62 protein-coding genes (2 of these 62 only partly in view) are annotated in these 54,618 nt (G+C 64.1%); 28 read left to right on the forward strand and 34 right to left on the reverse strand.

The annotated features are described in order from the left end of the window. Together GJR96_RS01430 and lonB are read right to left on the reverse strand one after the other, a co-directional pair. Nucleotides 1-59: the 5' end (the start) of a CPBP family intramembrane glutamic endopeptidase gene (locus tag GJR96_RS01430; protein WP_151161304.1), read on the reverse strand. Its footprint begins 790 nt before the window's first position; 59 of the gene's 849 nt are visible here — the first part of the coding sequence; the start codon lies at nucleotides 57-59; its stop codon lies beyond the left edge, outside the window. Between the two features lie 6 nt (nucleotides 60-65). Continuing rightward, nucleotides 66-2,147, reverse strand: a complete 2,082-nt coding sequence (gene lonB, locus GJR96_RS01435) for an ATP-dependent protease LonB (RefSeq protein ID WP_151161305.1) — start codon at nucleotides 2,145-2,147, stop codon at nucleotides 66-68. Between the two features lie 169 nt (nucleotides 2,148-2,316). Between lonB and GJR96_RS01440 the strand changes: the two genes are divergently transcribed. Genes GJR96_RS01440 through GJR96_RS01450 form a run of 3 tightly spaced genes read left to right on the forward strand, consistent with a single transcriptional unit; the run spans nucleotide 2,317 to nucleotide 4,272 of the window. Next, nucleotides 2,317-2,868: a nicotinamide-nucleotide adenylyltransferase gene (locus tag GJR96_RS01440; protein WP_151161306.1), complete on the forward strand. Its 552-nt coding sequence runs from the start codon at nucleotides 2,317-2,319 to the stop codon at nucleotides 2,866-2,868. A 1-nt stretch (nucleotide 2,869) separates the two neighbouring features. Then, nucleotides 2,870-3,652 (forward strand): SAM hydrolase/SAM-dependent halogenase family protein, encoded by a 783-nt coding sequence (locus GJR96_RS01445; RefSeq protein ID WP_151161307.1) that lies wholly within the window; start codon nucleotides 2,870-2,872, stop codon nucleotides 3,650-3,652. Further along, entirely contained in the window at nucleotides 3,652-4,272 is a 621-nt protein-coding gene (locus GJR96_RS01450) for a trimeric intracellular cation channel family protein (RefSeq protein WP_151161308.1), read from the forward strand. Before GJR96_RS01445 ends, GJR96_RS01450 begins: the two co-directional genes overlap by 1 nt. Nucleotides 4,273-4,287: 15 nt before the next feature. Here GJR96_RS01450 and GJR96_RS01455 read toward each other — a convergent pair whose 3' ends face one another. From GJR96_RS01455 to GJR96_RS01470, 4 genes are all read right to left on the reverse strand, one after another. After that, on the reverse strand, nucleotides 4,288-4,431 hold the full coding sequence (locus tag GJR96_RS01455; protein WP_154326157.1) for a hypothetical protein: 144 nt from the start codon (nucleotides 4,429-4,431) through the stop codon (nucleotides 4,288-4,290). Between the two features lie 171 nt (nucleotides 4,432-4,602). Continuing rightward, nucleotides 4,603-6,165 (reverse strand): thermosome subunit alpha, encoded by a 1,563-nt coding sequence (gene thsA, locus GJR96_RS01460; protein ID WP_151161309.1) that lies wholly within the window; start codon nucleotides 6,163-6,165, stop codon nucleotides 4,603-4,605. A 138-nt stretch (nucleotides 6,166-6,303) separates the two neighbouring features. Then, a complete protein-coding gene (locus GJR96_RS01465; protein ID WP_151161310.1) occupies nucleotides 6,304-6,585 on the reverse strand; it encodes a HalOD1 output domain-containing protein in 282 nt (93 codons plus the stop codon). Between the two features lie 60 nt (nucleotides 6,586-6,645). Then, nucleotides 6,646-7,287, reverse strand: coding sequence for a helix-turn-helix domain-containing protein (locus GJR96_RS01470; RefSeq protein ID WP_151161311.1), 642 nt, complete (start codon nucleotides 7,285-7,287; stop codon nucleotides 6,646-6,648). 141 nt (nucleotides 7,288-7,428) lie between these two features. On the opposite strand from GJR96_RS01470, the gene GJR96_RS01475 reads away from it, so the two are divergent. Then, nucleotides 7,429-8,253 carry an amidohydrolase family protein gene (locus GJR96_RS01475; protein WP_151161312.1) on the forward strand — a complete coding sequence of 275 codons (825 nt, stop codon included), beginning with the start codon at nucleotides 7,429-7,431 and terminating at the stop codon, nucleotides 8,251-8,253. 35 nt (nucleotides 8,254-8,288) lie between these two features. Here the strand turns inward: GJR96_RS01475 and GJR96_RS01480 are convergent, their stop codons facing one another. Next, complete coding sequence (locus GJR96_RS01480; protein WP_151161313.1) at nucleotides 8,289-9,191, reverse strand: glycosyltransferase family 2 protein; 903 nt, start codon at nucleotides 9,189-9,191, stop codon at nucleotides 8,289-8,291. A gap of 80 nt (nucleotides 9,192-9,271) precedes the next feature. Next, nucleotides 9,272-10,030 carry a class I SAM-dependent methyltransferase gene (locus GJR96_RS01485; RefSeq protein WP_191965790.1) on the reverse strand — a complete coding sequence of 253 codons (759 nt, stop codon included), beginning with the start codon at nucleotides 10,028-10,030 and terminating at the stop codon, nucleotides 9,272-9,274. A 257-nt stretch (nucleotides 10,031-10,287) separates the two neighbouring features. On the opposite strand from GJR96_RS01485, the gene GJR96_RS01490 reads away from it, so the two are divergent. From GJR96_RS01490 to GJR96_RS01510, 5 genes are all read left to right on the forward strand, one after another. Then, the gene (locus GJR96_RS01490; protein WP_058572677.1) at nucleotides 10,288-10,560 is read left to right on the forward strand and encodes a winged helix-turn-helix domain-containing protein; all 273 of its coding nucleotides are present in this window, start codon (nucleotides 10,288-10,290) and stop codon (nucleotides 10,558-10,560) included. A 109-nt stretch (nucleotides 10,561-10,669) separates the two neighbouring features. Further along, on the forward strand, nucleotides 10,670-11,452 hold the full coding sequence (locus GJR96_RS01495) for an MBL fold metallo-hydrolase (protein WP_151161315.1): 783 nt from the start codon (nucleotides 10,670-10,672) through the stop codon (nucleotides 11,450-11,452). Between the two features lie 79 nt (nucleotides 11,453-11,531). Next, entirely contained in the window at nucleotides 11,532-12,197 is a 666-nt protein-coding gene (locus GJR96_RS01500; protein WP_151161316.1) for a YkgJ family cysteine cluster protein, read from the forward strand. A gap of 65 nt (nucleotides 12,198-12,262) precedes the next feature. Further along, complete coding sequence (locus GJR96_RS01505; protein WP_058572674.1) at nucleotides 12,263-12,667, forward strand: TRAM domain-containing protein; 405 nt, start codon at nucleotides 12,263-12,265, stop codon at nucleotides 12,665-12,667. Nucleotides 12,668-12,811: 144 nt separating this feature from the next. Beyond that, nucleotides 12,812-14,026 (forward strand): MFS transporter, encoded by a 1,215-nt coding sequence (locus tag GJR96_RS01510; RefSeq protein WP_151161317.1) that lies wholly within the window; start codon nucleotides 12,812-12,814, stop codon nucleotides 14,024-14,026. Nucleotides 14,027-14,140: 114 nt separating this feature from the next. Here GJR96_RS01510 and GJR96_RS01515 read toward each other — a convergent pair whose 3' ends face one another. Then, nucleotides 14,141-15,838, reverse strand: coding sequence for a radical SAM protein (locus tag GJR96_RS01515; RefSeq protein WP_151161318.1), 1,698 nt, complete (start codon nucleotides 15,836-15,838; stop codon nucleotides 14,141-14,143). 149 nt (nucleotides 15,839-15,987) lie between these two features. Between GJR96_RS01515 and GJR96_RS17985 the strand changes: the two genes are divergently transcribed. Beyond that, nucleotides 15,988-16,146, forward strand: a complete 159-nt coding sequence (locus GJR96_RS17985) for a DUF7559 family protein (protein WP_191965791.1) — start codon at nucleotides 15,988-15,990, stop codon at nucleotides 16,144-16,146. After that, nucleotides 16,143-16,628, forward strand: a complete 486-nt coding sequence (locus GJR96_RS01520; protein WP_151161319.1) for an Hsp20/alpha crystallin family protein — start codon at nucleotides 16,143-16,145, stop codon at nucleotides 16,626-16,628. The genes GJR96_RS17985 and GJR96_RS01520 overlap by 4 nt, the downstream gene beginning before the upstream one ends. 24 nt (nucleotides 16,629-16,652) lie before the next feature. On the opposite strand, the gene GJR96_RS01525 is transcribed toward GJR96_RS01520, so the two are convergent. Both GJR96_RS01525 and GJR96_RS01530 read right to left on the reverse strand, forming a co-directional pair. Continuing rightward, on the reverse strand, nucleotides 16,653-17,801 hold the full coding sequence (locus GJR96_RS01525; protein WP_151161320.1) for an NAD(P)/FAD-dependent oxidoreductase: 1,149 nt from the start codon (nucleotides 17,799-17,801) through the stop codon (nucleotides 16,653-16,655). 65 nt (nucleotides 17,802-17,866) lie between these two features. After that, entirely contained in the window at nucleotides 17,867-18,649 is a 783-nt protein-coding gene (locus GJR96_RS01530) for a DUF7388 family protein (protein WP_151161321.1), read from the reverse strand. Between the two features lie 392 nt (nucleotides 18,650-19,041). Here GJR96_RS01530 and GJR96_RS01535 point away from each other — a divergent pair, with 392 nt between their 5' ends. Further along, nucleotides 19,042-19,572, forward strand: a complete 531-nt coding sequence (locus GJR96_RS01535; protein WP_151161322.1) for a DoxX family protein — start codon at nucleotides 19,042-19,044, stop codon at nucleotides 19,570-19,572. Between the two features lie 115 nt (nucleotides 19,573-19,687). Here the strand turns inward: GJR96_RS01535 and GJR96_RS01540 are convergent, their stop codons facing one another. From GJR96_RS01540 to GJR96_RS01555, 4 genes are all read right to left on the reverse strand, one after another. Continuing rightward, complete coding sequence (locus tag GJR96_RS01540; protein ID WP_151163855.1) at nucleotides 19,688-20,284, reverse strand: NUDIX hydrolase; 597 nt, start codon at nucleotides 20,282-20,284, stop codon at nucleotides 19,688-19,690. A gap of 29 nt (nucleotides 20,285-20,313) precedes the next feature. Next, nucleotides 20,314-20,802 carry a DUF7109 family protein gene (locus tag GJR96_RS01545; protein ID WP_151161323.1) on the reverse strand — a complete coding sequence of 163 codons (489 nt, stop codon included), beginning with the start codon at nucleotides 20,800-20,802 and terminating at the stop codon, nucleotides 20,314-20,316. Continuing rightward, entirely contained in the window at nucleotides 20,799-21,905 is a 1,107-nt protein-coding gene (locus GJR96_RS01550; RefSeq protein WP_151161324.1) for a glycosyl transferase family 2, read from the reverse strand. The genes GJR96_RS01545 and GJR96_RS01550 overlap by 4 nt, the downstream gene beginning before the upstream one ends. A gap of 64 nt (nucleotides 21,906-21,969) precedes the next feature. Beyond that, the gene (locus GJR96_RS01555; protein ID WP_151163857.1) at nucleotides 21,970-23,130 is read right to left on the reverse strand and encodes an MFS transporter; all 1,161 of its coding nucleotides are present in this window, start codon (nucleotides 23,128-23,130) and stop codon (nucleotides 21,970-21,972) included. 135 nt (nucleotides 23,131-23,265) lie between these two features. On the opposite strand from GJR96_RS01555, the gene GJR96_RS17990 reads away from it, so the two are divergent. After that, a complete protein-coding gene (locus GJR96_RS17990; RefSeq protein ID WP_191965792.1) occupies nucleotides 23,266-23,436 on the forward strand; it encodes an HVO_0758 family zinc finger protein in 171 nt (56 codons plus the stop codon). Nucleotides 23,437-23,520: 84 nt separating this feature from the next. Here the strand turns inward: GJR96_RS17990 and GJR96_RS01560 are convergent, their stop codons facing one another. The 12 genes from GJR96_RS01560 to GJR96_RS01615 form a co-directional block, all read right to left on the reverse strand. Further along, nucleotides 23,521-24,612, reverse strand: coding sequence for an aldo/keto reductase (locus GJR96_RS01560; RefSeq protein ID WP_151161325.1), 1,092 nt, complete (start codon nucleotides 24,610-24,612; stop codon nucleotides 23,521-23,523). A gap of 75 nt (nucleotides 24,613-24,687) precedes the next feature. After that, nucleotides 24,688-25,872, reverse strand: coding sequence for a DHH family phosphoesterase (locus tag GJR96_RS01565; RefSeq protein ID WP_151161326.1), 1,185 nt, complete (start codon nucleotides 25,870-25,872; stop codon nucleotides 24,688-24,690). A gap of 101 nt (nucleotides 25,873-25,973) precedes the next feature. Continuing rightward, nucleotides 25,974-26,870 (reverse strand): SDR family oxidoreductase, encoded by an 897-nt coding sequence (locus tag GJR96_RS01570; RefSeq protein ID WP_151161327.1) that lies wholly within the window; start codon nucleotides 26,868-26,870, stop codon nucleotides 25,974-25,976. Next, nucleotides 26,867-27,286, reverse strand: coding sequence for a DUF5791 family protein (locus tag GJR96_RS01575; protein WP_151161328.1), 420 nt, complete (start codon nucleotides 27,284-27,286; stop codon nucleotides 26,867-26,869). The genes GJR96_RS01570 and GJR96_RS01575 overlap by 4 nt, the downstream gene beginning before the upstream one ends. A 105-nt stretch (nucleotides 27,287-27,391) precedes the next feature. Further along, on the reverse strand, nucleotides 27,392-30,448 hold the full coding sequence (locus tag GJR96_RS01580) for a DUF7286 family protein (RefSeq protein ID WP_151161329.1): 3,057 nt from the start codon (nucleotides 30,446-30,448) through the stop codon (nucleotides 27,392-27,394). Beyond that, a complete protein-coding gene (locus tag GJR96_RS01585; RefSeq protein ID WP_151161330.1) occupies nucleotides 30,436-31,329 on the reverse strand; it encodes a DUF7284 family protein in 894 nt (297 codons plus the stop codon). The genes GJR96_RS01580 and GJR96_RS01585 overlap by 13 nt, the downstream gene beginning before the upstream one ends. After that, on the reverse strand, nucleotides 31,326-31,718 hold the full coding sequence (locus tag GJR96_RS01590; RefSeq protein ID WP_151161331.1) for a DUF7285 family protein: 393 nt from the start codon (nucleotides 31,716-31,718) through the stop codon (nucleotides 31,326-31,328). Before GJR96_RS01590 ends, GJR96_RS01585 begins: the two co-directional genes overlap by 4 nt. Further along, a complete protein-coding gene (locus tag GJR96_RS01595; RefSeq protein WP_151161332.1) occupies nucleotides 31,696-32,166 on the reverse strand; it encodes a DUF7283 family protein in 471 nt (156 codons plus the stop codon). The genes GJR96_RS01590 and GJR96_RS01595 overlap by 23 nt, the downstream gene beginning before the upstream one ends. A gap of 42 nt (nucleotides 32,167-32,208) precedes the next feature. After that, nucleotides 32,209-33,930, reverse strand: a complete 1,722-nt coding sequence (locus tag GJR96_RS01600; protein WP_151161333.1) for a pilus assembly protein — start codon at nucleotides 33,928-33,930, stop codon at nucleotides 32,209-32,211. Beyond that, complete coding sequence (locus GJR96_RS01605) at nucleotides 33,924-35,903, reverse strand: type II/IV secretion system ATPase subunit (RefSeq protein ID WP_151161334.1); 1,980 nt, start codon at nucleotides 35,901-35,903, stop codon at nucleotides 33,924-33,926. Before GJR96_RS01605 ends, GJR96_RS01600 begins: the two co-directional genes overlap by 7 nt. A 74-nt stretch (nucleotides 35,904-35,977) precedes the next feature. Next, entirely contained in the window at nucleotides 35,978-36,418 is a 441-nt protein-coding gene (locus GJR96_RS01610) for a DUF7311 family protein (RefSeq protein WP_151161335.1), read from the reverse strand. Then, a complete protein-coding gene (locus tag GJR96_RS01615) occupies nucleotides 36,415-36,903 on the reverse strand; it encodes a DUF7310 family coiled-coil domain-containing protein (RefSeq protein WP_151161336.1) in 489 nt (162 codons plus the stop codon). The genes GJR96_RS01610 and GJR96_RS01615 overlap by 4 nt, the downstream gene beginning before the upstream one ends. 117 nt (nucleotides 36,904-37,020) lie before the next feature. Between GJR96_RS01615 and GJR96_RS01620 the strand changes: the two genes are divergently transcribed. Next, nucleotides 37,021-38,103, forward strand: a complete 1,083-nt coding sequence (locus tag GJR96_RS01620; protein WP_151161337.1) for a tubulin/FtsZ family protein — start codon at nucleotides 37,021-37,023, stop codon at nucleotides 38,101-38,103. Between the two features lie 140 nt (nucleotides 38,104-38,243). Here GJR96_RS01620 and GJR96_RS01625 read toward each other — a convergent pair whose 3' ends face one another. Together GJR96_RS01625 and GJR96_RS01630 are read right to left on the reverse strand one after the other, a co-directional pair. Beyond that, nucleotides 38,244-39,593 (reverse strand): alkaline phosphatase family protein, encoded by a 1,350-nt coding sequence (locus tag GJR96_RS01625; RefSeq protein WP_151161338.1) that lies wholly within the window; start codon nucleotides 39,591-39,593, stop codon nucleotides 38,244-38,246. A 146-nt stretch (nucleotides 39,594-39,739) separates the two neighbouring features. After that, nucleotides 39,740-40,579: a hypothetical protein gene (locus GJR96_RS01630; protein WP_151161339.1), complete on the reverse strand. Its 840-nt coding sequence runs from the start codon at nucleotides 40,577-40,579 to the stop codon at nucleotides 39,740-39,742. A gap of 153 nt (nucleotides 40,580-40,732) precedes the next feature. On the opposite strand from GJR96_RS01630, the gene GJR96_RS01635 reads away from it, so the two are divergent. Genes GJR96_RS01635 through GJR96_RS01645 form a run of 3 tightly spaced genes read left to right on the forward strand, consistent with a single transcriptional unit; the run spans nucleotide 40,733 to nucleotide 43,454 of the window. After that, a complete protein-coding gene (locus GJR96_RS01635; protein WP_151161340.1) occupies nucleotides 40,733-41,173 on the forward strand; it encodes a DUF5788 family protein in 441 nt (146 codons plus the stop codon). Then, nucleotides 41,170-42,918, forward strand: a complete 1,749-nt coding sequence (polX, locus tag GJR96_RS01640; protein WP_151161341.1) for a DNA polymerase/3'-5' exonuclease PolX — start codon at nucleotides 41,170-41,172, stop codon at nucleotides 42,916-42,918. The genes GJR96_RS01635 and polX overlap by 4 nt, the downstream gene beginning before the upstream one ends. Then, a complete protein-coding gene (locus tag GJR96_RS01645) occupies nucleotides 42,915-43,454 on the forward strand; it encodes a Mut7-C RNAse domain-containing protein (protein WP_225317692.1) in 540 nt (179 codons plus the stop codon). Before polX ends, GJR96_RS01645 begins: the two co-directional genes overlap by 4 nt. 30 nt (nucleotides 43,455-43,484) lie before the next feature. On the opposite strand, the gene GJR96_RS01650 is transcribed toward GJR96_RS01645, so the two are convergent. After that, complete coding sequence (locus GJR96_RS01650) at nucleotides 43,485-44,483, reverse strand: DUF7139 domain-containing protein (protein WP_151161342.1); 999 nt, start codon at nucleotides 44,481-44,483, stop codon at nucleotides 43,485-43,487. A 146-nt stretch (nucleotides 44,484-44,629) separates the two neighbouring features. Between GJR96_RS01650 and GJR96_RS01655 the strand changes: the two genes are divergently transcribed. The 4 genes from GJR96_RS01655 (at nucleotide 44,630) to GJR96_RS01670 (ending at nucleotide 46,693) form a co-directional block, all read left to right on the forward strand. Further along, nucleotides 44,630-44,911, forward strand: coding sequence for a DUF5789 family protein (locus tag GJR96_RS01655; protein WP_151161343.1), 282 nt, complete (start codon nucleotides 44,630-44,632; stop codon nucleotides 44,909-44,911). Nucleotides 44,912-44,913: 2 nt separating this feature from the next. Beyond that, nucleotides 44,914-45,585: a CPBP family glutamic-type intramembrane protease gene (locus GJR96_RS01660; RefSeq protein WP_151161344.1), complete on the forward strand. Its 672-nt coding sequence runs from the start codon at nucleotides 44,914-44,916 to the stop codon at nucleotides 45,583-45,585. After that, a complete protein-coding gene (locus tag GJR96_RS01665; protein ID WP_151161345.1) occupies nucleotides 45,582-46,151 on the forward strand; it encodes a GrpB family protein in 570 nt (189 codons plus the stop codon). The genes GJR96_RS01660 and GJR96_RS01665 overlap by 4 nt, the downstream gene beginning before the upstream one ends. Nucleotides 46,152-46,237: 86 nt before the next feature. Next, nucleotides 46,238-46,693: a DUF302 domain-containing protein gene (locus GJR96_RS01670; RefSeq protein ID WP_151161346.1), complete on the forward strand. Its 456-nt coding sequence runs from the start codon at nucleotides 46,238-46,240 to the stop codon at nucleotides 46,691-46,693. 24 nt (nucleotides 46,694-46,717) lie between these two features. Here GJR96_RS01670 and GJR96_RS17995 read toward each other — a convergent pair whose 3' ends face one another. From GJR96_RS17995 to GJR96_RS01680, 3 genes are all read right to left on the reverse strand, one after another. Beyond that, nucleotides 46,718-46,891, reverse strand: a complete 174-nt coding sequence (locus GJR96_RS17995; RefSeq protein ID WP_191965793.1) for a hypothetical protein — start codon at nucleotides 46,889-46,891, stop codon at nucleotides 46,718-46,720. A gap of 36 nt (nucleotides 46,892-46,927) precedes the next feature. Then, a complete protein-coding gene (gene nreA, locus GJR96_RS01675) occupies nucleotides 46,928-48,190 on the reverse strand; it encodes a DNA repair protein NreA (RefSeq protein WP_151161347.1) in 1,263 nt (420 codons plus the stop codon). 143 nt (nucleotides 48,191-48,333) lie between these two features. Then, nucleotides 48,334-49,317 carry a transcription initiation factor IIB gene (locus GJR96_RS01680; RefSeq protein WP_151161348.1) on the reverse strand — a complete coding sequence of 328 codons (984 nt, stop codon included), beginning with the start codon at nucleotides 49,315-49,317 and terminating at the stop codon, nucleotides 48,334-48,336. A 119-nt stretch (nucleotides 49,318-49,436) separates the two neighbouring features. Here GJR96_RS01680 and rnhA point away from each other — a divergent pair, with 119 nt between their 5' ends. After that, the gene (gene rnhA / locus GJR96_RS01685; protein WP_151161349.1) at nucleotides 49,437-50,030 is read left to right on the forward strand and encodes a ribonuclease HI; all 594 of its coding nucleotides are present in this window, start codon (nucleotides 49,437-49,439) and stop codon (nucleotides 50,028-50,030) included. Next, complete coding sequence (locus GJR96_RS01690) at nucleotides 50,023-50,583, forward strand: DUF7108 family protein (RefSeq protein WP_151161350.1); 561 nt, start codon at nucleotides 50,023-50,025, stop codon at nucleotides 50,581-50,583. Before rnhA ends, GJR96_RS01690 begins: the two co-directional genes overlap by 8 nt. Nucleotides 50,584-50,605: 22 nt before the next feature. Here the strand turns inward: GJR96_RS01690 and GJR96_RS01695 are convergent, their stop codons facing one another. Further along, on the reverse strand, nucleotides 50,606-50,965 hold the full coding sequence (locus GJR96_RS01695) for a PadR family transcriptional regulator (RefSeq protein WP_058572636.1): 360 nt from the start codon (nucleotides 50,963-50,965) through the stop codon (nucleotides 50,606-50,608). A 339-nt stretch (nucleotides 50,966-51,304) separates the two neighbouring features. Between GJR96_RS01695 and GJR96_RS01700 the strand changes: the two genes are divergently transcribed. The 5 genes from GJR96_RS01700 to GJR96_RS01715 all read left to right on the forward strand — a co-directional run. Continuing rightward, complete coding sequence (locus GJR96_RS01700) at nucleotides 51,305-51,838, forward strand: inorganic diphosphatase (protein WP_151161351.1); 534 nt, start codon at nucleotides 51,305-51,307, stop codon at nucleotides 51,836-51,838. A gap of 204 nt (nucleotides 51,839-52,042) precedes the next feature. Continuing rightward, a complete protein-coding gene (locus tag GJR96_RS18375) occupies nucleotides 52,043-52,165 on the forward strand; it encodes a hypothetical protein (protein ID WP_255471327.1) in 123 nt (40 codons plus the stop codon). Nucleotides 52,166-52,329: 164 nt separating this feature from the next. Next, nucleotides 52,330-53,238, forward strand: a complete 909-nt coding sequence (locus tag GJR96_RS01705; protein WP_151161352.1) for a rhomboid family intramembrane serine protease — start codon at nucleotides 52,330-52,332, stop codon at nucleotides 53,236-53,238. 1 nt (nucleotide 53,239) lies between these two features. Beyond that, the gene (locus tag GJR96_RS01710; RefSeq protein WP_151161353.1) at nucleotides 53,240-54,034 is read left to right on the forward strand and encodes an endonuclease V; all 795 of its coding nucleotides are present in this window, start codon (nucleotides 53,240-53,242) and stop codon (nucleotides 54,032-54,034) included. A gap of 84 nt (nucleotides 54,035-54,118) precedes the next feature. Beyond that, nucleotides 54,119-54,618, forward strand: the 5' portion of a protein-coding gene (locus GJR96_RS01715) for an SDR family oxidoreductase (RefSeq protein WP_151161354.1). It continues 343 nt past the right edge of the window; only the first 500 of its 843 coding nucleotides appear in the window; it begins with the start codon at nucleotides 54,119-54,121; its stop codon lies off the right edge, out of view.

The raw sequence follows: 54,618 nt of genomic DNA on the forward strand, positions 1-54,618 counted from the left end.
GAGAGGAGGACGACGAGAACGAGGCCAGCGAAGCCCGTAAACGCCGCCCAGTCGGTCATCCCGCGTTACTGCGGGCTGGGGCTCGAGGGGCCGACACCCTTGCCCTTGTTGAGGGCCGAGCCAGTGATGCTCTTGAGACGGTCGACGAGCGAATCCTTCTCGGGTTCGCCTTCGAGGGCGACTTCGAGAACCTCGCTGATGTGCGAGACGGGGATGATTTCGATCATCTCCTTGTACTCGTCTTCGATCATCACGTCCTGCTCGTTGGCGGCAGGGATGATGACCGTGTCACAGCCAGCCTTCGCGGCGGCTTCGATTTTGTGGGTGACACCGCCGACGGGAAGCACGTCACCGCGCACCGACAGCGAACCGGTCATGGCGACCGACTGGTCGATGGGGATGTCTTCCAGCGCGGAGATGACGGCGGTCGCGACCGTAATGGACGCAGAGTCACCGTCGACACCTTGCTGGCCGGTCTGGACGAACTGCACGTGCACGTCCATCTCGGAGAGGTCCTGGTTAGAGAACTTCTTGATGATGGCCGAGACGTTCTGGACGGACTCTTCGGCCATCTCCTTGAGTTGGCCCGTCGCGATGACGCGACCCGGACCCTGCGACGGCGTGACTTCTGCCATCACGGGGAGCATGATACCGGAGTCCTCGCCCATGACGGCGAGACCGTTGACGCGGCCGGTGACGAACCCGTCGTTGACCGAGAGTTCGTAGTCCTTGCGGCGCTGGATGTACTGGTCGGCAATCTGCTGCTCGATGGAGCGCGCACGGCGCTTGGCCTGCAGCACGTGGTCACGGGTGGTGAACTCCGCGTTCTCGCCGCGGGCGATGTCGCCTGCGACGCGGACCAGTCCACCGAGGTTACGGAATTCGAGGGTCAGGTGACCCTTGCGTCCGGCACGCCGACGAGCTTCGAGGATGACCTCCTCGATTGCCTCTTCGGTGAAGTGCGGGAGACGACCGTCGTTCGAGACTTCCTGCGCCACGAAGCGTGCGTACTTGCGGCGCATCTCGGGGGAGTCCTCGATGGTGTCGTCCATGTACACCTCGTACCCGTACCCTTTGATACGGGAACGGAGTGCAGGGTGCATGTTCTCCATCGCGTCGAGGTTACCCGCCGCAATCATGATGAAGTCGGTCGGGACGGGTTCGGTCTGGACCATCGCACCCGAGGAACGCTCGGACTGGCCGGTGATGCCGAACTCGCCTTCCTGAATCGCCGTCATCAGGTGCTGCTGACTGCGCACGTCGAGGGTGTTTATCTCGTCGATGAACAGGACACCCTTGTTGGCCTTGTGGATGGCACCGGGTTCCACACGGTCGTGGCTCGGCGTCTCCATCCCACCGGACTGGAAGGGGTCGTGACGCACGTCACCGAGCAGAGCACCCGCGTGGGCACCGGTCGCGTCCTGGAACGGCGCGGCCTTCTGGTCGGCGTTGTTCACGATGAGGTTCGGAACCATCGCGTCGCTGCCGCGGGAACCATAGCGGAATGCAAGATAGATGATACCCGCAGCGAGGATACCCAGGAGGACCTGCTGAGCGATGATGAGGGAGTAGCCCAGCACGACTGCGATGATGATCCACATGAGGAACGAGCGCATCTGGTTGCGCTTGCGTGCCTCTTCTTTGTGGGCCTCGACAATCTGGTCACCCTTGCCCGCGGGGACAGTGCGGACCTTCGGGGCGTTGCCGTCGTCGGGGTTGTGGTAGACGAGAACGTCCTGTAACTCTTCACGGGGAAGGAGTTCAGACATCGCCTTCGCGAGCATGGACTTCCCCGTCCCCGGGGAGCCAATCATCATGACGTGGCGGCGCTGTTTGGCCGCCTTCATGATGACGTCGCGGGCGTGTTCCTGTCCGATGACCTGGTCAACGAGGCGGTCTGGGACAGAAATCTCTTCGGAGGTATCTATCTGGAGTCCCCCGAGCAGGTCGTCTTCGTCCACGTCGTCGGCCACGTCGGCCTCGATCTCGACGTCACTCCCGAGGTCGTCGATAGTCTTCTTATCGACCTCTTCGGCCTCCTCGCGCTGGAGACCCGACCCGTCGTCGATATCCCCGTCAAACGGGGTCTCGGCGGGCGAGTCCTCCTGCTCCGGGAGGCTGTCGTCGGTATTCGTATCGTTACTCATAGAACTGTCGTCGCTACTTCTAATGTAGGCCCTGCGCCTGATATACTTTCTCCCCGGTTGCATCGTGTGCACCTTGCCGTATCGTCGGGTTTCGACGCCCCTACCACCAGAATACCGGATTCACGTCGACTCGGCGTATTTATAAGTAATCCGACCCAACGCCCGACCGATGCGGGGGTTCTACATCGGCCGTTTCCAACCGTACCACAACGGCCACCACAGAATGGTCGAAGAGATTGCCTCCGAGGTCGACGAACTCGTCCTCGGTATCGGGTCCGCCGGCGACTCGCACTCGCCGCGGAACCCGTTCACGGCAGGCGAGCGAATCATGATGGTCAACAAGGCCGTCTCGGATTTCGACATCACGACGTACGCGGTTCCCATCGAGGACCTCGACCGGAACTCTGTCTGGGTCAGCCACGTCCAATCGATGTCGCCGGCGTTCGAAGTCGCCTACTCGAACAACCCACTCGTCATCCAACTGTTCAAAGAGGCGGGCGTCGAAGTTCGACAGTCGCCCATGTTCAACCGCGACGTGTTGGAGGGAACCGAAGTCCGCCAGCGGATGATAGAAGACCGCGATTGGGAGTCGCTCGTTCCCGACGAAGTCGCCGACGTTGTCCACGAAATCGGTGGTATCGAACGCATCCAGCACATCACCGACACCGACCGCTCCGAACGTCCGCGAACCGGCGGCCAAGACGACCCGAATCCCTGTTGAGATGATTACCCTCGCGTCTGACTTCGGGTCGGCGTACCCCGCCGCGATGAAGGGCGTCATCCTCTCACGGAGCGACGCTCGACTCGTCGACGTCGCACACGACCTGCCGCGACAGGACGTTCGTGCGGCGGCATTCTGGCTTCGCGAGACGCTTCCGTACTTCCCCCCTGCGGTTCACCTCGTTGTCGTCGACCCCGGTGTCGGAACCGACCGCCGAGCAGTCGTCGTCCGCGTCGGCGACCACGTCCTCGTCGGCCCCGACAACGGCGTGCTCCGGCCCCCAGCACGACGCATCGCCGACGAATTCGGTGGAGACCCCCCGATGGATGCCTACGAAATTCGCGTCTCCGACCCCGCGTCCACGACGTTCCACGGCCGCGACGTGTTCGCCCCCGCCGCAGCAGACGCACACGAGGTCGGTCCCGATTCGCTCGATACCATCGACCGATTCGAGGCAATCCCGACCGGGTCACTCACCGACCTCCAGTTCCCGGTCCCCGATATCGCCGATGACGGTACGGTGGCAACCGGCGAAGTCCTCGTCGTCGACGACTTCGGCAACTGTATCACAAACCTTCCGGGAACCTTCGTCCGCGACCACGACGCCGTCGAAGTGAACGGCGAGACCACACCCGTCGGCCACACGTTCGAGGCAGTCGCGCGCGGTGAGCGACTCGTCACGGTTGGGAGTCACGGGAACATCGAGTGTGACGTGAACCACGGCCGCGGGGACGAGGCGTTCGGCCTCGAACCGGGCGACACAGTACGGATTCGGGTCGCGTGATGGTCGTCGCCGACGTCGATCCCTTCGCGGTGATGAACGTCGTGGGATTGCTGGCGTTCGCCATCGCGGGCGCACTCAAAGCCGCAGACGCAGGTCTCGACATCTTCGGCGTCGCGGTCCTCGGCGTGGTCACTGCCCTCGGCGGCGGGACGACCCGAGACGTACTCGTCGACCGATTGCCGGCGTCGTTGGCCGTGGTCGGAGAGATGAGCGTCGCACTCGTCGGTGTTGGTCTCGCACTCGTCCTCATCCACTCGCTTCACGGGCAAGTCCGCGACCACCCGGCGTTCTTGACGTCGGACGCCATCGGCCTCTCGGCGTTCGCCGCGACAGGTGCACTCGTTGGTGTCCAAGCGGGTGTCTCACCGTTCGGCATCGTCATCCTCGCCACAATCACGGCCGTCGGTGGCGGGTCTATCGCTGACATCCTCATCGGGCGGGTTCCGGTCGTCCTCCGCGACGACTTCTACGCGACGCCGGCAGTCCTCGGTGGAATCGCGTTCCTCGGTGCACGCGCCGTCGGCGCACCGGCAGGGATTCCGTCAGGGTTGTGCGCCGCACTCGTGTTCACGGTGCGGATGCTCGCACTCAGATACGAGTGGCGATTACCACAGGTGTGAATTGGCTGTCGAGAGTCACACGTTCTCTTCGACGCGTCGTTCGACGGCCTTCACTTCGCTCGCAATCGGTTCGCGTTCGAAGTAGAGGAGTTCCACCCCGACGACCACGACGGCGAGTGCCATCGAGACGGCTTCTGGGAGTCCGACCTTGTCGGACATGGTGCGTCCTGTTCGACGCTCCTGCCAGTTGAATATATTGTTCAGATGTCATATTGTCCGCTGCAAGACACAGTCGGATGTGCGTGAATAGAACGCCGAAAAGCGACACGAAGTGGCCCGACAGCGTGGGATGCTGTCGGTTCGCTGTACTGGGCAGTCGTGTGGGACGACTTACTTGGCAGCGATGACGTCGTCGATGCGGACGATCATCGTCGCGGCTTCCGTCGCGGACTCGATGGCTTCGCGCTTGACGGCCACAGGGTCGATGACACCGTGTTCGACGGGGTCACCGATTTCGCCCGCACGGCCGGTCGAGATGATGCCGGCGATGCCTTCCTTCTCGTAGCGGGCGCGCAGGTCGACGAGTGCGTCGATTGGGTCCATGCCCGTGTTCTCTGCGAGCGTGCGCGGGAGGGCCTCGACGGCGTCGGCGTACGCCTCGACGGCGAGTTGCTTGCGGCCCTCGATGCCGGCGGCTTCAGACCGGATACGGTCTGCGATTGCGATTTCTGTCGCACCCGCCCCGGGGACGACACCACCCATGTCGATGGCGGCGACGACCACGTCGATAGAGTCGTTGATGGCGCGTTCGAGTTCGTCGACGACGTGCTCGGTGCCGCCGCGGAGGAACAGCGTCACGGCCTTGGCCGCGGCACCGCCCTCGACGAAGGTGAGTTCGTCGTCGCCGAACTTGCGGATGCTGACAGAGTCGACGTGCCCGAGGTCGGACTCCTCGATGTCGGTGAGCGACCCGAGACGCTTCGCGCCAGTCGCACGGGCGAGGGCACGAGCGTCGGACTTCTTCACGCTCTTGAACGCGAGGATGCCGGCGTCGGCGAGGAAGCCAGCGACACGGTCGTCGATGGACTTTGTGCAGAACACGACGTCGACACCGGCGTCCTTCAGGGCCTTCGAGTAGCCGCGGAGTTCGCGGTCTTCGGCGTCGATGGCGGCGGTGAGTTGGTCGACAGAGGTGATGTTGTACTCGGTGTCGACCTCGCTCTTGCGAACGTCGAGTTTCATATCGAGGACGGCGACAGTCGCGTCTTCGACGGCGCGGGGCATGTTCTCGTTGACGGGTTCTTTGTCGAGGACGACGCCTTCGACGAGTTCGGTTGCCGAGGAGGACGCACCCGTGCGAGTCATGACGCGCACGTCTTCGCGGTGGAACTTCTCGTCAGCGTCTTCGTGGACCATCCGGACGCCCTTGACGACGTGCTTCGCGAGGACATCGGCAGTGATGTCGCCGGTTCCCTTGCCCGTCATCGAAGACTCGGCGACTTTCTGGAGCAGGTCGTCGTCGAGGTCAACGTCGAGGAGCATGTCGTCGACCGCTTCCTGTGCGATGCGAGCGGCCTCGGTGTATCCTTCGACGATGACCGTCGGGTGGAGGTCGGAGTCGAGGAGGTCCTCGGCGTGGGCGAGCAGTTCGCCCGTGAGGACGGCGGCGGTGGTCGTTCCGTCACCGACTTCTTCTTCTTGCGTCTGGGACACTTCGACAATCATCTGGGCGGCGGGGTGCTCGATGTCCATCTTCTCGAGGATGGTCGCCCCGTCGTTCGTGATGACGACGTCGCCCGACGAGTCGACGAGCATCTTGTCCATCCCGCGCGGGCCGAGCGTGGTGCGTACAGCCTCGGCGACGGCCTTCCCGGCGCGGATGTTCGAGTCCTGTGCGGAACGGCCGCGTGTTCGGCTCGTCCCCTCTGCGAGAATGTATAGTGGTTGCTGCATTCGTGAAGCCATGTTGAAACCTCAAGCGCTATCAACGATTGCAGTTCTATAAATATCTTTCGTCGGGAGGTGCGCTAGGAAATCGCACGACAGGGCGGCGTTCGGCGGGGAGGTTATCGGGTGTCGAATCCGGGGGAGTCACTCCTCTGTTGGACTCACCGTAATCGTCCCGTCGCCGAACAACGAGACGAGGAGGCCGGCATAGGTAAATGTGAGACGTCGAGAGGGGTCGTGGGAGGACTCAAATAATGCGTCGAGGGCCTCAGGGTCCACGCCGATATCTCCAAGCGGAGGGAGTTCGAGTGGGCTGAGTTCTGATGCCGTCGCGACTGCGGAGGTAATTGCAACGGCTACCTCTTCGTATCGGTCGGCGGAGATGGTTACCACGGACCCAGCATCCTGATTGCGCTGGTCGTCCATACTCCCCCGAACGGCAGTCTGGTACGTATGAGTGTGGGTTGATTATGTAACCCGTCGTATTCAGGGCGACTCGTCTCGAATTCGCTCTGCGAGCGTCCGATACGCCCGACGGAGACGTGCCGCGACTGCCTGCCGTGAGATGTCGAGTTCCTCACCGAGTTCGTCGAGCGACGTTCGCCGATGGTCGTCGAAGTACCCCAGTTCGAGTGCGAGGAGAAGCGCCTCACGCTGACTGTCGGTCAACCCCTCACCTAATGGTGCCTCGTCGGCAGCGAGCGGTGTAATCTGGTCGAACTCTGCTTCGATACCGTTGTTCGCCCAGTGAATTCGGAGGTCGCTGAGGACGCTGTGAGAGGGGACCCGGAGGCGAAGTCGCCAGTACTCCTCTGTGCTCGTACATTCGAGGAGGACCGTCTCGTGGTCGGGCAGTCCCGCGAACAGTCTGCTCGTGCCCGGGTCCCAGTCAGACCCGTAGAGTGCACCGTTCGGAACCGTCGCGACGAGTGTGACATCGTGTGTCTCCGATGCTTCGACGACGGGACGAAAGTTCGACGCGTCGGGGCCACGTGCCCAGACGAACGATGTCACGCTATCCGTGAGTGGAATGGTCTGTTCCAGTTCGAGTTCGATATCGTATTCTTCGACCGACCGACCGAACGGAAGGGCAGAGAGAGGAACGAGAACCTCTGCAATCAGACACACACCGAATGATGGAATGAGAAGGTGAAAAAGTTGCGTCGTTAGGTTCTCTCTCGACAGTATAGAAGAAATGAACGTCACGTTTCACTGTGACTCGCACGCGATTCTACAACCTATTTGACGGGCACGTGTGACACCTCGACAATGCTGGAGTTGGAACACGGGTTCAGGGTGGTCGACGTGAACGCGCGACTCGACCCGGACAAGCAGTCGATTGCGACGCGCGGGCGTGAGATTAGCCCCGAGCGATTAGAGCGCGAACTGCATCAGGCGGGCGTCGTCCGAGCAATCGTCTCTCCGGGGGCACAACCGGGCGACCAGAGTTATCTACGACCGAACAACGCCGTGGCACGGATGAGCGTCGACAGGCCGTTCCTCGCGTTCGCCCGCGTCAACGGTCCGCGCGACTCGAGTGGGCGAACGTCGGCGCGCCTCCGAAACCTCACGTCGTCGCGGAAGGACTTCCACACCGACCCGGACGACGTGGAGCAGTACGCCTACGACGACCGATTCCACGGATTCTGTCTCGCCCCGGCGGTCGATGGTCTGCCCGACGAAGCGACGCTCTCCATGCTGGAAGACGTCGGTCTCCCGGTGTTCGTCACTGGTGGCCAGTCGTTCGAACCGACGGCCGTCGCGGAGTCGCTCTTGGGGAGGTTCCCCGTGATTCTCTCGAGTTTCGGCGGGTATCCACTCGACCAAGACCTGATGCACCAGTCTATCGACTTGCTCGACGACCACGACGACCTGTACCTCGACACGAGTTTCGTCCGCTACCGGAGCGTCCTCGAACGGGCACTCCTCGAACATCCAGACCGCGTCCTCTTCGGGAGCGGTGCGCCCGAGACGCACCCGAACGTCGGCGTCATGGAGATTCTGACACTCGACGTGTCGGAAGACGCACTGGCGCGCGCGTTCTCGAAGAATGCGGCCCGCGTAATCGCAGCGCTCGCCCCGGGAGAGACGTAACCGACGAGTCGCTGTCGGGACTCAGGACAGACAGGTCACCGCCAGTCGTATCGGGCGACTGCGCGGTCTGCGCGGGTAGAACATCCGTGCGGATTCCGGGAGCGAGAGCGGTCACGTGCACGGGCGACCATCCCGTCGGACGTACCCGTCGCGATGCCGGTGATGACGTCACGTCCGGTTCCGACCCACCCAGATGGCGTCACGTCGCCTTTGAGGACGCCGAACGCTGCTTCGACGCCGTCTGAGATGGCGTGCTTCGCGGTCCGTTCGATTGCGGCGGGTCGAAGTCCGTAGTTCTTCACGAGACGATAGGTCAAAGCCCGATATTTCCACCCCCAATCGCGCTCCGAGATACCGCCATCGGCCTCGAATTCACGGCGGACACACATCTCCGGTGCCCACGCGACAGTTCGGTCGAGGCTGGCGATTCGATGGGCCGCGTCTCGGGCCCCACCCGTCTGGAGGTACTCGTCGAACCCGTCCAGTGCATCGATGATGGTGCGGCGGAACGCGACGTTGCCACCGTTGAAGTAGGTTACCTCGCGTCCAGCAATCGTATTTTCTTCGAGAGATTCGGTCGTCATCCCGTTTCGGAGCGTCTGGTGCAACGGCCCGGTGACGACGTCCGCGTCGTCGATAGCGTCTTCGAGCGCCGCGAGCCACGACGGTTCGACAGAGAGGTCGTATCTGAGGAGGGCGACAACGTCGCCGCTCGCGACTTCGATACCTGCGTTGCGTGCGACGTTGAGGTTCCGGTCAGAAATCTCGACCAGAACGTCGACGTCGTCGCGCTCTCTCACCATCCCGGTCGTTCCGTCGGCCGACGGGCCGTTGACGACGATAACCTCGGCGTCGGGGGCGTACTCGGCCAGCGCGTCGAGGCTGGTGACGAGACGGTCCCGACCGTTGAGGGTCGGGAGCACAACCGAGAGGTCCATACCGAACACTTGCGGTGGACGTACTTAAATGTGAATCGAGAACCGTGGGAAAGTGTATCGTGAGACAGCGACGCGTGGTCTCACTCGGCGTCGCTCGCACGCGTCGTCGCACGGGACTCTGCATCGACAGCGCCGGGGACGTGCGCGTTCCAGTACGAGACAGACGCGATGTCGTCGCCGACCGGTGAGTTACCCACCGTGAGGTCGAGCGACCGGAACGGTCGTGCGATGCCGTTCGGCACCTTCCGGTAGAACCCGAACGGGACGACGAAGTCGTGTTTCGCATCCGTGAGTTCGAGTCCCGCGTCGTTGAGCAGTCTGGTGACCTCCGATTCGGAGTAGAGTCGAGACCCCATGGGGAGCAACCAGTTGTACGCGACGCGAAGACTCTGGTCGTTGAACGTGTCGAAGAACACCTGTCCCTTCGAGACACGCGCCATCTCTGCGAGGAACTTCGCCGGTGTATCCGCGAGGTGGAAAAAGCGCATCGCGAACACTGCGTCGAAGTGGTCGTCTGGGAATGGAAGCCGTGCAGCGTCGCCGCGGAGGAACTCGATTCGGTCTGCGACGCCCGCGCTTCGGGCTTTTTCCCGCCCCTGTACCATCATCGCCCGTGAGATGTCCAGTCCGACGACGTTCGCTCCCTCTCGAGCGAGCATCACGGTGAACCGACCGGTCCCACAAGCGATTTCGAGGATATTCTTGTCCTCGACAGGGCCGAGTGCCGCGAGGACTGCCTCTTTTTCACGCCGGTCGATGAGCCGACCACCCTTGGAGAACCGCTTCGAGTCGTACTCCTGGGCGACCTCGTCGGCCTGGTACCACTCCTTTCCTTTCACGCTACGCATACTCGCGGGGGCGATGGTAAAACGGTACTGGATATGCGTCGGGTATCGGGTGCGGTACAGGGATATACGTCGGTCTATAGAGCCTGTGTCGTGGTATGTGCCAACATACCGGGGTGTGGGGCGACATCTGATGCCGAGAAACTGACGTTTTACACAGACGAAGAGAGATAATATGTGTATAAGGTGTCTGCATTGTTTTGTCACACTTGAAGCTAACTCTTAACACAGAGGAACCTGCTGTCACAGGTATGAGCACCACTACTGCAGAGCCTGATACTGACGACTTACTCTCGGAGGCCGAGTTCCGAGAGAGACTCCGCGAACTGCCACCGAGCGCGAAGCTCGTCGCCAAAGTTCTCGAGAGCGATGCACCGCTCTCGCAGGGCCAACTCGCGGAGGAGTCGCTGCTTCCCGACCGGACTGTCCGCTACGCACTCAACCGTCTCGAAGAGTCGGACCTCGTCGGTTCGCGCTACTCCTTCAAGGACGCGCGCAAACAGGTCTACTTCCTCAACACGTAGACGCGCCGACCACGTACCGTAGACGACTACCGCCCGCGGGGGCACACCCCGCAGACCAAGCCACCACTTCTGCCGAACCGCTAAATCACCCGCGAGCCTAGCCGCCTCCATGCACGTCACGCGCGTCTCGGTTCCCGTCTCGACTCGCGCTCCGAGCGGTGCGACGAACGCGTACCTCGTCGCAGACGAATCGGAATGTCTCCTCGTAGACCCCGCGGCCCAGACCGCCGAACTCGACTCACTGGTCGAACAACACGACGTTACCCACGTCGCCGTCACCCACACCCATCCCGACCACGTCGGTGCTGTCGCCGCGTACGCCCGCGAAACCGGGGCAACAGTCTGGTGTCGTCGCGGCCGTGAGGTGGACTTTTCGAACGCCACAGGCATCGAACCGGACCGGACGTTCACCGAAGGAGCGACAATCCCCGTCGGAACTGGTGTCCGGGTTCTCGACACACCGGGGCACGCCCGCGACCACGTGACGTTCGTCGCCGGCGACGACTACCTGTCCGGTGACCTCGCAGTCGCCGAGGGGAGTGTCGTCGTCGGGGCGCCCGAAGGCGACCTGCGCGCGTACCTCGTCGCGCTCAGACGACTCCACGCGCACGACCCTGCGCGACTCCTCCCCGGACACGGACCCGAAATCGACGACGCGCGGGCGACGCTCGAACGCCTCGTGGCCCACCGCAACGCCCGCGAAGAGAAGGTGCTCGACGCCATCCGCGCCGGGAACACGACGCCCGACAGCGTGACCGACGCCGCGTACGACAAGGACATCTCTGCCGTCCGTGACCTCGCTCGGGCGACAGTCGTCGCCCACATCGAGAAACTCGCCGCCGGTGGCCGCGTCCGCTGGGACCCAGTTTCCCAGCGGGTCGAACCGGTCTGAGTGCCTTCTGTGGGGTCGGGCAGGTGCGCCACACAGACCGAACCGCGTGCCTCTTGACGCTCGCGCCCGCACACCGAGTATGGACCTCGAAGCCGAACTCGCACAGGCCCGCGACCTCGACGTGTCGGAACTGGCCGACGCCATCGAGTCGATTGGCTTCGAGTGCACACGCTGTGGCGCGTGCTGCAAGGGGTACGACACCGACGATGGCCGAGAACCGCACACGGCGACTTTCTTCCCGGACGAAGTGCGCACGGTTCAGGAGACAACAGGCTACGACTGGAGAGACGTCGCCAGACCGATGCCCTACGGACTCACCGAAGGCGACGACGGTCCCGAAGGAGAGACGTTCGAGTGGGCACTCCAGACGGCTGCCTGCGGCGATTGTCGATTCTACGAAGAAGACGAGACGGGACTGGGTGCCTGTCAGGTCCACGACGACCGACCACTCATCTGTGAGACGTACCCCTTCAGCGTCGCCGTCGCGGGCACGAGTCAGCCGATGGGCGACGCCGTCGACGAAGAAGGCGTCGTCCGCGCACACGAGTGTGAAGGCCTCGGCAGGGACATCTCACGAGCGGATGCAGAGGAATTAGCGCGGGCACTCAAGGAACGTGCCGTCCGCGAGATACACGAGGCAATCGCCGTCTCCGACGTCTACGAACCGGTCGAAACCGGGCCGGGTGAAGTCGTCGTCCACGACTCCGAGGGCGCGAAACGACCAGACGGGACAGAGGCTCCATAGCTGAATCTCAGGGACGGCGGTACATCTTTAACAGTTCGGACTGACCACATAGTGGAGGTCTAACGGTGGAAATCTCAGATAAACTCCTGTGTCTGTTCAATGCTGACGTTCGCACCGAGGACGACCGATATATCGTCGAAATTCCTCGCCGCGAAGTCGAGACCGGGGCCATCGACCCCGGCGAGACGTATCGCGTCGCTCTCATCTCTCGCGAGGCACACGAAGCCGTCGAAACCGAACCGAGCGGCGGTCCCGCCCCGTCCGCCGAACCACAACCCCCGGTCGAGACCGGTGAACTTCGCTACGTGGAAATCGAAGACATCGGCAAGCAAGGTGACGGTATCGCTCGCGTCGAACGCGGGTACGTCATCATCGTTCCCGGAACTGACGTCGGTGAGCGCGTGAAGGTCGAAATCACCGAGGTCAAGTCCAACTTCGCAGTCGGCGAAGTCGTCGAAGACGACTTCTAACGCGGCACGATTTTTTCTGACCGACGCCGCTCTCTCGTCTCCAAATCACGACGCTCTCTCGCGGTTTAGTCGGATATTGGTTGCTTATTTTACAAAAGAAGATTACTGGGAATAGTCATTTCACCCCCAGACGAAGATGTTACTATGAGGCGTTCACGGTCTCTCATTTGGCGGTACTACGCCTACCGCATCACTGGTGCGACAGGGTTCTATCTCCCCGTGAGTATCGTCTACCTCCAGCATCAGGGGTTCGACCTGGCGTTCATCGGCGTCACACAGGCCGCGTTCCTCTTCGGGATGGTCGTCGCGGAGATTCCGTCTGGGTATCTCGGGGACAGAATCGGCCGGCGTGCGAGCCTCGCGGTCGGAAACACGCTCCGTGCCTCCGCGATGGTCGGTCTCGTCGTCGCGTCCTCACCCATCGCCTACCTCGTGGTGAAAGTCGTCTGGGCGTTCGGGTGGGCCTTCCGCTCTGGGACACAGAACGCGTGGCTCTACGAACTCCTCAAACGGCACTTCGACGAGTCCGAATACGCTCGCATCGAGGGTCGTGGCAGCACGGGTCTCCTCGTCACCTCGGCAGTGACGGCCATCGCCGGTGGCGTCCTCTACGGTGTCGACCCGTCACTTCCGTTCGTCGTCAACGCTGGCCTCGCCGCGGCCGGCATTCCGATACTCTACACACTTCCGGCAGTCGGTGGAGACGCCGAGGAGTCGGTGTTCACGGTCCGGGAAGCGATACGGATGCTCCGCGTGCAGGCGAAGCGTCCGGCAGTTCGATGGATGGTCGCGTACGCCGCACTGTTCAACGGTCTCTTCGGGATGACGCGGACGTTCGAGCAACCGGCGCTCGATACGCTCGGCGTCTCAGTCGCCGGCTTAGGGGTGCTGTACGCCGGGTTCAAAATCGTCTCCGCGGGTGCCGCATCGACGGTCGGAGTGCTCGAAGAACGACTCGGCGTTCGCGGGACGTTCGCGCTCCTCGTTCCCGTCTTCGCTGTCGCGTACGCGAGCGTCGCGCTCACCCCACTATTTCTGGTGCCGATGCTCTTTCTCTACCGGAGCACCCGCGTCGTCATCGCGCCACTTCGCAACCAGTACCTCAACGACCGACTCGGCGACGTCGGGCGAGCAACCGCCCTCTCGGGCGCGTCGATGGTCCTCTCCACGTCGAGTGGTCTCGCCAACGTCGTCGGCGGGGAGGTTGCGAACGTCCGTGGCCCCATTCAGTTTCTCCCGTGGGCAGGGCTCTCCGTCGCCGGCGTCGCTGGACTCCTCTGGCTTGCAACGTCACCGGTTCGACCGATAGGGGAGTCGACGGCCCAGGGCACGCACAGTGGTGCGTCTAACTCGGACTAAGGGGACAGTCCGAGTGTGACAGACCACGATTGCAAGTGAACGACCCACCACGGTTTCGAGTGAATGAGAGAGCACGCTTGCACGTGAACACTGCACGAAAAACGCCCGAGGCGGCTACTGGACGTACTTCAACAGATTCGCGTCGATACCGACGCTGCCCGGGTCGTCGTACGGGCGATTCACCACGATATCGCCAGCAGTCGACTTTCCGATTCCCGGAATCGCTGTCAGTTCGTCCATCGACGCCTCGTTGATGTCGAGCGGGTACGGGACACCGGTGACAGAGCGATAGCCGTGGTCGGTGACGACGATGTCCGTGGTCTGGCCCAGTTCACGTTCGCCCGGAATTCCGACGAGGAGCGGGTAGGTTCCGAGTTGTCGGCCGAAGGTGCGGCCATCCTGGTGGTACTCCAAGTGGACGTCGGGCAGGACCGTTCCCGGCGGGGCGACGCGACGGAGCATCGGGCGGTCGATCTCCTCGCGAACCTCCTGTTTGTACTTCTTGAACAACTGCTTGTGGTTCTGTGCGATGGACGCGCCGGTGTCCGACATGTCGGTGCCGTCGAAGGCCATCACCTGTCGGATGTTGATACGGCGGACCATCAGGCCCTCGTCGTAGACACGCTGGAGGAAGCGCTTGTTGTGTTCGAACGTCTCCTTGGATTCCCCTTTCAGGCCGTGGAGGAGGTTGATTCCGGGGAGCAGTTTCGGGAGGCGGTTCGACGCCTCGGGGCCGTGAGTGGGCGCGTCCGCCGGGTCGTCACCGGGACGCCACCCGGCAACCTCGTTGACGATTTTGACCGCCTCGAAACACTCGTCGGCCGAGACGTTGAGGTTGTTCTCTTCTTGGACTACTGGGTCCGCCGATTCGAGGCCGAACGCCGCGGTGTCGCCCGCCGTGTTGTGCTCCGCGATGATGCGGAGTGCTTCGCGGGACTTCTCGGGCCACTCGACGATGGTGATGGGATTGACGTTGTCGAGGTGGAGTGTTCCGAGGTCCGGCGCAACCTCGCGGATGCCACCGTAGAGGCGACGGAGTGCGTCCGGGTTCGGCGCTTCGCCGTCGCCACCGAACGCGAGAATGTCGGCCTGCCGACCGAGACGGAAGTGTCGCGCACCACGTTCGTACAGGTTCCCGACTTCCTTCACGACGGAGTCGGCGGTGCGGAACGACGGGTTACCGTATAGCGGTTCGGTACAGAACGAACACCGATACGCGCACCCGCGAGAGGTCTCCATCTCGCAGATGAGGTGGTCCGGATGGTTCGGGTGCTGTTCGACGACGAACGCGCCCTTCGCGGCCCAGCGGTCGAGTTCCTCGTTGTCGCGCATCCGGTTGCCGAACCCTTCGAGTGCGCTGTCGACGAGGTCGTAGGCGGCCGCCTCGATGTCGCCTTTGGCGACGAAGTCGTAGTCGAGGTCCTTGCGCTGCATGTCCTGTCCGCCGGCGTTCTCGTCGCCGACGCCGAAGCGGATGGGGCCGCCCATGAGCGTCGTCCCTTCGGCGACCCACGCGAGTTCGCGGACTTCGTCGGGTTCGGCGGGCGTCCCGCCCACGTACTTTCCGGGGACGGTCATGCCGCCGATGTAAATCATCAGGTCCGCGTCGGCGACGTCGCGCCACTTCTGTCGGTCGTCGCGGAGTTCGTCGATGGTGTGGTAGACGACGTTGGACTCGGGGACGCCCGCGTCGACCAGCGCACCTGCGGTGAATCGCGGATACGTCGAGATGTACGGCGGCACGCCGAAGTGCGCCGGTTCGTCGACGTATCCGTCGACGATAGTCACGGTGAGGTCGGCGGGGTCGGTCATCGGTCGCGGTTCGCGTTCGACGCTGAAAACGCAACCGGTCGAGACGCGCCGTCGTGGGGGCGTGTGCGTCGCGGGGCGAGCAGGGTGACTCGGCGAACGCGGGTTCCGCCTCCCGCGCGTTTATGACCGTGGGAGCGCAAGAAATGGGTATGCCCGCGACCCTCGAAATCAAGTGCACCAACGAGGACTGCGAACTCGACATGTTCGAGTTGCACTACACCTACGACATGCCCGACGACGTGACGGTTGCGGACTTCGACTGTCCGTACTGTGGTGAGGGACAATTCTTACAGGAGATTCAGCTATGAGCGACCTTCGAAAGTTCGGCGAGTCCGCCGCCAACGCGGTTCTCGAACGGGTCGGACGCGGCGTCAGCCAGATGCAAGAGCGCAAACCACTCGCACACGACCTGCTCGAGTCCGACGACGCCTACCTCGTCGTCTTCGACGCGCCTGGTGCCCGTGCCGAAGACGTGCAGGTCCGGTTCCTCGAAGGGGAAGTCGAGATACGCATCGACCGTTTCCGTGAGTTCCACGAAGGCTACGAGATGCGCTTCCCGGGCCGTGGACTCACCCTCTCCAGTACCGCGACGCTTCCCTCGGACGCCGCCGTCGAAGCGGCCGAAGGGACGGCGACGGTCAAGAAGAACGGGACGATTCAGATTCAGATTCCCAAAGACGACCGCGGCAGCGACATCGAAGTCACCGAAGAAAACGGCGAGGAAGGCGCTGACGAACACGGCGGCGTGTCGTCCGACACCGGCGCACCAGACGACGAGGGCGACGACTGAGACGCCCGACCCAGAGTTCAGACGCTACTTCTCTCTCGATTCTCCGTCACCGTCGAGTGTCATCCCGTCGACCACCGCGAACGACTCGTCCCCGTCGAATCGGCGGGGGTCGAACTGCTGTGGGAGCGGTTCGTCTGCTGTCCCGAGAACCGCGTCTCCGAGGAGTTCGCCAATCGCCGGTGCCCACATGAAGCCGTGGCCGTGCCATCCCGCGGCGACGTAGAGGCCATCGGCGACTGCACCGACGAGAGGATTTCGGTCAGGCGTGGCCCCGCAAAGGCCGGCCCACGCGCGTTCGACCGTCGGTTCCGTCTTCGTCCGGTGTGAAGTCGCCGTGAGCGACTCGCGGACGAACCAGTCGTCGGCAGTCGCATCCCAGTCCATCGGGTCTGCTTCGACGGGTTCGACACCATCGCCTGCGAGGACACCCGCCGGGTGGGGACGGAGGTACGATTCGTTTGTCGCGTCGTAGACGGTTGGGCCGTCGTACTCGCACTCGCCGACGAGCGCCTGCACGCGGTACGGTTTGAGCGCGATTGGATAGCCGGCGTCGGCGAGGAGACGGCGCGAGTGAACGCCTGCGGCGACGACGACGGCGTCGAAGCGCGCAGTTACCACGTCGTCGATGGCGACGCCCGGCGGGTCGGCACGAACCGACACCGCGTCGCCGAGGCGGAACTCTACGCCGGCGTCTTCGCACCTCTCGACGAACAGGTCGACGTACGCCCCGGGGTCGGCCCACCCAGCGTTCTCGGCGACGCCCGCGAGGGTGACGTCGTCGGTCTGGATGGGAAATCGCTCCCCGAGTTCGTCGGCAGTGACCGTCGAAACGTCGCGGCCGTGGACCTGCATGCGTTCGACTGCCTCCCGGAGTGCGGACGCCGACGCGTCGTCTCCGGTCCGAGCGAGGAAGACGTAGGGAGTCTCGTGGAAGACGAACGCTCGGTCTCCCGACAGTGAGCGAAACCGGGCCATCGCGCGGTCGGCGACAGACACGTCGATGTCTTCGGCGTAGGCGTCGTAACAGATGCCCGCCGCACGACCCGTCATCCCCGCCCCGGGCGTGTCTCGTTCGAAGAGGGTGACCCGCGCGCCGTTCGCTGCGAGGTCGGCGGCAACGGTCAGACCGACCGCACCCGCGCCGACGACGGCGACTCGTTCGGGAGACTGCATACCCCGCGCTGGGTCGTGATACTACTTGAAAGAACGGGAAAAACCGAATCGAGGAGGCGTCTCGCTTACTCCGCGAACTCGTCGACGCCGCGTGCGGGATAGCCGACGACGAGGTCGACACCGACGTCACGGAGGTCGTCGATACGGTGGCGAACGTCCGTCACCGACCCGATGAGTGCGTAGTCACGGGCGGCTTTGAGGAGGACCTCTCGCGCGCGACCCTTGGCGGACGAGTCTGTGGGTGCGTCGTCCGGGAGTGCCCGCGCGACGGGACGTCGCCGGGAGATGTAGGCCCCGACGGCGTCGAGAATCTCGTCGTCGTCGTCAGTCAGTGCGGTCGGCGCGTAGAGTGCGACTTCTCCGTCGAATCCGGCAGCGCGAAGGGCGCGAACGTCTCGCCGTGTCGACCGAGAGAGCAGTTCGTACTGCGTGCCGCCCGCCGCGAGAGCGATGCGCTCGATTCCTTCGGTGCCGACCCACGCGTCCGGTGTCCGCTCTCTGGCCGCTTTGAGTCGGGGAGCGACCGGCCGTCTCTTCTCTTCGTCGGTCAGGTAGGCGGGGTGGCCCGCGACGAGTACCTGCCAAATGCCGTCGGGAAGCCACTCGTACAGTGAGTCGTCGCCGAGCGGGTCGAACCCATCGGCCCGAACCGGCGTCGTCAGTCTGACTTCCTTCTCGCCCGCGAGTGTTTCGAGAACCTCGCGTTCGGGCATCCGGTGGCGACCCTCGTAGTCGATGGCGACGATATCCAGTGGGATATCGACCGCTCGACGCACGTCACACTCGGCGGGTTTGAGTGCGACAGCGTCCAATCCGGCTTTCGAGACCGCACGTCCGGCGGTCAGCATGCTATCACCACAAAAATTTCAGTACCGTCGCGGAACGCGATCCATCGTCTGTGCGACCATGTGAGAGCGGATAGCGCGGATGAGGCCAAAACCCTGTCGGTGACGGCGACGTTGACCACGCCAGACGGGCGTTATATACGCTCGTCGTGGCGACCCCGCCGAGTGACCCTACTATCACGATTATAGCAGACAGTGCCGCCAGTCGGTGGTTCGCGTCTCTAACCCACAGGATTGTGTATTTCACACACTTGTTTAACCGAGTGAAATCCCAGATTCTGGGGCGAACAGGGTCTGAGAACCGGTTTCGGTGATTCCCAGTTCCATGGATTCGAAAACGACTCTCCCTTTATATGTCACGTCGCTCCGACGGTTTAGATGTAAGGTGAACTAAGATGGCCGAAACCGGACAAATTCAGATGCTGGGGAACCGCATGGACTTCGACTACTCGCAAGGCGTCACGGGCTACGTGCTCGTCCTCGTCCGTGTCCTGACGGGGTACTGGTTCCTCCACGCAGGCTGGGGGAAGTTGATGGCTGCCGAACCCTTCAACGCGGCGGGCTGGATGGCGAACGCCACCGCGGGTTCGCCCGTCCACGGCTTCCTCGTGTGGGCGGCCAACACCCCGTGGATGCTGGAGTTCACGAACCTCATGATTCCGGCCGGTGAGTTCCTCATCGGTCTCGGCATCCTCGTGGGTGCCCTCACCCGCCTCGCCGCCTTCTTCGGCGGCTTCCTGATGGTGTTCTTCTACCTCGGGAACGCGGACTGGGGCCACGGCTACGTCAACGGCGACCTGTTCGGCCTCCTGATGTTCGTCATCGTCGGCACCCTCGCCGCAGGACGCATCTACGGCCTCGACGCCATCATCGAGAAGATGGAGTTCGTCCAGCAACGCCCCGTCCTCAAGTACCTCCTCGGCTGAACGGCCGAAGGCGGACGTGGGGGGGTCGTGGCGGACTCATTTTTCGACGTGCTACAGACCGAGAGCGACAGTGTCGTCGTGGCCCGGTCGGGGGCTAGAGTAGGTACGCGACCGGTCAGACAGGATAGTCGGCGTCGGGGTCGACCACACGGTCGACTTCTGGCGGGACGTTCCACTCGGTCGTGAGTTCGAGCAGTTGGACGAGCATTCGACCGGTCGCACCCCAGACGGTGTAGCCGTCGACGTGGAAGAAATGCAGTCGTATCTCACCGTACTTCGGGTGGTCGCGGAGTTCCGACTCGTAGTTCGACCGGTCGGTCAAGTCGTCGACTGCCAGCGCCGCAATCTCGGCGACTTCCCGGTGGTCGGGGTCGTACTCCCGGTCCGGGATTGTCGCGACGAACGGCGTGACACTGTAGTCCGTTATGGTGAGAATGTCGTCGAGTTGGCCGTGGAACGTGACTTCCTCGGAGCGAAGGCCAATCTCTTCGTTCGACTCGCGGAGCGCAGTCGCTCGGAGGTCCGCGTCGGCGGGTTCGCGCCCGCCGCCGGGGAAACTCATCTGACCGGGATGTTCGCCGAGGTGGTCCGCGCGCTTCGTGAACAGCACGTGCGGTCGCTCGTCGCGGAACAACACGGGGGCGATGACCGCCGCCCGCCGTCCCGCCTCGACTGTCACCGGTTCGTGTCGGGTGACGCCCGCGAGGTCCATCGTCACGATTCGTAAAGTGATGACACGACTTAGGCCTGCCCCTCTTCGGCCAATGCTGCGTCCAGTCTGTCCCTGATGTCGGTCACGTCGGCGTCTGCCCACGCTTCGAGGTCGTACGTCACGTCGAGGAGATGAGCAATCTCGTCGCTGTCGCCCGATTCGACCGCCTCGGCCGCCGCCGTCCGGAGGCGCGATTCGACCTGTTCGACGAGGTCGTTCCGCGGCACGTCGCGGACGGAAACGTCGAGAATGTGCGGCAAGTCCTCCGCCCGCGGTGGGAGTGTGGGAAACGCCATCGGGCCGACAGTGAGGAGTTCGTCTGCTTCGTCGGGGGTCTCGTAGGCGACGAGATAGTACGCGTCGAGAGCGTCCGAGACGACGTCCGCGAGTGCGTCGGCGTCTGTCTCGTGGCCCTGTTTGAACGCGAGTTCGTCGAGCGCGTGTTCGAGTTCGTCGCGAGTGAGTGCGCCGAAGAGGTCGACGATGCCGGCAAGGTCGTCGTAGGTGGACTCGCTCATCGGCCCACCTCTCCACGAACCGCGTCGATATCGGCCCGCGCCGCGGCCAGCACGTCCGCGGGCGATAGTGGTGCATCGTTCCACGCCGGAAGTCGCGTGTCGTCTCCCGGTTCGACCACGGCCTGCGCGTACGTCTCGACCTGTTCACGCTCGCCGGCCCGGTCGTAGTCGAAGTCGTTGAACGCCGCGTCGGCGGCGTACTGTTCGACGAACTGGAAGCCGGTCTCGCGGTAGCGCTCGGCGAGTGTCTCGAAGTCGGGTGTGCCGCCGTGTTCGACGACAGTTTGGAGGAGCGTTCGGCCGACAGACTCACTCATGTCCGAGAGTCCCGTTGGGCCACTGACCGCCCGGTGGTCGTGTTCGTACGCACCGAGGTCCACCTGTGCGCTGCGCTCGAATCCAGCGTGTGCAAAGGCATCGCCGAGCGTTCCGACCTCCAGTCCCCAGTCCCGAGGGGAACGCATCTGCAACGCGAGGTCACCGGTCATGGCGAACTCGCCGGCGAGCGCGTATCGGAACGATTCGAGGTAGTGGACGATTGGCGCATCCGTCTCGTCGGCGAGGGTGCGGACGAGTGGCGCGTAGAAGAGCCTGAAGAGTCGGCCGTACAGATTCCCGTCTTCGACGCGGGCGTAGTACCCCTTCGAGAAGTCGTGGCCGTGGGCGAGCGGAAACAGGAGTCGCGAGACGTACCGCTCGTCGTAGGTCTTGGTGTCCGCGTCGTGGACGACGACGTAGTCTTCGTCGGCGGCGACCCCGAGTGCAAGCCACACGTCGCGGCCCTTGCCTCGCACGCCGTCGATGCCACTCTCTTCGAGTAAGTCCGCGACGCGCGGCCCGTCGCACCACAACACGTCGAGTGGGAGGTCGAAGTCGGCTAACCAATCGACGAAGGGCACGACACGGTCGGCGGGGGCGCGAAGCGGAACGACGACACGGGCGGGCGAGAGTGACTCCAGCGTCGAGAGGACGCGCTCTGCCGCGAGGCCGGCGTACTCTCGTTCGGTCATGGGGACGACCACGGCCGCACGGTCCGTGGGGGCGTCGGGGACCGTCCCCGAGAGGTCGTGGAGCGTCGTGACCCGCTCTTGTACGTACTCCATCAGTACGGTGGTTGGACTGGGTGAGCAAAAGTGCGGCGAGAGGCGGGGTGGTCTCCCGCTCGCCTCAGTTCGGCAAGCGGCCCGCACGCTGGAAGACGACGAGTCCGGTGACGACGGCGCTCAGACCGAGGGCGAACCCGACGAACACTTGGTCGAACGTGTAACCCACGTCGGTCAAGTATCCGACTGTCCCCGACCCACTGGCCTGGAAAATCATCATCCCGAAGGAGTACACCGAGTACGCGCTGCCGCGACTCTCGTCGGGGAGCGTATCGAGCAGGTAGGCGTCGAGCGCCGGAAACAGACTGTGGATGACGTAGCCCACGATAGCCGTGACGACGAGCAACGCGAAGAGGCCAGTCGTCTGCGTGAGGACGAACACCGAGAGAACGAAGGCGACGAGGACGCCGAGGATGTAGGGGACGCGCGGCAGTCTGTCGGCGAGGCGGCCAGAGAAGAAGAACGCCGGCACGCCCGCGCCGAAGACGACGGTGAGCATGTTTCGCGCCGTCGCCGCCGGGAGGCCTTTGGTCACCATGTAGAGTTCGTAGAAGTTGAACAGGCCCTGCCAGACGAATCCGGTGAACCCGAGAATGACGACGCCGGTGAGGATGATGCGCCACTCCTTACGGACGGCGCCGATGAGGTCACGGTCCGCCGCGCCCGCGTCGGGGAGTTCGGTAGACCGCGAGGTGAAGAAGAGTGCGAGCGTGACTACGGCGGCGGCGATACCGATGCAGACGAAGACGAGTTGCCACGACGCGGAGACGAACCCGAGTTGGGCCGTCACGGAGGGGCCGACGGCGAGGACGAGGGTGACGAACGGGGCGACGCCGACGGCCGCAAGTTGGCTCGCAGTGCCGTGGATACCCATCGCGCGGCCGACGCGTTCGGGGTAGAGTTCGCTCACCAGTGGGTTGGCGGCGACGAAGTACGCACCCGAGGCGAGGCCCATCGAGGCGGCACCGACCATCAGCATCTCGATGGACTCTGCGCTCGCTGTCAGTATCGAGGCGGCGACGAGGATGACGCCGGTTCCGAGGACGACGTGGTGGCGAGGAACCCGCGTGAGAAGCCATCCCGTGGGAACGCGGAGACTGGCACTGCCAAGCCACACGAGCGTCGCGACGAATCCGACCGTCGCGCGGTTGACGTCGAAGAAGGTGATAAACTCGCCGAGGAGGGGGGCAAAGACGACACGAGCGAGATTGACGAGCAGCACCATCCCGCAGAGGGTTCCAAAGAGGCGGCCACGTGACACGCTCGAAAGCGCGCACCCCGTAGTGACAACACTTTCGAACCGAGAGACGGTTGCCGGGTCGCCGGCGGGTTTTTATGTTCGTTACACAAACGACCGTTTATGAAGACAACGCGGAAGGGCCTTCGAGACGGCGAATTGGAGAAAGATACGTACGGCCGACTGACGTGTGCGGTGTGCGGCGAGTCACTCAAGAAGAAGAACGACCCCGACGAAGTGTTCGCGCTTCGAATCTGCCCGGACTGCGGAACCGAGTGGAAAGAACTCAGATAACCCTGTAGGCCGCTCCCGCGAACGACCCGATTCGACGACAGATTGGTACCTGTCGACGAAAGCCCTCCCGGTCGGCGACCGACCTCACTCGAAGACGGAATCGAACGCCCGCGCTCCGAGTGGGTCGAACGTGCCGGCAGCGACGTTCTCTGCGACGTGTTCTGACGACGACGCACCGACTAACGCGGCAGTGACACCCGGTGCACTCCGCGAGAAGTTGAGCGCGCGCTGGGCGAACGTATCTCCCGAGAGGACGTCGTCTATCGACGACGGAATCTGCGCGGCGAGGTCACCCTGTGCGATGCTCGCGCTGGTGAAGACGTGCAAGTCGTGTTCGTGAGCGTACCACAGCGCACTCGTCGCCTCGCCGTCGTCCGTCTCGTGGGCGTCGACGGAGAACGCGTCGGCCATCACGACGTTGAACGGCAGTTGAATCGCGTCGAGTGCCGACTCCTCGTTTCCGACCGTCTCGGCCGCGCGTTCGGCCCGGCGGACGACTTCCGGGAGCGAGAGGTACGCCTCGTGGTCGGGCGCGACGCGGAACGCTTCCCACGTCGCGACGCCGTAGCGGCCGATATCGTCCGCGGCGACTCGCCGTTCGAGCACTTCGAAGGCCGCTTCGATGCGGTCGTAGACGGTCTCACGGTCGGCGATAGCCAACTGCGTCTCGGGGTTGTGGAGGTAGTAGAGGTCGATGTGGTCGAGGCCAGTCAGGTCGAGCGAGCGGTCGACCATCTCGTCGACGAACGTCGGCGCGATGGTGTGACTGCCGTGGGCGAGTTCGTCCGCCTCCGCGAGTTCCGCATCGAGAACCGTCTCGCGGATGTACTGTCCGGGATTCTCGGGGCGTGAGCGGTCGAAGGGGACGAACCCGGCTTTCGAGGCGACGACGACTGCCTCCCGGTCGATGTCCGCCTCGCGGAGTGCGTCGCCGACGACGCGTTCCGACCGACCGTGGCGGTAGTTCGATGCCGTGTCGACGAGGTTGATACCGCTCTCCAGTGCGAGGACGAGCGACTCGCGGTATCTGTCGTCTACCTCGTCGGTCGGGTCACCGAGATACGTCCCGATACCGATGCTCGAAACGACGCCGGGTCCGAATCGGCGGAAGAAGGTCCGACCGAAACTGTCGCCGAAGCGGTCACGGTAAGCCCATGTGCCCGGTCCAGTAGCCATGTCCGGGGCTAAGACACCCGGCGATTAAGGGCCACCGGTCGCGCGACGCGGAACGCGGGTCCAGAAGAGAACTGCTCAGATGTCGCCTTGAAGCGCCTCGAAGACGCGTTCGACGAGTTCGTCGCGGACGATGCCACCGCCGTTCCCGCCGTCGGTGACGGTTTCGGGGCGGAGAATCTGCCCGCCGCCCATACGAGCGTGTCCGCCCGCACTCGACCCACGGTAGTCCGTCAGTGCCGCTTCGAGGGTGCGGCCCATGTGGACTCTGTCGTCGCGAGAGCGACCCGAGAGGTAGACGTTGCCGTCGCGTTCGCCACAGACGACGGCGGCGGTGACACCTTCGAGTTGGATGAGTTCGTCCGCCGCTTGCGGAATCGCATCGACGTTCGAGAGCGTCCCGATGTCGGCGACGGCGAACGGGCCGCGCACGTCGCGTCCGGCGATTGCGCGGGCCTTCGCTTCGAGCACCTCGCGGGAGACTTCGGGGTTCGCGATGCGGTCGAGGTGGTCTTCGTTCACACCGGGGAAGAGATACCCTGCGGCGTCGAAGTCTGCCGACGAACACCCGGCGGTCAGGTGCTTGGTGTCGGTGAGGATGCCGTAGACGAGACCCGTCGCGACCTGTGAGGGGACGGTGTACGTCGAGTTCACCTCGCTCGCGTGCATGTCCGGCGGCACGGGGTTCGCCCCGAGGTCACGGAAGTACTCCGCGATGATGCTCGAACAGGCACCGTAGTCGGTTCGCACGTCCGTGAACGCCTCGCCCGTGCCGTCACCCGGATGGTGGTCGACGACTGCGTACGGGAGGACGCCCTCTGCCCCCGCAAAGCCACGTGGGGTGTTGTGGTCCACGAGGATGACCGCCTCGGCGGCGAGGTCACTCACGTGGTCGATAGCGTCTAAATCGAGGTCGAGAACGGTTCGAAACGCGCGGTTTTCCTGATGTCGAATCTGGCCGGCGAACTGAATCGTCGGTTTCGTGCCGACCTGTTCGGCGAGACACGCGACCCCGATTGCGGCGGCCATCGCGTCGGGGTCCGGGTTCGGGTGCATGAGGATAGCGACTTCGTCGACGTCTTCGAGCGCCTCGGCGAAGCGAGCGCCCATCGGGCGCTTGAACCGAATCGCCGCGTAGAGTGCGAGCGCCACGGTTCCGATGCCGACGACGATAGCCGCCGCTAATTCCGGGTGTGTGCTGACGAACGACCCCACCGACTCGAACACCTCTCCCGAGTCGAACTGTCCCACCGAACCGACCATACACAAGACGTCCAAGGGGAATGGTATGAATATTCCCCCTAATCGGTCGTTCTCAATTGACAGAACATCCGACCCCTCAATCTGTCTGGTCGAGGGAACGCTCACGAACGGTTCGCTCGAAAGGCATCGATTGCCGCCCGATAGCCCGACTGATACGTCGGGTGAATGAACTCATAGCCGAGTTCGTGAAGGTAGTCGTTCGAACACCGCTTGCTCGTGAGGATACGACGTCGGGCCGCCTCCGAGAGGTCACCCGCGTCGAGTCGTTCCTGTTTCGTTCGTTTTTCGGGACGCGGGACGCCGCACTCGTCGGCCAACCAATCGGCGAACTCGTGTTTCGAGACGGGTTCGTCGTCGACGACGAGGACCGTGTCGTCGCGTGCACGGTCGGTTTCGAGGAGGTACGCGACGGTACCAGCGGCGTCGTCGCGGTGGACCATGTTGAGATACCCCTCCGTGACTGGACCGTCGAGATATCGTTCGAGGCGGTAGCGGTCAGGTCCGTAGAGACCCGCGAACCGCGCGACTGTGCCGTCGAGCCCCCGTTCGGCGGCGTACTCGCGGGCGACACGTTCCGCTTCGGCCAAGACGCGCGTCTTGTCCGTGGTCGGGTCAAGCGGCGTCGACTCGTCGACGAAGGCTCCGTCGTGGTCGCCATAGACGCCCGTACTCGACGTGTAGACGAGACGCTCCGGCGGGTCGTCGCGAGCGGTGAAGTGGTCGATAGCAGTCCGCAGACCGTCGACGAAGATGGTGCGCGCGGCGTCGGCCCCCCGACCACCGGAACTCGCCGCGAAGACGACGTGGTCGACGTCAGGAATCGCCGCGAGACTCGCTTCGTCGGTCACGTCGGCACGCACCGCTTCAGCACCCGTGTCGGCGACGGCGTCGAGGCCCGCTTCAGAGCGTCGAACGCCCCACACGTCGTGCCCGTCGACGACAAGTTGCCGTGCGAGTTGGAGGCCGACGTATCCGCACCCGAGGATGGCGACCCTCATCGCTCGTTTCGGACGGCGATGGCGTGGTGGATGGCGGCGAGTTCGGAGAGCGTCGCCGCAGTTCGGCCCTCGATGGCCTGTTGAATCTCTTGGCCCGAGAGGTCGAGGTCGACTTCGGCGGCGAGTGTGTCCACGTCGAGGATACCGGTGGTCATGCCCATGAGGAGGTGGTCGCGGAACTCCCACGCGATGGCGTCGGCGTCCGGGTTGCCGTCGGTGAGTGCGAGAATCGAGGCGGCCTGTTCGAGCGTCAACTCCAACACGCCGTTCGAGAGGATATCTTCGGAGACGTCGGCAACGTCCGCGGCGGCGTCTACGCCAGCGGCATCGACTGCGGCACGGACTTCGTCCTCGTAGGCGGCCCGAAGTTCGTCGGGCGACACGGTGCCGGGTCGCGCTACGGCGTCGTACAACATATACCGAGGATTGGGTAGTCGGGCGGCAAAACGGTTGTCACTCGGCACGAGTTCGCCGGTAACGGCGGTGGTGTGCCGTCATCGGCTACGGCAGTCGTCGCGTCCTCACGACGCCCGACAGTCGGCAGCGACGGTGCATCCCGGTCCGCCGTCCCACCCCGCAGAGCGTTCGTCAGCGTCACCGTCTACGTCGCCCACGCCGATTCCCGACGGTGGGACAGCGACGACGATAGCCGTCTCCACGTCGAAGGCGACACGTTCGCCGCGACCGACTGTCTCCCGCGCCCCGTCTTCGTCCCAATCGAGTGCGACGACGGACCCATCGCGGGCGTAGGTCAGCGACTCGGTTTCGCCGCCGCGGGCGTGGACGCGGAACTGTGCGAACTCGCCAGCGACTGCGACGTCCCACACGTTGACCGTCGCGTACCAGTATCCGGGGACGGGAGCGACTGGCATCCCGGCCGGGACGCGGCGGAACGACCGGTCGAATCGCGCATCCAGCGTGTCGTCGAGACGCTTCTCGACGGCGTCTTCAGTCTCGTTCCTCACCACGTCAGTCGCCGCGGAGGCGATGGCGTCCTGTCGGACGGTCCGCGTCGATTCGACGGTTCGGTTCGTGAGTCGTTGTGGAACTGTCGTCGACCGACTCCGGCGGACAGACCGGAAGGCGTCGTCGAGACGGAGTTCGAGGAGGTCCGCTTCGACAGTTCCCGGTGCAGTTGCCGACACGGCGATAGCACGTGCGGCGGACCCGTTCGTAACCGCTAGCGCTCTGTGTTCCGGGTCGTCCCATCGGCCGAGCGTCGATTCCAGTACCCGCTGTCGTTCGGTGACGCCGAGGTCGGTGTGCTGGGTGAGCGTGTCGCGGGCCGCTTCTTCGGCCGGAACCGTCGCCCGGACGACGGCGAGTTCGAGTGTATCGCGGCGTTCACGGAGGGTCTCGTCCGTTCCGTTCGACACCGCCAACGTATCGTCAGCAGCGAGAAGTGCGTGGGCCGCAACTCGAAGGGAGACGCGACGACGAGCGCCGAAGACGGGTTCGAGAACGGTGTCTGTCGCATCCCCGTAGGGGACGGTGAACAGGTTGGTGTTGCGGGCGACGAGGGGGTGGTACGTCCCTGCGCGGTCGACAGTCGGAACGGCGGACCCCGAGAGTCCGCCGAGCGAGAGGTACATCGGGTCCGCGTCGGGAACGAACCGGACACCATCAGGACGACTGGTCTGCTGTGCCGGTCGCGTCGTCCCCAGAACCTGTCGAGCAGTCCGTTCGGCAGCGACTGCCGCCGAGAGCGACCCGACGTTCGCATCCTGTGCCGCCTCGTCTGCCGCGCCAGTCGCGGCGGCGGTTTGATTGGCGCGGTGGTCGAGTTCCACCAGCACGCGGTCCAGATACGCGGCGCGAACCGCGACGCGTGCCCTGTCGGCGACGCCGTCGTAGGCGGCGGGTGCATCGACGAGTTCGCCCCGGTCGGAACGGAGGTCCGCGGCGAGTTCCGCCGCGGGGTTCACCTCACCGGCGGCGACGGCGCGGGCCGAGACGGTTCGACTTCGGTTGCGGACTCGCTGGTGGAGACTGACGAGGTCGGCGCGAATCCACGCGTCGAGACCAGAAGGCCGAGGTGCGCCGACCGACTCGGGTGACGGCACGTCACCCGCGGCCACGTCGCGAGCGAGTCCGTCGAATCCGCCACGGGTGGAGACGATGTCGTCAGCGACAGTCGTCGCGGCGGCGAAGTTCTCGCCGTCGAGTGGACCACCCGGTGAGAGCAGAGGGTCGATAGGTCGCGCTGAACCGTGGACAGCGTCGGGTTCGACGACCACCGCGACGTCGACGCGCGTCTTCTTGACCGTCTGTTCCTCCGATTCGACCGTCTCGTTGCCGAGTCGCCACGTCTTCGTGGTCTGCTCGCGGGTCGTCACCATCCGAGAGGCCGCCGACGCGACGACGGTGTCAGGGGCGACGGCGGGCGTCCGCGTGGGCAGTGTCGTGACCGACGAAGTCGTCTCAGTCGTCGTGTCTACGAGCGTCCAGTCGGAACCAGCATCGACTGGGGGGTCGCTCGTGTGCTGGACGACGTGAACGTCGGATTCGACCGAGACCGTCGCCCGGTGTGCGTCGGCGACCACGTCGTCGAGTGAGTCACCACCGGTTCCATCGAGGAGTGAGACGAGTGCGTGGTCCGCCGCAGAACCGACGGCCGCCTCGATAGTTTGGTCTGTCGGGATGGTCGACGAGGGCGGGTCGTCTACTTCGTTCGGGGCTGGGAGTGCGTCCGCCAGTGCAGGTGCACCGTTCGCTCCGGTCTGTGACAGGAGGCTTCGGACACCGGTTCTGACGGCAGCACGGCCGACCGCCGCGCGAGCGTCAGCGTCGGACGTCCCGAACGTTTGCTGTTCGGTGAGGAGGACCCCAGCGTTCGTCGCCAACGCGGCGTGTTCGTTCGAGACGATGTTCTCGATGGGTGCACCGGCGTACTGACTCCATCCACGAGTCCACGCTGCTGCCCAGAGTGCTGTCGTGACCGTCGCGTCCAGTGTGCCGCCGTCCGTCGCGCCCGCGTCGAGGCGACGCTCGAAGGTCTCCGTCCGGTCGTGGAGCGCGAGGACTGGCGTTCGGACGCCGACAGTCGTCGTGAGTGACTCGTCGGCGACGCGGGTGCCGTCTCGCTGTGCGCTGACTGCGATATCTTCGACGGTGACGACGAGCATCGTTCCGTTCTCCCGTCCGTCGAGAGAGACGCGGTCCATCGCGCTGCGAAGGGTCGATTCGTTCGTTGGCCGCGGAATCGAGGCCGTCGCGTGGACGCCGCCACGCCGGGCGGAGATGGCTCGAAGCCGTTCTTCGGTGGCGAGGGCGATTCGGAGACGGAGAGAGTCGCGGAAGGTCTGGTTCTCCGAGAGAACCCGACCGACCGTCGTGTTCGCCCGCGTCGTCACGGGATTCGCGGCGGCCTCACGCGCCGCGTCGCGGACTGCTGCTCGAACTGCGGCGTCGGTCTGTGCAGTCGCTCGTTCGACCGCGTCTTCGACTCGTCGGTCCGTGACAGGGTCGTGGGCCGAGAGCGCACCCGAGAACGTCGCACTCCCGACGAGGAGGAGCACCCCGAGCAGGGCGAACGGGACCCGTCCCCGGTCGTCTTCGGCGAGTCTCACGGAGACCACGTCCTGACGACGATGGTGACGCGCCCGACAGCGACAGCGTCGGCCGCGCTCTGGGGGTCGTCGTATCTGGTTCGCATATCGGCGGCGAGACGCGGCGCGAGCGCCGCCGCGAGGTCAGCGTTCGCAACGCGAGTCTCCTCGCGGGCGACTTCCGGGGCGACGGATGCACCGACCAGCGACCCTGCACGGTCGTACCGATGGCGCATCAACGTCGAGACGGGTTCGTCGCCGCGCAGTGCGAGACGGGCGAGCGCCGGTGGAAACAGTCCAGCGACGGTCCGGTTTGCGACGACGCCCGCAATGGCGTCGAACCCGTCGTCGCTGGCGGCGATAGCGGCACCCCTCGCAGGTGGAAATCCGCTCGGTATGTCGACGGTGGCGGCATGGACCGTCGCAGACGACGGCGGCGTCGGGCCGAGCGTATCGGTCGCCCGAATCGGTGCGCCGGGGTACGGCGACCAGTGAACTACAATCTGGACGCCGCGTGCTGGAAGTTCCGACGCGACTCGCGTGGCAACCTGTCGACGCAAATCGTCCCGTGCGTGCGTGAGGCGAACACCATCGACGGTGGTCCCCCCGAGCGTCGCCCGGGCGAGCAACCCGGCGAGACTTCCGTGCGCAGTTCGGCTGAGTTCACGAGAGTCGATACCGTCGGCACCGAGGAGTGATGGGTCGGCGGCGTCGACACCGGGTTCGAGGTCGTACTGAACCGTCGCCGTACTCGTCGTCAGCGACGGTGCGATGCTATCGGCGTCGGGAGTAGTACGACCGATTCCGACCGCACCTCCGTCGACTGCACCCGCGTCGGCGGTGACGACCAGTCCGACGCTCGCACCGACGAGGAGCAGACAGAGCGTCACGTCGAAGACGAGGTCGGTCACGACCACACCACCACACGGAGTTTTCCGAATCCGACACGACCGGGTTCGGTACGGACGCTGACCCGAGTCACAGAACCGTCCGCACCTGTCGGAGAGGGAGGTCCAGCGACTCGCCGAACGTCGTCGACGGCGACGACGATACGACAGGAGTATCCGTCGGGACAGGCCGACCGAGCGTCCGAGAGTCGAGAGAGTTCGACGACGCCCATCTCGTCGGTGAGGGCAGACTCGACGGCAGCGAGTGTTGCCGAATCGAGGTCTCTGTCGGCAGTCGGGTGCGCCCGGTCCAGAACCGTCGCGTACCCCGAAAGCGCGGCGAAGACGACGACCAGCGCAGTGAGGGCGGCGACTGGAGACGTTTGCCCCCTACGCCGAGACGACGGTGACATCCGTTCCCTCCCACGAGACGTGTCGGACGACGAGCGATTCGGCGGCGGGTCGCCACGACGAGTCGGTTCGGTGAGCGTCCGCGACGGCCGCGCGAAACGCCGCAGGCGACTCGAACACGTCGCTCGGTGGCGCACCCACCGCGACAGCACCGAGTCGCGTCCCGGGTGTCGTCGGCACGATTGGCCCGAACGCGAACGTCGCGTGTGCGGCACCACCCTCGTTTCTGAGGCCGATGCGTCGAGCGTCGAGACGGACTGAATCGGCGTTTATCGGGTATTCGGCCGTCGCGTCGTAGTCGGCGACAGCGACGCCATCGACAGTATCGGCGACGCCTGACGCGTCGGGTGCCGGTGTGGTCGGTATCCCGGCGACGACGCCGAGGAGGACCGTCGCGGCGACGGAGAGTGCAGTCCACGTGTACAGCGATTCGAGCGGTGCGTCGAACATAGACCGGGGTGGTCCCGTTCGAGTATTTAAATCTCAGCCCGGTCAGAACAACGCGCCTGCGGCGACGAACGCGGTGAGAAACGTCGCCGTCGACGAGACGAGTGCGCTCCCGACACGCGACGCGACGAGGTGTCTGTCGAGTCCGTCGGCGATACCGACGGCCAGCGTGGTCAAGACGGCGGCCGAGACGAGAACGTACACGCCGACGGCGACACCGAGGTCGCTTGTCGCCATCGGCGCGGCGACTGCGGCTTCGTCCAGTGTCCGTGCTGGCGTCATTCCGTCGGCGAGTGCGACGGTTGCACCTGCGACGAGTGGCCCGAAGAGTGCCGCCGTGTTCGAGAGTGTCTCCGTGACCGAGGCGAGTTCGCGACGTGACTCGGCGTCGAGTCGAGAGAGCGCAGCGAGTTGGTCGGCCATCGAGACGATTGCTCGCCCCGCGGGACGCCCCTCACTGGCGGCGAGTCCGAGTAAGGTGACGACGCCTTCGACCCGAGGACTGGGCACCGAGTCGAGGACGCCGTAGTCGCCGCAAAACGACTCGACGACGCCCACCCGAAGTCGGCGCTGGACGCCAACCGCGTCGCCGAGGAGTGCACCCGCTTCGCCGGGAACCGACTCGGCGGCACGGGCGAGTGCCGACTCGACTGCTTCGCCTTCGCCGACCGCGCGGCCAACGAGGTAGAGCACGTCTGAGAGACTGTCTTCGACCGCTCGCACACGGACACGGAGCGCCATCATCGGCCGGGCGGCGACGTACAGCGCGGTTCCGACGCCAGCACCGACTGCCGCGAGCGGTGCCGCCCACGGGGCGACGACGGCATCGGCAGCGACGAAGCACCCGACGGCGACGACGAGACCAGCGAGTGCGGCGCGGTAGCGATGGTCGGACACCGCCGGGTGGGTGGCGTCTATCGAGAGTGGGGCGAACGCGACGGGCCGACGGACGAGCACCCACGCGACTGTCGCGAGGAGACTGACTGGTAGTACGAAGTCGTACAGGAAGACGACGTGTCCGGTGGAGATGCCGACACCAGCGACCCGTGCAGCAGGAAGCGCGCCGACGAGTGCAAGCGGGAGCAAGACGCCGAACGCGTAGACGGCAGTGACCGGGCCACGAATCTTACCGACGAAGTCGGCGAGGCGGTCACGCGTCCCCTCGCGGACGACTTCGTGCGCTCTGTCGAGTGCACGGTCACGTTCACCTGCGGGAACGTCGGCGGCAGTCTGGAGCAACGCCGCCGACCGGTCGAGCGCAGGGAACCACGAGCGCCACGCAGTCGCGAACGCGCCGAGGCCAGACGTCGGCGTTCCCCGAGCGCGTTCTGTGTGTGCGGCGAGCGAGGCAGAGAGCGGTCCATCGTCCGCGTGGGCAGCGAACGCCACCGCGCGTTCGACCGATGGTTCGATTCGCATTCGGAGCGCGATTCGACCGACGAGTTCGGGGGCGCTACCGAGCGCGCGGGTTCGCTGAAGTGTCGCCAGCCAGATTGGTACGGCGTGAACCGCGTGGGCAGACCCGAGCGCTGCGGCGAGTGCAACCACGAGGACCGTCAGCGTCGGCATTCGGGCGACAGTCGCGAGGGTCCACCCGAGAAGCGCAGCGGGAATCGCGGCCCCGTATCCAGCCTCGACGACCACTTCGGGGTCCGTCTCGGAACCGAGGAACGCGAGCGCACGTCGCAACTCGTCGCTCGGGTCGGCAGACGTCGGTGCGAGTCGTGCGAGCATCGGCGTCAGCGTGTGGGCGACGGCGGTCAGCATCCGGAACCCCCCTCCAAACGCGGTTCAGTGCGGTCGGCAGGGTCCGTCCGACCAGTCTCGGCGAGCGTCGCGAGTCGTCTCGACCGAGTATCGAGCACGGCGAGAACGTCGGCGTACGATTCGCCGGGATTCGAAATCGACTCGATTGCGAGACTATCACCTCGTTCGACCGTTCCGGTCGGTGCGAGCGAAGCGCCGTCGTGGGCGAACAACGTCTCGAACGTCGCGTCTCCCGCCGTCGGACGAACTTCTTCGACGCGAGCGACACGATGTGAGTCCGCGCGCTGGCAGGTGACGACGAGGTCAGTCGCGGCGAACGACGACGCAGGGACTCCCAAGTCGGAGACCACGCGCTCTCGAACGTCAGTCGCGCCGTCGCCGTGAATCGTCCCGAGGACGGCGCTGGCGTTCGCGCCGACGCGCATCGCTTCGTAGAGGACCGCTGCCTCGTCACCGCGGACTTCGCCGACTGCGAGTGCTCCGTCACCCAAACGGAGTGCGGCGTGAAGCGCCTCCTGTGGCGTCGGTTCGGGGCCACCCGTGGTGTCGGTTCGGAGCGTCTGCACGTCTCGCCCGGCGTCTCGGAGACTCGCTGCCGGGAGTTCTGGCGTATCCTCGATGAGGACCGCCCGAACGTCACTCGGGAGTTCCCACAGAAGCGACTCGAGGAACGTGGTCTTGCCAGCACCTCGTGCTCCGGCGACGAGAACCGAGGCACCGCGTTCGACGGCGAGCGAACAGAGGGCCGCGGCCTCTGCCGACAGCGTCCCGTTTCGCACCAACGCGGGGAGTGTCAGCGGCGTCTCGTCGTGTCGGCGGAACGCGAACCCAAGTCCGTCACTCGCCGGTTCGGTGACACCTGCGACGCGAATACTCGTGCCACCCGCGTCGATGACGGTGTCGAGCGTCGGGTCCGCACGCGAGAACGATGCACCGCTCACACGACGGAGACGCGAAGCGAGTGATGCAGCACCGCCGGGTGTGAGGCGCACGTTCGTCGGCATCGCCTCGCTGTCGACGACAACGCGAATCGGATTCTCGTCGGCGGGTGTCGAGACGTACACGTCTGAGACGTGAGCGTCAGAGAACAGGTCGTCGAGGACACCGTGTCCGTGGGTGTGTTTTCTGAGAACCGCGGTGAGCGTATCCACCGGGTCGTCCGCGTCGGCGACGAGACGAACAGCACGGCCGGGTGCCCGTGGCCCGGCATCGACCGCTCCGCGAGCGAGTGCATCGTGTGCCGCCGCGAGCGTCTGCGCCGCGGACGGGGTGAGATTCGACTCCGGCGGGTCGAGATGGTAGTGCGGGCCGTGGCGTGTCTCGTACCGACGCGCGACTGCACCAGTCTCGAGGTCGGTACGTGCGACGAGTCGGGCGTCTGCTGGCGGGTGCGGGTCGATACGTGAGCGTGCGAGCGTCGGCCCGACGACTGCCCGAAGCGCGTCACTGTAGCCCTCGACGTCACTCGCCCCCACTGCGAGTCCGGTTTCGACTGCCGCCCGTCGTATCGGTCCCGCACGCCCAGTCGCTTCGTACGCGGCACCCAACGGGTCGTGTCGGGCGCGTTCGGCCAGTCGGTCGTCGTAGAACCCGACTCGCTCGGCGAACCGGCCGGCGGCGACGAGGAGGCCGACCGCTCCGTCGTCGAATCGACGCTCCACACCGTCGGTTCTGACGACGACGGCGTCCACGTCGCGGTCCTCTAGCGTACTGACGACAGTCGCACGGCACGCCGGCGCAGTTGCGAGCGACCCTCCGTTCGGACAGTCGGCCGCATCCACGACGAGCGTGGCCGTCTCGTCGTCCAGACGGTCCGTCGGGGTCGTAATCGAGGACATACACCGGCAGGTATCGGACGTGTCGTGTTCTATCAGTCGGCCAGCACCGACGGCAACGAGCGCACTGGTGAGTGACTCGGGGAGCGATGCGTGGGAGAACGCACGGACCGGCGAACGGTCGAAGTCGAGGGGCATGCGGTGGGGTGGTCCCGTTCGACTACTTGAACCTACGGAGTCATTCACTCGTGTCGAACTGCGAGGACCATCGGTCACGCTGGCGCGACGACGACCACGGGACCGGCGGTGTTCGCCGCCAGCGTCAACCGAAGTCGATGTTCACCGGGGCCGAGAACCAGTCGCTCACCAACGACGTGAACCCGTGGGCCACCGACACGACGGACGATAGTCGTCCCCGACGCCGTCGTCGCCGCGAGTTCGACACCATCTCCCCCGTGAACCGTGAGTCGTGAGACGCCAGTCGCCCGCCACGACCCAGACGGAACGTCGAGGACGACGTGTCGACGTGCACCAGCGAGACCAGCAGGTGGTGGGTCTTCTGTGGCCGCGAGCGAGGCGGCGGCGTGGGCGATGTCGTCCGCCATCGTCCCGATTGTGACAGTCGTCGCATCTGCTCGTGCGGCGTCGACTGCCGGGAACGCAACACCCGCGATTGCCACCGTGAGAAGACACGTGAGGACGACGCGAATCACAGTACGTCACGGAGGCGCGCCGCCAGTCCGCGGGTGTTATCGGCAGACGTGTGCTGGTCGTCGGGACGGGAACGTCTGTGTTGAGGTGGTTCAGCGTCTGGGGCTCTCTGCTGCTCGATTGCTGCCGACTCGAACGTCGTCTCAGATTCGTCTACGAGAGCAGATTCGAGTGACTCCGCTTTGGCCAGTGCCGCGTTCGCCCGTCGTTCCACGTCTTCGTTGACGGTGCGAACACCACCGAGGTAGCCTCGAACCGCCTGCGTCGCTGCATCGACTTCGTCGAGACGTTCGGAGAGTGACTCGACTGTCGACTCGACAGCGGAGAGTCGGTCCTCGATAGCCGCGACGTCTTCGAGCGAAGAGACGTCGGTGTCGGTCCCCGTGACGGTCCGTTCGACTGCTTCGAGTCGGGAAACCAGTTCGTCCGTTCTGTCGACCGCGTGTGCGAATCCGTCGTGAGTCTCCGCGGAAGTGTCGGGAGTCATAGCCCCGGTTGGGGCCGTCATCGTACATAAACGTCCGGCGGTCGAAAGCGGGGAACTGCTCGTCCAGAAGTGGGTTCGTGGGGAACGTTCAAGGCGGGGCCAAGAGTGTGTTGTCGCATGAAGACCGTCCTGATTGGTGTAGGTCAAGCAGGTGGGAAACTCACCGCTGCCCTCCAGTCGTTCGACCAACAGATGGGATTCGGTGCTGTCCTCGGTGCCATCGGGGTCAACACCGCAAAGACCGACCTCCAGTCGCTCCCATTCGAGACCGTTCTCATCGGTCAAGACCGTGTCAACGGACACGGCGTCGGTGGCGACAACGAACTCGGCGCTGAAGTGATGGAAGCGGACAAGACGGAAGTCATGTCGGCACTCGACGGCCGAATCACGGCGAAGACGGAGGCGATATTCGTCGTCGCCGGGCTTGGTGGCGGGTCCGGGTCCGGTGGAGCGCCTGTCCTCGCGAAGGCTCTCAGACGAGTCTACGACGTTCCTGTCTACGTACTCGGCATCCTCCCCGGACAGGACGAAGGCGCGATGTATCAGGTCAACGCCGGTCGGTCGCTCAAGACTGTCGCCCGAGAGGCCGACGCCGTCCTCCTCGTCGACAACGACGCGTTCCGCTCGTCCGGTGAGTCGATGAGCGAAGGCTTCGACGCCATCAACGACGCCATCGCCCGCCGCGTTGGGTTACTCCTCGCGGCAGGCGAGGCAGTCGAAGGTGTCGGTGAGAGTGTCGTCGATAGCTCGGAAGTCATCAACACGCTCCGTGCCGGCGGAATCGCTGCACTCGGCTACGCCAGCGCCGAGGCCTCCGAAGTCGCAGAAGAGAACATCAACGCCGTGATGAGTACGGCACGTCGCTCACTTCTGACGGGAACCAGCCTTCCAGACGCGAGCGACGCCGACTCGGCACTCGTCGTCGTCGCCGGGAAACCGGACACCATCCCCAGAAAGGGTGTCGAACGCGCCCGCCGGTGGGTCGAGGAGGAGACCGGGAGTCTACAGGTTCGCGGCGGCGACTTCCCACTGGAGAGCGGTCGAATCGCGTCGCTCATCCTCCTCGGTGGCGTCGAACGCTCAGACCGCGTCGAGTCGTTCATGGAGCGGGCACGTGCCGCTATCGAGGAGGCCGAGAACGAGGTCCGGGAAGACCCGAAAGAGATGTGGCACAACGACGAACTAGACGACCTGTTGTAGGCGTCGCACTGCTGGACGAAGCGAGCGTGCCACTGCGCTGGGGGGAATCAGCGACGAGCGACGAAAGCGCGGCCGAAGCGACATCGTCTGCACCGGCCACCGCGTGATTTTTCGAATCGAGGGTCCTGTGTGAGACTCGTCTACTGGTGGACGAGACTCGCACCGTCGAGTTCGGTGCGGGCGTAGTCGAGTTCCATCAGGTCGAGAATCGTCGGCGCGATGTCGTAGAGGTCGGCGTCTTCTATCTCCGCGTCGGGGTCGTCGACGTAGAGCGTGGCGTTGTCGAACGAGTGCATCCCGTTGCGCGGCCCGGTTCCGAACACGTCGTCGTGACCCTTGAACCCGGACTTCAGGTCGAAGCCGTGGTTCGGGATGACGACGAGGTCAGGCGCGATGTCGTCGTGGTTGCCGCGGAAGGCTTCTTCCTTGACGACGACGCGTTCTGCGACCTTCTTGCCGTCGGGGCCTTCGAGTGCTTCGAGTTCCGCTTTGAGTTCGTCGCGGACTGCCTCGTACTCGTCCTTCGGGACGGAGCCACGGGGTTCGCGGCCTTCGAGGTTGATGAAGAACCGCCCGGGGATGAGCGAGTACGCCTTCGAGTCGGCGTGGATGTCGGACAGTGAGTCGTGGTCGTCCGATTCGTACGAGAGCCACCCTTCCTGTTCGAGCCACGTGTTACAGTGAACCTCGTAGTCGAGCGAGGTGAACCCGTGGTCGGAGGCGACGACGAGTGTCACGTCTTCGGGGAGCATCTCACGGATATTCCCGATGTACTCGTCGACCTTGCGGTAGAACTCCACGAACGCGTCTTTGTTCTTCCCGTCGCGTTCGTAGTCCTTGAAGAGGAAGTGGTTGACCCGGTCGGTGGTCATGAAGACGCCGAAGAAGAGGTCCCAATCGTCTTCCTGGAGGTAGTGCGAGAAGGCTTCGTACCGCTTGTCTAAGGTCTCGTGGGCGTCGTCCATGAACGCAGATTTGTCGTCGTCGTGACCGAGTTTGGCGTTCACGTCGATTTTGTAGCCCATCTCTTCGAGTTGGTCGCGGAAGTCGTCGGGGTAGGCGGCCTTGTCGACGCCGGGCGAGAGGAATCCGGAGACCATCCGCTGGACGTTTCGCTGGGGCGGGAACGTCACGGGGACGTTCATCACGGTGGCCTTCCGGCCGGCGTCGGTCACACGGTCCCAGAGGCGCGTGGCCTGCACGTCGCGGCCCATCGGGACGTACGTGTCGTACGACCCGACCTCGCGGTCTTGGAACCCGTAGACACCCGTCTCACCGGGGTTGACACCAGTGGTGAGCGCCGGCCAACACGCGCTGGATTCCGGTGGGACGATGCTGTCGATAGAACCTGCTGCACCATCGTCTGCGAGCGCCGCGAAGTTCGGGAACTCTTCGGGGTGCTCAGAGAGGAGACTAAATGGGACCCCGTCGATGCCGATGAAGGCGACGCGGGGGTGGTCCTTGCCGCGGAGTCGGTCGAACAAACCCATACGTTCCGGTACCAAAGAGAGCCATAAGAAGGTTCGTCTCTCTACGCGCGTTTGCGCCAATGTACGACGGATGTGCGCGTGTGTCCGAGTAGGCGGCGAGATTCACCGCCGAGCGACGAGACGAACAATGAAATCTGACTGAGTGTTCAGGCACGCGGCGAACCACGTATCCTGAGTGGACGCTCCGCCGAGACGGTGGTCCGACCACTCACGCGGAGTTCGCTCACGACGACGAACGCGAGACCCCACAGAACGAGCGCGACAGCCCACATCGTGCCCACGCTCGAAATCTGCGTCGGGAAGGCGAGTGAGACAGCGCCGAAGTAGATGGCGAGACCTGCGGTCAACCACGCGACGAAGCGGTGTCCCGGCGCACCCGCGGCCGCGATAAGGCCGAGGAGCAACAAGCCGATGGACATCGTCGTCATCTCCATGTAGTGACCGGCGACGGCGTGAACGTCACCCGTGCCCTGGAGGACGAACTGATTGGCTGCGAACGCGAGGACGGGGAGGGCCGCCACCGCGACGAGGCCGAGCAGTGCTGGACTGTAGTCGTCGCCGAGAGAGAGCAACTGCCGACCTGCGGGGTGGAACAGCGCCATGAGGCCCGTGAGGACGAAGAACGGGACGACTTCTTCGACCGGTCCACCGCCGACGATGGTTCCGACGAGGACGAGCGTCGTGACGAGGAACGCGACTTGCATCAGCGCAACCCGCTTGAGCGGACGGTACAGCTGACTCGCGACACCGAGGATGATTATCCAGACGTTTGCCGCGATGACCATCACGTGGAGGCGGTGCTCTGCGAGAATCTCGCCACCGGACCCCCACCCGGTGATGGCGAACGCGAGAAGTTCCGAGACGAACGCGGCGGCCATCCCGAGCGTCACCAGTGCAAGGAGGTAGAACGTGTACACCCGAACGCGCCTGAAGCTCGTTGTCGATTCCTCACTCTCGTCAGTATGTTCATTGGTATCAATAGACATAATTGTAGAAGAGGGTACGCGTGATGACGAGATAACCGTTTTTCGCGGTTTGTGGACCTATCTCTCCCCGTGGGTGTATCGAGGGAGGAAGCAGTGCCACCGACGGGGAGATGGGGCGAAGGAGCGAAGTGTCACGCGAGGTAACGTCAGAGCGTGAAGGAGTTCGAGCGCAAACAACTCCTGGAACGAGTCAATCGGGAGGGGGCGACGGTCGGTGTCCAGATTCCCGAGCGAATCGAGGTCCAGGGTGAAGATATCGACCTCAAACAGTTCGTCTTCGAGATAAAGCGCCGCGACACTATCCCTCCGGGCGAGCGCGAACGAGTCGACCAGGCGAAGCGAAATCTCCGTCGTGAGCGCCTCGAACGACTCGAACCAATCGAAGACGGCGAGATAAGCTACGAGGAAGGCCGCCAACTCGTCGACGACATCATCGGTATCGACCGGGCGCTGAACGCGCTCGAACAACTCCGGCCCACGGACCTCGAACAGGAGGCGAAACTCCAGAACGCCGCCGACCAGAAGCGCTGGATGAACTTCCTGAAGAAAGCGCTCGGTCGTGACGGTGGCAAGAGCAAGCGAGGTGGCCGATGAGCCGAAACGACGAGATTGCGACCCTCCTCGAAGAGTTCGCCGACCTGCTCGACGCGAAGGACGTGGCGTACAAACCGTCGAGTTACCGCCGTGCGGCAGAGAACGTCCGCGAGTACCCCAACCCAGTCGAAGAACTCGCCGAGGAGGGCGAAGACGCCGTCAAAGCGATAGACCGCGTCGGCGACGCTATCGCCTCGAAAATCGTCGAGTACGTCGAGACGGGCCACATCGAAGAGTTAGACGAGTTGCGAGACGAGTTGCCAGTGGACATGGCCGGCCTGACGAGCGTCGAAGGCGTCGGCCCGAAGACGGTCGGTACACTCTACGAGGAACTCGGCATCACCGACCTCGACGAGTTGGAGGCCGCCGCCCGCGACGGGCAGATTCAGGAGGTCAAAGGCTTCGGCGCGAAGACCGAAGCGAACATCCTCGAAGGCATCGAGTTCGCCCGCAAGGCGACGGGTCGAGAACTCCTCGGGAAGGCCCGCCCCGTCGCCGACGACCTGCTGGCGTACCTCGGCGAGCACGACGCTGTCGGCCGAGCAGAACCCGCCGGGTCGATGCGACGCTGGCGCGAGACAGTCGGCGACATCGACATCCTCGTCGGCAGCGACGACCCCTCCGCAGTCATCGACCACTTCCTCGCGTGGGACCTCGTCGACGACACCATCGAGGCAGGCGCACAGAAAGCGAGTACCCGAGTCAACGCGATGCGCGTCGACTTGCGCGTCGTCGACCCGTCCGAGTACGGTGCTGCTCTCCAGTACTTCACGGGGAGCAAGGACCACAACGTCCACCTGCGAAACATCGCAATCGACCGCGGCCTCAAGATGAACGAGTACGGGATGTTCGATATCTCGGACGTAGACGACCCTGACGGTGGCCCCCGCGTCGGGAGACGTGTCGCCGGCGAGACGGAAGCATCGATGTACGCGGCGCTCGACTTGCCGCTCATCACGCCGGAGATGCGCGAAGACACCGGCGAAATCGAAGCGGCCACCGACGGGTCGCTCCCCGACCTCATCGAAGCCGGTGAGATTCGCGGTGACCTCCACACGCACACGAACTGGTCCGACGGCGACAACACCATCGCAGAGATGGTCGCCGCGGCGGAAGAACGGGGCTACGACTTCCACGTCGTCTCGGACCACGCCACGGGACCGGGAATGGTCGGTGGCGTCGGCGTGGACGACGACGAGTTACTCGAACAGATAGACGAAGTTCGGGCCGTCGCCGAAGACGCGAGTATCACCGTCTTCACCGGTGTGGAGGCGAACGTCGACGCCGAAGGCGGCCTCTCCGTCGCCGACGACGTACTCGACCACCTCGACGTGGTCGTCGCCTCGCCACACAGCGCCCTCGACCAGGACCGCGAGACGGCCACCGAACGACTCGTTCGGGCCATGGAACACCCCGCGGTCGACGTCCTCGGCCACCCGACCGGTCGCCTCATCAACCGCCGTCCCGGACTCCCACTCGATTACGAACGACTCGCAGAGGCCGCCGTCGAGAACGGCGTCGCACTCGAACTCAACGCCAGTCCGTACCGTCTGGACCTGAACGGCGAAGCGCTCAAAATCGCCGTCGAAGCGGGGGCGACCATCGCAATCGACACCGATGCCCATCGCCCAGCAGAACTCGACCACGCCCGCTACGGCGTCCACACGGCCCGACGCGGGTGGGTCGAGACGGCCGACGTGATAAACACGTGGTCTCTCGACGACCTCACCGACTTCCTGCATTGACCGACGAGAACCGACCGACTAGAGGTATCGGGGCCGACCACCCCGGGACGGTCGCATCCGGCGTCGAGTCGCCCTCACCGGACGACACCGCACTCCTCCTCGACGTGATGCTCGGGAAATTGGCTACGTATCTACGGATGTGTGGCTACGATACCGCGTACGCGATGGACGGTGACGGGGGGGACCCCGGTGACGAAGCCCTGTTACATCGCGTGAGTGAGGAGCACCGTGTCCTCTTGACCCGCGATATCTCCCTCGCAGAACAGGCACCGCGAAGCGTCCTCGTCGCGGGCCGGACACCACTCGACCAACTCCGGGAACTCGAGTCAGTCGGGTTCATCATCTCACTCGGTGAGTTCCCTGCACGGTGTAGTGCGTGCAACGGAGTCATCGACGTGCTCGAAGACGGCGACTCAGTCCCCGAATACGCGCCAGAATTGAGCGAGACGACGTTGTGGCGGTGTCGTGACTGTGGGCAAGTGTACTGGCGCGGGAGTCACTGGCGCGACGTCGAATCGCGGCTGAACGAATCCTGAGAATGGGAGAAATCGAGACTCGTTACCGACTCAGTAGCGACTTCGAGGGAACCACTCGTCGCACTCTTCCATGTCCTGCATCATCTCGTCGTGGGCCGCACAGTACGGCTGGAGGCCCTCCGAGGTGCGGACGTACTCGAAGTACGTGCAGTTTCCACAGTATCGGTCCCCGACCGTGGCAGTCTGTGGTCGCTCCGCGGCCGGATGCTCCATGGCGTTGGCGGGAGCGCCGGCGGTGGACGCCGAACCACCAGCACGCTGCGCACTCTGGGTGGACTGTGCGGTCTGTGCGGTCTGTGTGGACTGGGTGGACTGGGTGGTTTTCGGGGCCTCAGTCGGTTCGAGGTCGAGTGGCGTAATCGCGTTCGACGAGGCACCACCGTCGGTGGCACCTGCGGCGCCGCCCATCCCCGACCCGGACGGCGAGTTCGTCTGTGTCTCGACGTTGCCGTCGGGGGTCCCACCGAGGAACCCGATGCCGCTGAGTCCGCCGCGAACCGTCTTTTCGACTTCGACGATGCGGGTCTCACCCTTCTTCGTCACCTGAACGGTCGCCGTGCCGCCGGGGTCGTTTCGCGTCTTGAAGTTGGCGACGCCGACGAACAGACACCAGAAGGTGGTGATGGTGCCGAAGAAGTAGACGCCGACGGTCTCTAGGGTCAAGTCTGTCAGGCCCGCACCACACGTCGCACCGGTCCACTGACACGGGTACGCGTGCGAGAACAGTCCGACACCGAGGACGGCGATGCTGGCACCGATGACTGCCGCAGCGCGAGTCCGACGGCTTGCTGGTAGCACCGCGAACACGCCGAGGAAGACGGCGGGGACGCCGAGGCCACCGAGGATGCCCCCGAGTTCGCGTGCTTCGCCGAGTGTGGCCCCACCCAACGTGTAGACGTCGGTGGTCGTGACCACGATGCCCGCGATGACGAGCAGTGCGCCGGCGATGAACACCCCGAACCCCAGGGACAGCCGTCGGAGACTCGGGCCGCCGCGGCCACCGTGATATGCCTCCGATAGACTAGTCATGACACGGCCTACGAAACCAGTCCCTAAAACGATGCGTCAGACGATTGTCTGTTTGTCGACACGTCGCGGGCTGTCGGTCTCGGGTCGTCGCGGGATCACATACGAATCTCGAAGGGATTATCATGCGCGGTGGCTAACCCTCGCCCATGGCTGACGAGGAAGCAGACGAGGCACCCGTCGTCGAACTGGGCGAAGGAGAGTCCGTCGAAGGTGCGCCCCTCGCGCGCGTCGCCTCTCGACTGACGTGGCCCCAGGAGAAGAGTAGCATTCTGAAGAAAGAAGGCGACGCGGTCATCCGCACGCCGAGTGGTCCGCAGACCCTCGAAGACATCCTCGCCGACGTCGACGAGACGTACTTCGACACGCGCCAGACCTTCGTCAACGACGTGCTCGACGTCGTTGGCCGTGGTCCGGTTGCGACCGAATAGCGGTGCTCCGTCGCCGGTTCGCGCGACTCCCGTGGCTCTACCGCGCCCTCCTCGTCGGAGGCGTGGTCGGTGCCGCGTGGAGTCTCTGGTCTCTTCCCGCCGGCGACCTTACCTACCGCGCGGTCCACGACGCCCTCCTGTTTATCCTCGTCCCCGGAGCATTCGCGCTCGCACACGGGAAGAACCTCGGGTGGACCGTCGACCGCAACGCACTCCGTAACACCGTCCTCCTCGCCCTCTTCGTCCTCCCGTTCTACCTCGTCGGGTCGTCGCTGCCGACGATTCGGACGTACTACCCGATGTGGCACACGTCGACGGCGCTCGCCGACTTCCTTCCGCACGCCGCACAGCAACTGCTCGTCGTCGTCGCTGCCGAGACGTACTACCGTGGCTTGCTCTGTGTCGGTATCCGTGAAATCGGCCGCAAGAGCGCACTCATCAGCCCGGTTCTCTACGCATTCCACCACGTCGGGAAACCGCCGATTGAACTCCTGCTGTCGGCCCCAACCGACGTGCTGTTCGGCCTCGTCGACTACGAGAGTAGCTCGATTCTCCCCTCCATCGTCGCTCACGGGTTCGGCCTCGTTCTCCTCGACTGGTTGGTACTGCACCCACCGTTGTTCCCACCGGAAGACGTCGCGGCCGCGTTGCAGTGGCTTCCGATTCCGCTATGACTGACTCGGACGACGACTCGGCCCACGCAATGGCCGACGACTCGGGACTCGGACTCGCTCGCGGAACAGTCGAACTCGTCTCACACAATCCGGCGTGGTACGACGCGTACGAGCGCGAAGTCGACCGTCTCCGCCCACGCCTCGGACCCAACGTCCTCGGGTTCGAACACGTCGGCAGCACCGCGGTTCCGGGACTCGCCGCGAAGCCAATCGTCGACATGCTCGTTCTCGTTGCGGACCTCGGCGAGACGGGCGAAGTGGCCCGCGTGCTCGCCGACGCGGGGTACGAGGAACGACTGAACGACGAGGTTCCGGACCGACGTTTCTTCGCCCACGGGCCACCCTCGCGTCGCACGCACTACCTCTCTGTGACCGAACGAGGGAGCGACTGTCACCGCGAACAGGTGGTGTTTCGTGACGCGTTGCGCTCGAATCCGGACCTTGCGGCCGAGTACGAACAGAAGAAGCGGGCGTTGGCCGACGCGCACCCAGACGACCGCGAATCGTACACCGACGCAAAAGCGAAGTTCGTCCAGTCTGTCCTCGACGACTGCGATTTGGACTGACCACCGAGAGACAACAGACGGACACCTCTGTGCGTGCCCCACACAATACAGGTACCTTTTCCACGCCGGAGAGAGAACACGTGGGTATGGCACTCCCAATCGACCCGACCGCCATCGAACCGGAAGACATCGGCGAGGAACGCGTCGTTCTCGACATGGACCACGAGGCGGCAATCGAGCACGTCCGCGAGGCATTCACGGACGCCGGGTTCGGTGTCGCAACCGAATTTTCGCCGTCGGAGATGCTCAACGAGAAAGTCGACGCCGGCCGTGACCCGTACTACGTCCTCGGTGCCTGCAACCCCGCGATGGCGGACCGCGCTCTCACCGCCACCGACAACAAGATGGGTGGCCTCTTCCCGTGCAACGTGGTCATCTGGGAGGAAGAACCCGGGAAGCAAGTCGTCTACCACCTGAGCATCATGCGCGTCGCTCGCCTCATCGGCATCGGACCGGACAACGAGGAGATGGCGGACATCATCGCCGACACGGGCGAACTCGTCGAAAAAGCCCTCGCCAACCTCGACGCCGTCGAGGCCTGAGCGTCGTCCAGCGGTTCGGCCGAACTACACCGAATTTTGGTCTTCGAGTGCGTCCGCGATTCGCCCGATGTCGTTGCGAATCTTGTACAGGAGGTACATCCCCACGAGCGCCGCCGCAATCGGCAAGAGGCCGAGGACGCCGTAGATGAGGAAGATGATGAGCAGTTCTGGGCCACCGGGTATCTGTAACGGGACCATGCGAGAGTATGTCTCGGGGCTGTCAAATATGTGTTACTAACCGAAGTCGAAGATGTTGGTCTGGAGACCGGCGGCCATCGTGGACTTCCGGCGGAGGTCACCCAGTGAGACGGGTAAGTAGTTGGTCACGTCGCGAACTGCACCGCCGAACGTCTCTGCATCGGCTTTGTCACCCTCGAAGGCGTGCCGAATCGACTCACGAATCTGCCAGACGCCGACCGGCCCCCAGTACTCGTCGGAGACGTGTCGAAGGACGAGCGCCTTCGCCTGCCTTCCTCGGTCGTGGAGGTGTTCGAGGACACCCAACCGAGAGGCGTGGTACGCGCCGGCCGTCTCGTTCACGTACGAGGTGCGCCCCTCGTACCCTTCGCTGTCCGCGGCGAGGTACATCCCCGCCTCAGGGTCGGGGTTCCAGACGCTTCCCGGCGCTTTCATCTCGACCAACTCGAACTCCCAGCGACCCGGCGCGAGGATGACCCAGAAGGCGTTTCCGAGGAACTCGTTTCGGTAGATTTCGACGCCGTCGATGGTCTCTGCGTGCTTGACCGTGCCACGGAGGTACTTCCCGAGTGTGTCGTCCACTGCGGTAATCGACCAGCGCGTCGGGACGAGACGGCGTTGTTGGGTCTGGCCGAGCGCACCCGCCGACAGAATCGTGTTGATGTCGTACACGTCGAACCCGCGTCGGTAGAGGTACGTCATCGCCCCCTGTGCGTTCCAGTCGTCGTCTTCGAGCGTCTTTTCTACCGCCCGTGGGACGTGTGGGTTCTCGGCGAGGTCAGCAGACCGAGCACGGGCCCGGGGACCGACGGGCGTCGCCACGTCGTCGGAGTGTGCGTCGAGGTCCAACTCGGGTTTCCCGTCGAGGCCGATTTCGACCGTGACGGGTCTGTCGGCGATGGCGACTTCGCGCTGAGTACCGAGGAATCCGTCCCACGAGTCTGCGACGTTCGTCACCTTCGTGCCGCGGTTCGAGTTGAGAAGCGACGTGCGGCGCTGGAACACGTCCGAGATACTCACGCCTTCGTCGTACCACGCGGCACTCGTCTCGAACGTGTCGGCGTCCTCGTCGTGGCCGACAGGCGAGAGGATGCCCGTCGAGACGCGCGGGTAGTTCGACCGTCCGACGAAGATGGACGGCGAGACGCCGCCGTAGAGCGAGTCGCCTTGGACCGTCTCCTCGAACCGGTCTTGAAACGTCTCGAGGTGGTCGAGGATGCCGTAGGACTTCTCTTCGGCGAGACGCCGTCGCTCGGCGCGTTCGTCTCGCTCGATGTCCATGAACTCGTCGAGCCGCATCACCGGATGTGAGTCGCCCTCAGGTATGAACCTTCGGCGACAGCGTCGTCGAGACAGGGGTGAAAACGAAGTGTGTCAGCACCCACGATGAGTGTCGCGACGGTTCTGTCGGGTACCGTGCCAATTCAGGGGGCTGAGACCAATCAGGCGTGGATGCCCATCGCTTCGATTTGTTCTTGATAGCGATTCCGGATAGTGACTTCCGTCACCTGCGCCACGTCGGCGACTTCGCGCTGAGTCTTCTTCTCGTTACAGAGCAGCGAGGCGGCGTAGATTGCGGCGGCGGCGAATCCCGTCGGTGACTTCCCCGAGAGGAGGCCTTGTTCGGCCGTCGTCTCGATAATCTCGTTCGCCTTCGACCGGACTTCCTTCGAGAGGTCGAGTTCCGACGAGAAGCGAGGGACGTACTTCTTCGGGTCGACCGGGCGCATCTCCAAGCTGAGTTCTTGGGAGACGTACCGATAGGTTCGACCAATCTCCTTTCGCTCGACGCGCGAGACTTCGGCAATCTCTTCGAGTGAGCGCGGAATCCCCTCTTTCCGACAGGCGGCGTAGAGCGTCGCGGTGGCGACGCCCTCGATGGAGCGTCCCCGAATCAGGTCTTCGTTGAGTGCACGTCGATAGATGACCGATGCGACTTCACGTACGGACCGTGGGACGCCGAGTGCGGACGCCATGCGGTCGATTTCGCTGAGGGCGAACTGCAGGTTCCGCTCGCCGGCGTCTTTGGTCCGAATGCGCTCTTGCCACTTTCGAAGACGGTGCATCTGCGACCGCTTCTCCGACGAAATCGACCTGCCGTAGGCGTCTTTGTCCTTCCAGTCGATAGTCGTCGTCAGGCCTTTGTCGTGCATCGTCTTGGTGGTCGGCGCACCGACACGCGACTTCGACTGTCGTTCAGAGTGGTTGAACGCACGCCACTCCGGGCCGGGGTCGATTCGTTCTTCTTCGATGATGATTCCTGTCTCTTCGTGGATTAACTCACCGTCCGCAGTCCGAACGACTTCGTCCGGGTCGAGGTTGTCGAGGTCTATCTCGTCTTCGTCTGTCACTTCGTCATCTTCCGACTCGCCTCCCCATCGAGTCCGGTCGTACTCGCGTTCCCGCTGGCGTGTGGGCCGTTTCATCGCATTTATATACTGTCTATGGCCTGATACTTGAAAGTTTTCCCGGCGAGAGTGACAGTCAAGATACGAACGCGGCGGCGAACGGAGCGCCTATACCGAGGCCCCAGCGAGGTGGTGGTATGCCGACGGTCGAGTGTGACCCCGACGATGCCAGACGACGACTCGAAGAGGCAGGCGTATCCGTCAAATCCGGCAACACGGAGTACGAGCGCTGGCGCGCCGAGCGTGGCGACGCCAGCGCCGTCGCCTACGACGACAAAGTCGTCGTTCAGGGTGCCAACCCGGCCGACCTGCTGACTACCCTACAACCAAAGGGCGGACGGGCACACGTCTACTTCGACGGTGCGAGTCGCGGGAACCCCGGCCCTGCGGCCATCGGATGGGCAATCGTGACGAGCAACGGCATCGTCGCCGAAGGCTCCAAACGCATCGGAAAGACGACCAACAACCGCGCGGAGTACGAAGCACTCGTCGAGGCCCTCTCGGTCGCCAAAGACTACGGCTACGACGAAGTCGACGTCCGCGGCGACTCGCAACTCATCGTCAAGCAGGTCCGCGGCGAGTGGAAGACCAACGACCCCGGCCTCCGCGAACGACGTGTGAAAGCCAACGAACTCCTCTCTACGTTCGACCGCTGGTCGCTCGAACACGTACCGCGAGAGATAAACGACCGCGCCGACTCTCTAGCCAACGAGGCCCTCGACGATGCCTGACCCAGAACTCCCCGAAGAGGTATTGCAAGAAGCAGAGCGGTTGACTCGGTTGGCACGCGACGCCGTCGACCCAGACGAACGCGCGACGTATCTGTCGGCACGAGACGAACTCGTCGAACCGCACGACTTCGTCGCCCGCCTCCGCGACGAAGACGAGACGCTCGTCCTCCACCCTGCCGAGTGGGTCGACGACGATGGAACCGTCCGCCCGTCACAAATCGACGACGTCGACCGTGGGATAGAACGCCCACTCTCGGGGACTGGCGAAGAACACGAGTGGAGCGCAGTCGAAACACACAACGCCGCCGTCGTCGAGGCTGTCGCCGCCGAACACGGTGAAGTGCACGCAGCAAACGCTCGCGCGTTCGCGGACTTCCTCGGTAACCACTACGTTCGGAAGATAGAGACGGCAGGCGCTCCTGAGGTACGCGAGTTCGTCGAAGAATATTATCCACGCAATGCGTGGCCGACCACTGAACAGCAGTCGTTACTTTCGGACTCGCTCGAACTGATCTTCGACACCGTAGGCGCCGAAGTGCCCGAATACAGGTGAGCGAACCGGGGGTTTCGTGTGATTACAGCTTGGCTTCGATGAGGTCCGAGACCATCTCGGCGCGTTCGTCGTCGGTGACGAACTTCGAGAGCATCCAGTCGAAGCGGTCGAGGACGGCCTGGAGACCATCGTCGGTCAGTTCGTACTGGTTGGTGCGCTTGTCGAGTTCGCTCTTCTCGACGAGGTCCATCTCGACGAGGTCGTCGAGGTTGGGGTACAGACGCCCGTGGTTGACTTCGGTGTCGTAGTACTCTTCGAGGTGGCGCTTGATTGCAAGACCGTACATCGGTTCCTCGGCGAGGATGACGAGGATGTTCTGTTGGAACGCGGTGAGGTCCCGAGCCGCACCGGATTTGTTGCCAATAGTTTGTGCCTCTGACATGCATATGGAAATGTCACCTACCTATTTAAACTTTGTCAACGCGCAGTCGGTTTCGTGCATCCGGGCACCCGTAGTATAGCGGGAACCACGGAGAAGACGGACAGGTATGCCGATTTTCGGACAGATTCATTCGTCCGTGAGTATCTATCTCACGAGGAGGAGAGAAACAGAGAGCATACCTAGAGAATACCTCACGGATACCTGTACGATTCGGAGAGGAAGCTCTGAGGAATATATCTGAAATCAGGTACGTAGCGTCGCCGCCGTAGAACCAACTTGGAGCGAAGCTACGAGACCGATGCCGAAAGGACTTTTGCCCGTTTCGAGGATGGGTTCAATATGGCGAATCTCTGGGAAGACATGGAGACCGGCCCCAACGCGCCGGACGAAATCTACGCAGTTGTCGAGTGTCTCAAAGGCGAGCGCAACAAGTACGAGTACGACAAGGACATCCCCGGTGTCGTCCTCGACCGTGTGCTTCACTCGAACGTCCACTATCCGTCTGACTACGGGTTCATGCCGCAGACGTACTACGACGACGAAGACCCATTCGACGTGCTCGTCCTCGTCGAAGACCAGACGTTCCCCGGCTGCGTCATCGAAGCACGCCCCGTCGCACTCATGAAGATGGACGACGACGGCGAACAGGACGACAAGGTCATCGCCGTCCCCACCGAGGACCCGCGCTACGACCACATCGAGGACCTCGAAGACATCCCACAGCAACTCCAAGACGAGATTGACGAGTTCTTCTCGACGTACAAGAACCTCGAAGCGGGCAAGGAAGTCGAGACCCTCGGCTGGGAAGACAAGCAGGCCGCGAAGGACGCCATCGAGCACGCGATGGACCTCTACGAAGAGAACTTCGCGTAAGCGACACCATCACTGTCCTTTTTCGCGCCGTCAGGTCGGGAGCAGATGCGCTCGTCGTCGTCAGGAGCCTCCACGCTATTTGCCGAACTGAGTCGGAGGGACCACCCGACAGCATCGAGGTGCATACCCTGCAGTTATCCTCACCGCCCCGCGGATAAATTATGCGCATGAGTAATTATTTGGCTATCGCTCTCGTAGGTACACGTGAGTATGGCAGCGAAGCAACCCCGCCTCGGGCTTAACCACCCGACTGTCGTTCCGACGAACTTCACGCCCCCAACTGAGGCGAGCGCAGACGCCGACGAAGACAGCGACGACGACGCCTGATTTTCGGATTCTCTCCCGCCGTTCGCCTCGGCTAGTGTCGTCTCTCGGCGCCGATACCGCCTGTGACGCGTACGGCGACCAGAGACAGATGTCCGGAGAGAGGTGTGCGATTGACACGCGCGCGAGGCAACCCCTTTTTATCTCGTCGCTGCAAGTCGTGAGTAATGGCTACCTGCGACGTTTGCGGACGGCACGAGAACCTGCCGTACCGTTGTTCGCGGTGTGGCGGCACGTTCTGTGCTGAACACCGACTTCCCGAGAACCACGACTGCCCGGGGCTCTCGGAGTGGGACGACCCCTCTGGCATCTTCGAGAGCGACTTTGACGACTCTGTTCGGACGGAGAAGCGTCGGGCCGGCGGGCTTTTGAACTCACTGACGAGCACGGGCGGGTTCCTCGGCTACTTCCGGGGGAACATGGCCTACCTGTTCCTCGCAATCATGTGGGTGATGTTCCTCTTCGAGTGGCTCGTCCTCCTCGTGACGAACTCGGGCGCACTGTTCAGCGCTATCTTCACGCTGAGTACGGAGCACCCGCTGTACGTCTGGACGTGGGTCACCTCGGTGTTCTCGCACAGTCCGTTCTCGTTCTACCACATCGTGGGGAACAGCATCGTGCTGTACTTCTTCGGCCCACCAGTCGAACGGTACATCGGGTCGCGGAAGTTCGCCCTCCTGTTCGTCGGTGCGGGCGCACTCGCCGGCCTCTCGCACATCGGGAGCGCCCTCATCCTGACGCCCGGCGTCCCCACGTCGGTTCTCGGAGCGTCTGGTGCCGTCTTCGCCGTCCTCGGCGTGCTCACGGTGCTGAACCCCGGGCTGCGCATCTATCTGTACTTCCTCATCCCCATCCCGCTGTGGCTGTTCACCTTCGGGTTCGCGGCCCTCTCTGTCGTGTTCTTCCTCTCGCCGGGGACGGCCGCGACGGCCGGACAGGGGAACGTCGCGCACTTCGCTCACCTCGTCGGCCTCGTCATCGGACTCGCCTACGGACAGCGTGTGAAAGGCAACCGAAGCGTCCCCAGTGAGATGTCGCTCGGGGGAGGAATGCGTCGCGGCCCCGGCCGACGCTGAGATGCGGCAAGTACATCCCGGACTCGCACCGCGACCCGGACTCGCGCGCGCTGAGATGGAGTCTCTCCAGCGCCGCGTCGCCGAGACGGCCGTCTTCGAGGACGACCTGTCGTTCGACCCGACAAGCGTTTCGCTCGCCGACCCCACAACGACGACGCTCTCGGGCGTCTCTGACCCGCCGCTCGTCGCCGGCATCGACCAGTCATTCCTCGACGACCGTGCCCTGAGCGCCGTCGTCGTCCTGCGCGGCGGTGAAGTGGTCGAACGCGTCCACGCCGTCTCCGAACTCGACTTGCCGTACGTTCCCGGTCTCCTCTCGTTCCGCGAGGGTGGACCCATCCTCGACGCGCTCGCCACACTCGACAGCGACCCCGACCTCCTCGTCTTCGATGGGTCTGGTCGCATCCACTTCCGACAGGCCGGCCTCGCCACACACCTCGGCGTCGTCTGCGACGTGCCGAGTATCGGCGTCGCCAAGTCGCTCCTCTGCGGCACACCTGACGAGGACGTAGACGGCCGACCCGAAGGCTGGCAGACACCGATTCGCGCAGACGACTCGGTCGATGCCGTCGGCGGACACCCCGCCACTCCAGAGACGACCATCGGATACGCCTTCCAGTCGCGACAGTACGATTCGCGGCCGATTATCAATCCACTGTACGTCAGTCCCGGTCACCGACTCTCGGCCGAGACGGCAGTCGAACTCGTCTCACGCCTCTCCGGCGACTACAAGCTCCCCGAACCGACGCGCCTCGCAGACACCTACGCCGACGAGGCGAAAGCGCAGTACGAGTAGCAACCCCGCCCAACGGGGTTCACGACGGTCGAATCGTCGTGGCGAATCGCGTACACTTAACAGCGCACGGTTCGACGTACCGACGTGCATCAAAAGACGGTCCTCATCACCGGTTGTTCCTCGGGAATCGGGCGTGCCACGGCGCTCGACTTCCTTGACGAGGAGTGGGAGGTCTACGCCACCGCCCGAAACCCGGCAGACATCCAGACGCTGGGTGACCGCGGTGCGAACATCGCGACGCTCGACGTGACCGACCAGAGTGACGTCGACCGCGTCGTGGACCGCATCCTCGACGAACAGGGTCGCATCGACTGTCTCGTCAACAACGCTGGCTACGGCCAGATGGGCCCCATCGAGGACGTGCCGACGGAGATGGTTCACAAACAGTTCGACGTGAACGTCTACGGACCACACCGCCTCACGCGTGCCGTCCTCCCTCACATGCGGTCGCAGGGCGACGGGACCATCGTCAACGTCTCCAGTGTCGTCGGGCGCGTCTCCTTCCCCGGCGGCGGCGTCTACGCGGGGTCGAAGTTCGCGCTCGAAGCGATGACCGACGCACTCCGCGCCGAGGTCGAAGAGTA

The sequence above is a fragment of the Haloferax litoreum genome, from assembly GCF_009674605.1.
GTDB lineage: Archaea > Halobacteriota > Halobacteria > Halobacteriales > Haloferacaceae > Haloferax > Haloferax litoreum.

Bases quoted from the DNA above. Each gene is read 5' to 3' on its own strand.
- GJR96_RS01475 (WP_151161312.1), top strand. From the start codon at position 7,429: ATGCTGGAGTTGGAACACGGGTTCAGGGTGGTCGACGTGAACGCGCGA.
- GJR96_RS01615 (WP_151161336.1), bottom strand. From the start codon at position 36,903: ATGACTCCCGACACTTCCGCGGAGACTCACGACGGATTCGCACACGCG.
- GJR96_RS01480 (WP_151161313.1), bottom strand. From the start codon at position 9,191: ATGGACCTCTCGGTTGTGCTCCCGACCCTCAACGGTCGGGACCGTCTC.
- GJR96_RS01490 (WP_058572677.1), top strand. From the start codon at position 10,288: ATGAGCACCACTACTGCAGAGCCTGATACTGACGACTTACTCTCGGAG.
- nreA (WP_151161347.1), bottom strand. From the start codon at position 48,190: ATGCGGCTCGACGAGTTCATGGACATCGAGCGAGACGAACGCGCCGAG.
- GJR96_RS01510 (WP_151161317.1), top strand. From the start codon at position 12,812: ATGAGGCGTTCACGGTCTCTCATTTGGCGGTACTACGCCTACCGCATC.
- GJR96_RS01665 (WP_151161345.1), top strand. From the start codon at position 45,582: ATGACTGACTCGGACGACGACTCGGCCCACGCAATGGCCGACGACTCG.
- GJR96_RS01515 (WP_151161318.1), bottom strand. From the start codon at position 15,838: ATGACCGACCCCGCCGACCTCACCGTGACTATCGTCGACGGATACGTC.
- GJR96_RS01445 (WP_151161307.1), top strand. From the start codon at position 2,870: ATGATTACCCTCGCGTCTGACTTCGGGTCGGCGTACCCCGCCGCGATG.
- GJR96_RS01465 (WP_151161310.1), bottom strand. From the start codon at position 6,585: ATGGACGACCAGCGCAATCAGGATGCTGGGTCCGTGGTAACCATCTCC.
- GJR96_RS01535 (WP_151161322.1), top strand. From the start codon at position 19,042: ATGGCCGAAACCGGACAAATTCAGATGCTGGGGAACCGCATGGACTTC.
- GJR96_RS01440 (WP_151161306.1), top strand. From the start codon at position 2,317: ATGCGGGGGTTCTACATCGGCCGTTTCCAACCGTACCACAACGGCCAC.
- GJR96_RS01570 (WP_151161327.1), bottom strand. From the start codon at position 26,870: ATGAGGGTCGCCATCCTCGGGTGCGGATACGTCGGCCTCCAACTCGCA.
- GJR96_RS01525 (WP_151161320.1), bottom strand. From the start codon at position 17,801: ATGCAGTCTCCCGAACGAGTCGCCGTCGTCGGCGCGGGTGCGGTCGGT.
- GJR96_RS01590 (WP_151161331.1), bottom strand. From the start codon at position 31,718: ATGTCACCGTCGTCTCGGCGTAGGGGGCAAACGTCTCCAGTCGCCGCC.
- polX (WP_151161341.1), top strand. From the start codon at position 41,170: ATGAGCCGAAACGACGAGATTGCGACCCTCCTCGAAGAGTTCGCCGAC.
- GJR96_RS01575 (WP_151161328.1), bottom strand. From the start codon at position 27,286: ATGTTGTACGACGCCGTAGCGCGACCCGGCACCGTGTCGCCCGACGAA.
- GJR96_RS01650 (WP_151161342.1), bottom strand. From the start codon at position 44,483: ATGACTAGTCTATCGGAGGCATATCACGGTGGCCGCGGCGGCCCGAGT.
- GJR96_RS01655 (WP_151161343.1), top strand. From the start codon at position 44,630: ATGGCTGACGAGGAAGCAGACGAGGCACCCGTCGTCGAACTGGGCGAA.
- GJR96_RS01630 (WP_151161339.1), bottom strand. From the start codon at position 40,579: ATGTCTATTGATACCAATGAACATACTGACGAGAGTGAGGAATCGACA.
- GJR96_RS01700 (WP_151161351.1), top strand. From the start codon at position 51,305: ATGGCGAATCTCTGGGAAGACATGGAGACCGGCCCCAACGCGCCGGAC.
- GJR96_RS01670 (WP_151161346.1), top strand. From the start codon at position 46,238: ATGGCACTCCCAATCGACCCGACCGCCATCGAACCGGAAGACATCGGC.
- GJR96_RS01705 (WP_151161352.1), top strand. From the start codon at position 52,330: ATGGCTACCTGCGACGTTTGCGGACGGCACGAGAACCTGCCGTACCGT.
- GJR96_RS01595 (WP_151161332.1), bottom strand. From the start codon at position 32,166: ATGTTCGACGCACCGCTCGAATCGCTGTACACGTGGACTGCACTCTCC.
- GJR96_RS01500 (WP_151161316.1), top strand. From the start codon at position 11,532: ATGGACCTCGAAGCCGAACTCGCACAGGCCCGCGACCTCGACGTGTCG.
- lonB (WP_151161305.1), bottom strand. From the start codon at position 2,147: ATGAGTAACGATACGAATACCGACGACAGCCTCCCGGAGCAGGAGGAC.
- GJR96_RS01620 (WP_151161337.1), top strand. From the start codon at position 37,021: ATGAAGACCGTCCTGATTGGTGTAGGTCAAGCAGGTGGGAAACTCACC.
- GJR96_RS01605 (WP_151161334.1), bottom strand. From the start codon at position 35,903: ATGCCCCTCGACTTCGACCGTTCGCCGGTCCGTGCGTTCTCCCACGCA.
- GJR96_RS01625 (WP_151161338.1), bottom strand. From the start codon at position 39,593: ATGGGTTTGTTCGACCGACTCCGCGGCAAGGACCACCCCCGCGTCGCC.
- GJR96_RS01600 (WP_151161333.1), bottom strand. From the start codon at position 33,930: ATGCTGACCGCCGTCGCCCACACGCTGACGCCGATGCTCGCACGACTC.
- GJR96_RS01550 (WP_151161324.1), bottom strand. From the start codon at position 21,905: ATGGAGTACGTACAAGAGCGGGTCACGACGCTCCACGACCTCTCGGGG.
- GJR96_RS01560 (WP_151161325.1), bottom strand. From the start codon at position 24,612: ATGGCTACTGGACCGGGCACATGGGCTTACCGTGACCGCTTCGGCGAC.
- GJR96_RS01545 (WP_151161323.1), bottom strand. From the start codon at position 20,802: ATGAGCGAGTCCACCTACGACGACCTTGCCGGCATCGTCGACCTCTTC.
- GJR96_RS17990 (WP_191965792.1), top strand. From the start codon at position 23,266: ATGAAGACAACGCGGAAGGGCCTTCGAGACGGCGAATTGGAGAAAGAT.
- GJR96_RS01690 (WP_151161350.1), top strand. From the start codon at position 50,023: ATGCCTGACCCAGAACTCCCCGAAGAGGTATTGCAAGAAGCAGAGCGG.
- rnhA (WP_151161349.1), top strand. From the start codon at position 49,437: ATGCCGACGGTCGAGTGTGACCCCGACGATGCCAGACGACGACTCGAA.
- GJR96_RS01680 (WP_151161348.1), bottom strand. From the start codon at position 49,317: ATGAAACGGCCCACACGCCAGCGGGAACGCGAGTACGACCGGACTCGA.
- GJR96_RS17985 (WP_191965791.1), top strand. From the start codon at position 15,988: ATGCCCGCGACCCTCGAAATCAAGTGCACCAACGAGGACTGCGAACTC.
- GJR96_RS01565 (WP_151161326.1), bottom strand. From the start codon at position 25,872: ATGGTCGGTTCGGTGGGACAGTTCGACTCGGGAGAGGTGTTCGAGTCG.
- GJR96_RS01530 (WP_151161321.1), bottom strand. From the start codon at position 18,649: ATGCTGACCGCCGGACGTGCGGTCTCGAAAGCCGGATTGGACGCTGTC.
- GJR96_RS01710 (WP_151161353.1), top strand. From the start codon at position 53,240: ATGCGGCAAGTACATCCCGGACTCGCACCGCGACCCGGACTCGCGCGC.
- thsA (WP_151161309.1), bottom strand. From the start codon at position 6,165: ATGCAGCAACCACTATACATTCTCGCAGAGGGGACGAGCCGAACACGC.
- GJR96_RS01555 (WP_151163857.1), bottom strand. From the start codon at position 23,130: ATGGTGCTGCTCGTCAATCTCGCTCGTGTCGTCTTTGCCCCCCTCCTC.
- GJR96_RS01455 (WP_154326157.1), bottom strand. From the start codon at position 4,431: ATGTCCGACAAGGTCGGACTCCCAGAAGCCGTCTCGATGGCACTCGCC.
- GJR96_RS01450 (WP_151161308.1), top strand. From the start codon at position 3,652: ATGGTCGTCGCCGACGTCGATCCCTTCGCGGTGATGAACGTCGTGGGA.
- GJR96_RS01540 (WP_151163855.1), bottom strand. From the start codon at position 20,284: ATGGACCTCGCGGGCGTCACCCGACACGAACCGGTGACAGTCGAGGCG.
- GJR96_RS01520 (WP_151161319.1), top strand. From the start codon at position 16,143: ATGAGCGACCTTCGAAAGTTCGGCGAGTCCGCCGCCAACGCGGTTCTC.
- GJR96_RS17995 (WP_191965793.1), bottom strand. From the start codon at position 46,891: ATGGTCCCGTTACAGATACCCGGTGGCCCAGAACTGCTCATCATCTTC.
- GJR96_RS01695 (WP_058572636.1), bottom strand. From the start codon at position 50,965: ATGTCAGAGGCACAAACTATTGGCAACAAATCCGGTGCGGCTCGGGAC.
- GJR96_RS01495 (WP_151161315.1), top strand. From the start codon at position 10,670: ATGCACGTCACGCGCGTCTCGGTTCCCGTCTCGACTCGCGCTCCGAGC.